Source organism: Rhodanobacteraceae bacterium, assembly GCA_016713135.1.
In the GTDB taxonomy this organism is placed as follows: Bacteria; Pseudomonadota; Gammaproteobacteria; order Xanthomonadales; family SZUA-5; genus JADKFD01.
The window spans coordinates 1-57,671 of sequence record JADJPR010000012.1; the positions used below are offsets into that span (position 1 = coordinate 1).

Annotated in this window: 44 protein-coding genes and 2 pseudogenes (1 of these 46 running past the window's edge); 25 read left to right on the top strand and 21 right to left on the bottom strand. The window is 69.5% G+C overall.

Annotated features, from left to right (window positions below):
- Positions 1–763: 763 nt before the first annotated feature.
- The 3 genes and pseudogenes from IPK27_11065 (at position 764) to malQ (ending at position 3,764) form a co-directional block, all read left to right on the top strand.
- Positions 764–1,708 (top strand): annotated as a pseudogene (locus IPK27_11065) (hypothetical protein).
- Positions 1,669–2,208 carry a hypothetical protein gene (locus IPK27_11070; protein ID MBK8068133.1) on the top strand — a complete coding sequence of 180 codons (540 nt, stop codon included), beginning with the start codon at positions 1,669–1,671 and terminating at the stop codon, positions 2,206–2,208. Before IPK27_11065 ends, IPK27_11070 begins: the two are co-directional and overlap by 40 nt.
- Complete coding sequence (gene malQ / locus IPK27_11075; protein MBK8068134.1) at positions 2,202–3,764, top strand: 4-alpha-glucanotransferase; 1,563 nt, start codon at positions 2,202–2,204, stop codon at positions 3,762–3,764. The genes IPK27_11070 and malQ overlap by 7 nt, the downstream gene beginning before the upstream one ends.
- A 222-nt stretch (positions 3,765–3,986) precedes the next feature.
- Here malQ and IPK27_11080 read toward each other — a convergent pair whose 3' ends face one another.
- The gene (locus tag IPK27_11080; GenBank protein MBK8068135.1) at positions 3,987–4,484 is read right to left on the bottom strand and encodes a hypothetical protein; all 498 of its coding nucleotides are present in this window, start codon (positions 4,482–4,484) and stop codon (positions 3,987–3,989) included.
- Positions 4,481–5,497, bottom strand: coding sequence for a GGDEF domain-containing protein (locus IPK27_11085; GenBank protein ID MBK8068136.1), 1,017 nt, complete (start codon positions 5,495–5,497; stop codon positions 4,481–4,483). Before IPK27_11085 ends, IPK27_11080 begins: the two co-directional genes overlap by 4 nt.
- 117 nt (positions 5,498–5,614) lie before the next feature.
- Here IPK27_11085 and IPK27_11090 point away from each other — a divergent pair, with 117 nt between their 5' ends.
- From IPK27_11090 to IPK27_11110, 5 genes are all read left to right on the top strand, one after another.
- A complete protein-coding gene (locus IPK27_11090) occupies positions 5,615–6,184 on the top strand; it encodes a hypothetical protein (protein ID MBK8068137.1) in 570 nt (189 codons plus the stop codon).
- A gap of 40 nt (positions 6,185–6,224) precedes the next feature.
- Complete coding sequence (locus IPK27_11095; GenBank protein ID MBK8068138.1) at positions 6,225–6,860, top strand: hypothetical protein; 636 nt, start codon at positions 6,225–6,227, stop codon at positions 6,858–6,860.
- Entirely contained in the window at positions 6,857–7,573 is a 717-nt protein-coding gene (locus IPK27_11100; protein ID MBK8068139.1) for a DUF1211 domain-containing protein, read from the top strand. The genes IPK27_11095 and IPK27_11100 overlap by 4 nt, the downstream gene beginning before the upstream one ends.
- 166 nt (positions 7,574–7,739) lie before the next feature.
- Entirely contained in the window at positions 7,740–9,437 is a 1,698-nt protein-coding gene (locus IPK27_11105) for a hypothetical protein (protein MBK8068140.1), read from the top strand.
- A 312-nt stretch (positions 9,438–9,749) separates the two neighbouring features.
- Positions 9,750–12,449: a serine/threonine protein kinase gene (locus IPK27_11110; protein MBK8068141.1), complete on the top strand. Its 2,700-nt coding sequence runs from the start codon at positions 9,750–9,752 to the stop codon at positions 12,447–12,449.
- 240 nt (positions 12,450–12,689) lie between these two features.
- On the opposite strand, the gene IPK27_11115 is transcribed toward IPK27_11110, so the two are convergent.
- The 4 genes from IPK27_11115 to IPK27_11130 all read right to left on the bottom strand — a co-directional run bounded on the left by IPK27_11115 (position 12,690) and on the right by IPK27_11130 (position 17,712).
- Positions 12,690–13,259 (bottom strand): RNA polymerase subunit sigma, encoded by a 570-nt coding sequence (locus tag IPK27_11115; protein MBK8068142.1) that lies wholly within the window; start codon positions 13,257–13,259, stop codon positions 12,690–12,692.
- Positions 13,260–13,329: 70 nt separating this feature from the next.
- Entirely contained in the window at positions 13,330–14,790 is a 1,461-nt protein-coding gene (locus tag IPK27_11120) for a hypothetical protein (protein ID MBK8068143.1), read from the bottom strand.
- A 332-nt stretch (positions 14,791–15,122) separates the two neighbouring features.
- Positions 15,123–16,850 (bottom strand): TPM domain-containing protein, encoded by a 1,728-nt coding sequence (locus IPK27_11125; protein MBK8068144.1) that lies wholly within the window; start codon positions 16,848–16,850, stop codon positions 15,123–15,125.
- A gap of 76 nt (positions 16,851–16,926) precedes the next feature.
- Positions 16,927–17,712: a DUF3667 domain-containing protein gene (locus IPK27_11130; GenBank protein MBK8068145.1), complete on the bottom strand. Its 786-nt coding sequence runs from the start codon at positions 17,710–17,712 to the stop codon at positions 16,927–16,929.
- Between the two features lie 316 nt (positions 17,713–18,028).
- On the opposite strand from IPK27_11130, the gene galE reads away from it, so the two are divergent.
- Complete coding sequence (gene galE / locus IPK27_11135) at positions 18,029–19,036, top strand: UDP-glucose 4-epimerase GalE (GenBank protein ID MBK8068146.1); 1,008 nt, start codon at positions 18,029–18,031, stop codon at positions 19,034–19,036.
- 118 nt (positions 19,037–19,154) lie between these two features.
- Here galE and mnmE read toward each other — a convergent pair whose 3' ends face one another.
- The 5 genes from mnmE to IPK27_11160 all read right to left on the bottom strand — a co-directional run bounded on the left by mnmE (position 19,155) and on the right by IPK27_11160 (position 23,902).
- A complete protein-coding gene (gene mnmE / locus IPK27_11140; protein MBK8068147.1) occupies positions 19,155–20,513 on the bottom strand; it encodes a tRNA uridine-5-carboxymethylaminomethyl(34) synthesis GTPase MnmE in 1,359 nt (452 codons plus the stop codon).
- A gap of 257 nt (positions 20,514–20,770) precedes the next feature.
- Entirely contained in the window at positions 20,771–22,474 is a 1,704-nt protein-coding gene (gene yidC, locus IPK27_11145) for a membrane protein insertase YidC (GenBank protein MBK8068148.1), read from the bottom strand.
- On the bottom strand, positions 22,474–22,881 hold the full coding sequence (rnpA, locus tag IPK27_11150; protein ID MBK8068149.1) for a ribonuclease P protein component: 408 nt from the start codon (positions 22,879–22,881) through the stop codon (positions 22,474–22,476). Before rnpA ends, yidC begins: the two co-directional genes overlap by 1 nt.
- Before the next feature lie 10 nt (positions 22,882–22,891).
- Positions 22,892–23,026, bottom strand: a complete 135-nt coding sequence (gene rpmH, locus IPK27_11155; protein MBK8068150.1) for a 50S ribosomal protein L34 — start codon at positions 23,024–23,026, stop codon at positions 22,892–22,894.
- Positions 23,027–23,293: 267 nt separating this feature from the next.
- Positions 23,294–23,902 (bottom strand): YbhB/YbcL family Raf kinase inhibitor-like protein, encoded by a 609-nt coding sequence (locus tag IPK27_11160; protein MBK8068151.1) that lies wholly within the window; start codon positions 23,900–23,902, stop codon positions 23,294–23,296.
- Positions 23,903–23,915: 13 nt separating this feature from the next.
- Here IPK27_11160 and IPK27_11165 point away from each other — a divergent pair, with 13 nt between their 5' ends.
- From IPK27_11165 to IPK27_11185, 5 genes are all read left to right on the top strand, one after another.
- A complete protein-coding gene (locus tag IPK27_11165; GenBank protein MBK8068152.1) occupies positions 23,916–25,472 on the top strand; it encodes a phospholipase D family protein in 1,557 nt (518 codons plus the stop codon).
- Between the two features lie 273 nt (positions 25,473–25,745).
- Positions 25,746–26,423: an ABC transporter ATP-binding protein gene (locus IPK27_11170; GenBank protein ID MBK8068153.1), complete on the top strand. Its 678-nt coding sequence runs from the start codon at positions 25,746–25,748 to the stop codon at positions 26,421–26,423.
- On the top strand, positions 26,416–28,356 hold the full coding sequence (locus IPK27_11175; GenBank protein MBK8068154.1) for an HlyD family efflux transporter periplasmic adaptor subunit: 1,941 nt from the start codon (positions 26,416–26,418) through the stop codon (positions 28,354–28,356). Before IPK27_11170 ends, IPK27_11175 begins: the two co-directional genes overlap by 8 nt.
- A 259-nt stretch (positions 28,357–28,615) precedes the next feature.
- On the top strand, positions 28,616–29,818 hold the full coding sequence (locus IPK27_11180; protein ID MBK8068155.1) for a hypothetical protein: 1,203 nt from the start codon (positions 28,616–28,618) through the stop codon (positions 29,816–29,818).
- 17 nt (positions 29,819–29,835) lie between these two features.
- Positions 29,836–31,065: an ABC transporter permease gene (locus IPK27_11185; protein MBK8068156.1), complete on the top strand. Its 1,230-nt coding sequence runs from the start codon at positions 29,836–29,838 to the stop codon at positions 31,063–31,065.
- A 272-nt stretch (positions 31,066–31,337) separates the two neighbouring features.
- Here the strand turns inward: IPK27_11185 and IPK27_11190 are convergent, their stop codons facing one another.
- Positions 31,338–32,330: a fumarylacetoacetate hydrolase family protein gene (locus IPK27_11190; GenBank protein ID MBK8068157.1), complete on the bottom strand. Its 993-nt coding sequence runs from the start codon at positions 32,328–32,330 to the stop codon at positions 31,338–31,340.
- Positions 32,331–32,541: 211 nt separating this feature from the next.
- Between IPK27_11190 and IPK27_11195 the strand changes: the two genes are divergently transcribed.
- The 7 genes from IPK27_11195 to IPK27_11225 all read left to right on the top strand — a co-directional run bounded on the left by IPK27_11195 (position 32,542) and on the right by IPK27_11225 (position 40,369).
- Entirely contained in the window at positions 32,542–33,045 is a 504-nt protein-coding gene (locus IPK27_11195; GenBank protein MBK8068158.1) for a TetR/AcrR family transcriptional regulator, read from the top strand.
- A complete protein-coding gene (locus tag IPK27_11200; protein MBK8068159.1) occupies positions 33,042–33,272 on the top strand; it encodes a hypothetical protein in 231 nt (76 codons plus the stop codon). The genes IPK27_11195 and IPK27_11200 overlap by 4 nt, the downstream gene beginning before the upstream one ends.
- A gap of 107 nt (positions 33,273–33,379) precedes the next feature.
- Positions 33,380–34,753 (top strand): TolC family protein, encoded by a 1,374-nt coding sequence (locus IPK27_11205; GenBank protein MBK8068160.1) that lies wholly within the window; start codon positions 33,380–33,382, stop codon positions 34,751–34,753.
- 136 nt (positions 34,754–34,889) lie between these two features.
- A complete protein-coding gene (locus IPK27_11210; protein MBK8068161.1) occupies positions 34,890–35,942 on the top strand; it encodes an efflux RND transporter periplasmic adaptor subunit in 1,053 nt (350 codons plus the stop codon).
- 277 nt (positions 35,943–36,219) lie between these two features.
- The gene (locus tag IPK27_11215; protein ID MBK8068162.1) at positions 36,220–39,291 is read left to right on the top strand and encodes an efflux RND transporter permease subunit; all 3,072 of its coding nucleotides are present in this window, start codon (positions 36,220–36,222) and stop codon (positions 39,289–39,291) included.
- A 280-nt stretch (positions 39,292–39,571) separates the two neighbouring features.
- On the top strand, positions 39,572–39,883 hold the full coding sequence (locus tag IPK27_11220) for a hypothetical protein (GenBank protein ID MBK8068163.1): 312 nt from the start codon (positions 39,572–39,574) through the stop codon (positions 39,881–39,883).
- A 60-nt stretch (positions 39,884–39,943) separates the two neighbouring features.
- Positions 39,944–40,369 (top strand): hypothetical protein, encoded by a 426-nt coding sequence (locus tag IPK27_11225; protein ID MBK8068164.1) that lies wholly within the window; start codon positions 39,944–39,946, stop codon positions 40,367–40,369.
- Between the two features lie 218 nt (positions 40,370–40,587).
- Here IPK27_11225 and IPK27_11230 read toward each other — a convergent pair whose 3' ends face one another.
- Together IPK27_11230 and IPK27_11235 are read right to left on the bottom strand one after the other, a co-directional pair.
- Positions 40,588–42,879 carry an alpha/beta fold hydrolase gene (locus IPK27_11230; protein ID MBK8068165.1) on the bottom strand — a complete coding sequence of 764 codons (2,292 nt, stop codon included), beginning with the start codon at positions 42,877–42,879 and terminating at the stop codon, positions 40,588–40,590.
- 85 nt (positions 42,880–42,964) lie between these two features.
- Positions 42,965–43,258 (bottom strand): annotated as a pseudogene (locus tag IPK27_11235) (winged helix-turn-helix domain-containing protein).
- 290 nt (positions 43,259–43,548) lie between these two features.
- Here IPK27_11235 and IPK27_11240 point away from each other — a divergent pair.
- Positions 43,549–46,392, top strand: coding sequence for a TonB-dependent receptor (locus tag IPK27_11240; protein ID MBK8068166.1), 2,844 nt, complete (start codon positions 43,549–43,551; stop codon positions 46,390–46,392).
- Here the strand turns inward: IPK27_11240 and IPK27_11245 are convergent.
- A complete protein-coding gene (locus tag IPK27_11245; GenBank protein ID MBK8068167.1) occupies positions 46,362–48,416 on the bottom strand; it encodes a sulfotransferase in 2,055 nt (684 codons plus the stop codon). The two genes, IPK27_11240 and IPK27_11245, sit on opposite strands and share 31 nt — an antisense overlap.
- A 102-nt stretch (positions 48,417–48,518) precedes the next feature.
- Here IPK27_11245 and IPK27_11250 point away from each other — a divergent pair, with 102 nt between their 5' ends.
- On the top strand, positions 48,519–49,802 hold the full coding sequence (locus IPK27_11250; protein ID MBK8068168.1) for an aspartyl/asparaginyl beta-hydroxylase domain-containing protein: 1,284 nt from the start codon (positions 48,519–48,521) through the stop codon (positions 49,800–49,802).
- A 206-nt stretch (positions 49,803–50,008) separates the two neighbouring features.
- Here the strand turns inward: IPK27_11250 and IPK27_11255 are convergent, their stop codons facing one another.
- A complete protein-coding gene (locus IPK27_11255; protein MBK8068169.1) occupies positions 50,009–52,168 on the bottom strand; it encodes a PD40 domain-containing protein in 2,160 nt (719 codons plus the stop codon).
- Between the two features lie 233 nt (positions 52,169–52,401).
- Here IPK27_11255 and IPK27_11260 point away from each other — a divergent pair, with 233 nt between their 5' ends.
- Entirely contained in the window at positions 52,402–52,677 is a 276-nt protein-coding gene (locus IPK27_11260) for a hypothetical protein (protein MBK8068170.1), read from the top strand.
- Between the two features lie 4 nt (positions 52,678–52,681).
- Here IPK27_11260 and IPK27_11265 read toward each other — a convergent pair whose 3' ends face one another.
- Both IPK27_11265 and IPK27_11270 read right to left on the bottom strand, forming a co-directional pair.
- The gene (locus IPK27_11265) at positions 52,682–53,638 is read right to left on the bottom strand and encodes a Nudix family hydrolase (GenBank protein MBK8068171.1); all 957 of its coding nucleotides are present in this window, start codon (positions 53,636–53,638) and stop codon (positions 52,682–52,684) included.
- Positions 53,639–53,898: 260 nt separating this feature from the next.
- Positions 53,899–54,540, bottom strand: a complete 642-nt coding sequence (locus IPK27_11270) for a phosphoribosyltransferase (protein MBK8068172.1) — start codon at positions 54,538–54,540, stop codon at positions 53,899–53,901.
- A 115-nt stretch (positions 54,541–54,655) separates the two neighbouring features.
- On the opposite strand from IPK27_11270, the gene IPK27_11275 reads away from it, so the two are divergent.
- A complete protein-coding gene (locus IPK27_11275; protein MBK8068173.1) occupies positions 54,656–55,090 on the top strand; it encodes a host attachment protein in 435 nt (144 codons plus the stop codon).
- A 4-nt stretch (positions 55,091–55,094) separates the two neighbouring features.
- Here the strand turns inward: IPK27_11275 and IPK27_11280 are convergent, their stop codons facing one another.
- The 3 genes from IPK27_11280 to IPK27_11290 all read right to left on the bottom strand — a co-directional run.
- Positions 55,095–55,928 (bottom strand): DMT family transporter, encoded by an 834-nt coding sequence (locus IPK27_11280; GenBank protein MBK8068174.1) that lies wholly within the window; start codon positions 55,926–55,928, stop codon positions 55,095–55,097.
- A gap of 285 nt (positions 55,929–56,213) precedes the next feature.
- A complete protein-coding gene (locus IPK27_11285) occupies positions 56,214–56,948 on the bottom strand; it encodes a class I SAM-dependent methyltransferase (protein MBK8068175.1) in 735 nt (244 codons plus the stop codon).
- Positions 56,945–57,671, bottom strand: partial view of a glycosyltransferase gene (locus IPK27_11290; GenBank protein ID MBK8068176.1) — the final stretch only. It continues 1,289 nt past the right edge of the window; the window shows 727 of its 2,016 coding nt (coding positions 1,290–2,016); the start codon falls outside the window, past its right edge — the gene reads right to left on this strand; its stop codon occupies positions 56,945–56,947. Before IPK27_11290 ends, IPK27_11285 begins: the two co-directional genes overlap by 4 nt.

Consider the following 57,671-nt stretch of genomic DNA (forward strand, 5'->3'; position numbering starts at 1 on the left):
GCGGTGCCCGCGCGCTGGTCGCGCAACAGATCCCTACCGCTGGCCGCGCGCTCGCTGGAACTGCGATGCCGCACGCTCTGCTCCGCCCCTGGTGCTGCTGCCCGCATGAGGACGCAACTGCCCGAGCGCCTGCTGCCCGGCCGCCCTGCGCCCGCTTCGGCGCGCACCTGGTGGACGGCGGGCGTGCACTTCCGCGTTGTGGAGCGAGCACGCGACGCGCGTAGATCTAGGCCCGTTCGACACCGAGACGCGCGCGAACTGGGACGCTCGATGTTGCATGCCGACGAAGACGGCGTGTGGAATGGCCTGCTGCCGGGCCTCGGCGCGAAGGGCTGGTCCACGGCTACCGCGCGGGCCGTACCAGCCGGACGGAGGTCACCGCTTCAATCCGCCAAGTTGCTGCCTCGATCCCTGGGCGCATGAGATCGTCGGCGCCTTCCGCTGGGACGAGCACCACGCGGCTGCGCCCAGGGCACCTGGACGGCGCGCCCGCTCAGCGAGGCCGCACGCGACAACGCCGCCCGCGCTGAAGGCGCGCGCGTGCCGCCGCTGCCGCCGCCGCTGGCTGGCTTCGCGGCCGCAGATTGCCGCCGCCGAGGTGGTGCCTGGATGCGTGAAGGGCCTGGCATGCAGATGACCCGAGATCTGGGGCGCTGCCGCTTCGCCGCCTCGCTTCCACCCCCCGCCGACATCGCCCACTTCCGGCGCCTCGGCGTGACCCGCTGGCGCTGCTGCCGGTGATGCACGCAATCAGCGGAACGCCCTGGTGCGCGGCGGAACGAATTACTGGGGGTACAACACGCTGGGGTTCTTTGCGGGGGATGGGCGGTTTGCTGCGCACGAGGGCACGAGGGCACGAGGGCACGAGGGCACGGGAGAGCCGGCGCACGCCAGCACCCTGCCATCCGCTTCTTCGTGCCCTCATGCCCTCGTGCCCTCGTGCCCTCCGGATCCCATCACCGACCTGCGCGCCACCCTCGAAACCCTCCACGCCGCCGGCATCGAGGTGATCCTCGATGTGGTCTACAACCACACCGCCGAGGGCGATGAGCTGGGGCCGACACTGAGTTTTCGCGGGCTGGACAATGCGGCCTGGTACCGATTGCTGGCGGACGACCGCGCGCGTTACGTCAACTGGAGTGGCTGCGGCAACACGCTGAACCTGAATCACCCGCGGGTGGTGCAGTTCGTGCTGGACTCGCTGCGTTACTGGGTGGAGGTCGGCGTGGACGGCTTCCGTTTCGACCTCGCGAGCGTGCTCGGGCGTACGCGCGAGGCCTTCGATCCGGATGCTCCTTCTTCCGGTGGCGCTGCGCCAGGATCCCGTGCCGTCGCAGGTACGCCTGATCGCCGGAGCCCTGGGACTGCGGGCGCAGGCCCACCAGGTGGGCGCTTCCCCGGACGCTTCCTCGACTGGAACGACCGCTTCCGCGACAGCGTGCGCCGCTACTGGCTGCGCGCTGGCTGCACCCGCGGCGAGTTCGCGCGGCGTTCCTACGGAGTCAAGTACAACCACGCCAACGGCGAAGACAACCGCGACGGCCGCGACGACGAGCCGGCCGACAACTTCGGCATCGCAGGTTTCACCACCGATCCGCTGACCTCGCTGCAACGCCGGCGCGTGCGCCGCGGGATGCTCGCCAGTCTGGCGCTGGCGCAGGGCACGCGATGCTGCGGCAGGCGACGAGCACGGCAACAGCCAGCCTAAGCGGCAACAACAATGCCTATTGCCAGGACAACCCGACCGGCTGGCTGGACTGGAACGCGGAGGAGGACGACAGCGCGTTCGTCGCCGCGCTGCTGGCGCTGCGCCGGGCAGAGCCGCTGCTGCGCAACACGCAGTGGTTCGCCGGGGTCGAGGACACGTCCCGTGCGCGAGTGCGTTGGCTGATGCCCTCCGGCCGCGAGATGACCCTGGGCGACTGGCACGACAGCGATCTGCGCGCCTTCGCCTGTGAGTTGTACCCGGCCGGCGAGGCATCGGCGCGCCTCGCGCTGCTGTTCAACCCGGCGTCCATCGAGGTCGAGTTCGCCCTGCACGGGGAGCACTGGTGGGCGGTGCTCGACAGCAGCGGCGCGCGCCTGCCATTGCCCGGGTCGCCGAATGCAGTCGGCCCGGTTCCCGTATTCGTATCCCATCTGCTGGCACCGGCGCACGCGCTGATGGTGCTGGTGCGCAAACCCCTGACCGAGGTGTCGGAATGTTGAACCTCCACCAGCGCAGCGCCGGCGTGCTGCTGCACCTGACCTCTCTGCCCGGCCCGCATGGCATCGGCGATTTCGGGCCTGGCGCCTACCAGTTCGTCGACTGGCTGGTCAGTGCCGGCCAGCACCTGTGGCAATGGCTGCCGATCAACCCGATCGGCCCGGGCGACTCCCCCTACCAGAGCGTCAGTGCCTTCGCCGGCAGCCCGTTGATGGTGGCGCTGGAACCGCTGGTGGCGGCCGGCTGGCTGCCGTCGCCAGTGCTGCCGGAAGGCGGCTTCGAAGGCGGACGCGTCGACTACGCGCGCGTGGTGCCGTGGCGCCAGGCGCAGTTGCGCCTCGCTGCGCGTGGTTTCGACGCGCACGCCACCGCTGGCGAGCGCGCGGCCTTCGATGCATGGTGCGCGGACAACGCCTCGTGGCTGGACGATTACACCCTGTTCATGGCGCTGGAAGCCGCACACGGCGGCGCCGCCTGGTGGCACTGGCATCCCGAGCTGCGCGACCGCGTGCCTGCTGCGCTGGCCGCCGCGCGCTCCAGGTACGCCGGCGAAATCCGCTTCTGGGCCTTCGTGCAATGGTGCTTCGACACCCAGGCGAGTGCGCTCAAGGCCTACGCCAACCAGCGCAAGGTGGCGCTGATGGGCGATCTGCCGATCTTCATCGCGCACCACAGCGCGGACTGCTGGGCGCGTCCGGACCTGTACTATCTCGACGCCGATTTCCAGCCAACCGTGGTGGCTGGCTGCCCGCCGGATGCGATGGCGCCGACCGGCCAGCGCTGGGGCAATCCCCTGTACCGCTGGGACCGCATGGCGGCGGAGAACTACGCCTGGTGGACCGCGCGGTTGAAGCGCGCGCTGCACCAGGCCGATGTGTTCCGCATCGACCACTTCCGCGGTTTCGCCGGCTACTACGAGATCCCCGCCAGTTGCCCCACTGCCGAGGAAGGCGAGTGGGTGACCGGCCCCGGCAAGGCCCTGTTCGACGCGATCAGCGCCGAACTCGGCGAGCTGCCGATCGTCGCCGAGGATCTTGGGCTGATCACCGATGATGTGATCGAACTGCGCGACGGCTGCGGCTTCCCGGGCATGAAGATCCTGCAGTTCGGCTTCGGTTCGGATGCCTCCGACGAGTTCCTGCCGCACAACTACGTGCGCCACTGCGTGGCCTACACCGGCACCCACGACAACGACACCGTGCGCGGCTGGTGGGACAAGGCCACCCCGCGCGAACGCGCCTATGCCGGCAGCTACCTCGCCGCCAGTGCGCATGACGTGCACTGGGCGATGATCCGCGCCTGCCACAACTCGGTGGCGAACGTCTCCGTCTGCCAGTTGCAGGACGCACTCGGCCTGGACGGCGGCCACCGCATGAACATCCCGGGCACGATGGGCGGTCACAACTGGAGCTGGCGCTTCACCTGGGACATGGTCGGCCCCGAACCGGCGCGCGTACTCGGCCTGATCACCGCCGCCAGCGGCCGCGGGCCGTTCGATTTGCTGCGCCTGCCCGGGCAGCAGCCTGTCGAAGTGCCGGTGACGGCGATCGCGGCCTGAAGGGGCCGCGGGCGCGCAGTTGGTTGTTGGCAGCAAATCTCGCACACCGCGGGCCTGTGGGAGCCGACTCCGTCGGCGATCTATGCCACGGTTGGCCGCAGGAGATCGCGGCTGAAGCCGCTCCCACTCGGCTGAAGGCTTGCCGGCTCTTGCCGCCAACAACCAACAACCGACAACCGGCCGCAAACCGTCCGGGGAACGCGAACTCCTCCAGCCTGGACCTCAACCCGGCTCCAACCCGCACCCCGGGGCCCGCAGCAGCCATACGTACTCACCGCCAGCACTGTCGGCGCGCTGTTCCGGCGCGAGGCGCAAATCGACATCGCTGCCGATCCGCAGGGCATCGCCGAGCCAGGCATCGAGCGACAACACGCCGGGGTACGGATTGATGCTGCAGGCCGCGCGGTACTCGCCGCGGCGCAGCGCCGGCAGGTCGACGATCTCCAACCAGGGATGACCTTCGCCGACCGACAGCACCGCCAGCCAATGTCCGTCGGCAGAGGGGATGAGCTGGTCGATCTGGTGCAGCGCGGTGGCGTCGCACACCAGGGTCTGCGCGGGCTGCCGGTCGCAGCGCAGGCGCAGGCAGGCGGGCCGCTCGTCGCGACGTACATCCGCCTCCAGGATGCATCCGCCGGGCAGCGGCGAACGCAGGACTGCGGCCGACGCGGTCATGCTGGCGAGCAGGCAGGCGATGCCCGAAAGGATGCATCGGTTCATCGGCCCTCTCCCGGATCCGGACCCAGGTTGGATGCCGCCACCACCCGGTTGCGCCCGGCATGCTTGGCCGCGTACAGCGCACGATCGGCGAGACTGATGGCCTCGGTCACGCTGCCAGCGCGCACGGTCCAGCAGGCCACGCCGATGCTGACGGTGAGCCGCACGCCGCTGACCTCGTCCGCCGCGACCGCCTGGCGCAGGCGCTCGGCCAGGGCCACGCCCTGCGCCTCGTCCTGGCCGGGCAGCATCAAGGCGAATTCCTCGCCGCCGTAGCGGTACAGGCGATCCTCCGCGGCCAGCGCGCCGCGCAGACGGTCGGCGACCGCGGTGATCACGCGGTCGCCTACCAGGTGGCCGCGCTCGTCGTTGATCTGCTTGAAGTGGTCGAGGTCGATCAGCAGGAAAGTGCAGCGCGTGGCCAACAGGTCGAGTGCCGCGATCGCTTCGTTGAAAGTGCGCCGGTTGAGGCAGCCGCTGAGCACATCGTGGTCCGACTGATAGCGCAGCATCGCTGCCGCGCGTTCCTGCAGCAGGGCATAGGTGTAGGTGAAACACACCAGCAACCCGTAGCCACTGGCGAAGCGGATCACGTCGATCGGATCGACCATGCGCAGAGCCACCAGGCTGGCATACACGCCGAACCCGATCATCCCCAGCAGCGCCCAGGTGGGCCGCAGCACGAACGCCACCACCGGCGGAAACACATAGGCCCAGTGCAGCATCGAACGCCCGAGGAGCAGCCCGAAGGCGAGCACGGCCACCAGCGCCAGTGCGATCGTGGCGAAAAAAACGTTGGCCCCGAGCGCCCGCGGCAACAGTGCCAGAGCCACCAGCAGCCCGCAGGCCAGGCCGAGGATGCCCCAGGCCAACAGCGCCGTGTCGCGGTATCCCAGGTTGATGTTCAACAGCCCGAGCGCGACCATCAGCGCCGAAATCAACAGGGCCAGCAGCAGCGCCACGCGCCAGCGCAGCCGGTCGCGCAGCACCGAGTAGGAATCGCGTGGCGTTGGCATCAAACCCCCCTGTCCCGGCGCCGATCTTACACGCGACCACGGCGACACCGTGTCGGTGGATCCGGCCACGGCGGCTCGCGTAGGCTCACGCGTCCCAGGATCCGACCGGAGCGCCCGATGCACCGCACCCTGTTGCTCTGGCTGGTGTTTGCGCTGGCCCCGGCGAAGGCCGCCGACGTCGACCAGTTTCACGCTGCCCTCGCCGCGCTATGCGGCAAGTCCTTCGCCGGAGAGATCGTCGCCAACACCCCGGAGGATCCGGCCGATCCCTTCCTCGGCAAGCCGCTGGTGATGCAGGTGCGCGAATGCACCAGGGACGAGATCCGCGTGCCCTTCCATGTCGGCGACGACCATTCGCGCACCTGGGTGTTCACCCGCACCGCGAACGGGCTGCGACTGAAGCACGACCACCGCCATGCCGACGGCAGCCCGGATGCGACCACCCTGTACGGCGGCGACACGCGCACCCCGGGCAGCGCCACGCGTCAGGAATTCCCGGTGGACACCGAGTCGATCGCGCTGTTCCAACGCGAGGGGCGCACGGTGTCGACCACCAACGTATGGGCCGTCGAGATCACCGCCGATGCCTTCGTCTACGAGCTGGCGCGGCCCGGCCGGCTGTTCCGCGTGCGCTTCGACCTGAGCCGCGAGGTGGACGCGCCACCGCCGCCGTGGGGCGCGGAATGACGCTGGCAGGACGGCGCGCTCGCTGGCCGCGGGGGCGCGCATGCTCGCCGGCCTGAAGCAGGCGCTCGGCACCTTGGTCGGTCATGCCGGGCGCCTCGCCTGGTGCGTGCTCGCGCGGGTGCTCGGGCTGCTCGCGCTGGCGCTGGCGATCAACGCCGGCGCGCTGTACCTGGTCGGCGGGCAGTCGTGGGTTGCGCTCGGTGCGCCGCTGGTGATCGCCGCGCTGGCGCTGCCGGTCTACCTCGTGGTCGGCTGGCGCAGCGGCCTGAGTGCGGCGCTGGACGAGGCCTGGCGCACGCTCGGCGCGCCGCTGCGCGAGGAGATCGCCAGCCGCGTGGCGGCCCAACTCGGCGAGCGCGGCGCACAGGCCACGCGCAGGCTCGGCGTCCTGTCCGACACACTTGCCGAGGTGCGCGAGCGCGTGGCCGGCCAGCGCTGGCTGGTGCGCAAGGTGGTGGAACTGCTGCTGGCGCGGCTGCCGTGGGCGCAGGCGATCGACCTGAATGCGCTGCAGCAGCAGCTTGCCGATGTCACCGATCCCGCCGCGATGCAGCGGGCAGTGCGCGAACGCCTGGATGGCCTGGAACTCCCCTCGCCGCTGGCCTGGCTGCCGTGGGCGCTGGTGGCGCTGCACCTGTCGTTGATGGCGGTATGCGTCCGGGCGGCGGGCGCATGAGCGCGTCCGTCCCGATCGAGGAACGCGACGGCGACGGATTCCGCCGTCGCGGCTTCGAGGTCACCCGCCTGCAGGCCTTCGTCGATGCCGCCTTCGCCTTCGCGGTGACCTTGCTGGTGATTTCGCTGGACGGAATCCCGCGCAACGTCGACCAGTTGCTCGACGCAATCGCCGGCATACCCGCCTTCGCCGCCAGCTTCGCACTGTTGGCGCTGCCCTGGCGCATGCACACCCGATACACCTGGCGCTTCGGGCTGGAGGACGGGCCAACCACCTTCTGGAGCCTGCTGTTGGTGTTCCTGGTGCTGGTTTACGTCTATCCGCTGAAAATCCTGTTCGCCACCTTTTTCGGGTGGATCAGCGGTGGTGCGCTGCCGGCCCACTTCGAGATCCGGCGGGTGGACGATCTGCGCGTCATGTTCATGGTCTACGGCTGCGCCTGGGCGCTCCTCGGCAGCGTGGTCATGGCGCTCTACCGCCATGCCTGGAACCGGCGCGACGCACTGGGGCTGGATGCCGGCGAGCGCCTGGTGCTGCGCCTCACGCTGGTCAGCCTCGGGTTCATGCCGGTGCTCGGCCTGGCATCGACGGCAGTGGCCGCACTCTTGCCGCAACATCCGCGGGGCTGGATGCTGGCGCTGCCCGGCCTGGTCTACTTCGGCATGTTCGCGCAGTGGCCGGTGCTCGCCTGGTACAAGCGGCGCCGAGCCTGAGGCGGCGCGCCACGGGTCATCCCGCGCTCCCCGCGCCTGCCCGATTGCGGCCCCACCGCCGGAGCGACAGCGAGACGATGCAGGAACCGCGGACGGGCGTGTCGTTTTCCCTCTGATCCTGCGTACTCCAGGCAAGCGCCATCCCGGGCGTAACTGGAGCGTAACGATGTACCTTCCCCAAAATTTCGGCCTGCGGACTGCCCGCCGGCTCGCGGCCGGCCTGCTGGCCGCCTCCGGCGCCGCGCTGGCCGGCGGTCCGCTGCCGGTCATGACGGTCGGCAGCGGGCCGGCCTGCAACCACGCCTCGTTGGCGGCGGCATTGGCGGCGGCCGGCAGCGCGGTCGAGATCCGGATCGCCGCCGCCGAACTCAACCTCGGCGCAGCGGCGGTGATCAGCGACCGCCAGGTGCGCATCGTTGGCGGCTACACCAGCTGCGATGCGGTGCAACCCGCCGACACCAGCGTGCTGCGCGGCACCGCGCCCGGCGCGCCGGTGCTGTCGATCGACGACAACATTCTCGGCGAGTTCGCGGTCGAACTGGTCAACCTGCGCATCACCGGCGGCAGCAACGCCGCGGGCGGCGGCGGCATCCGGACCGTGGGCGCCGGCACCCTGGTGCTGAGCAACACCCACGTCTACGGCAACCAGGCGCTGGACGGCGGCGGCGTGTACGTGGATGGCGACGGCGCTGACGCGACCAGCGTGGAGCTTCGCGGTGACAGCCGCATCGGCGAGCCGGGCGGCGGCAACCTGGCCACCCGTCATGGCGGCGGGCTCTTCTGCACCCAGGCCGTGCTGCGCCTGGGACATGTGCGCATCGGCGACAACGTCGCGGCCGAGGGTGGTGGCGGCCTGCGCCTGGTCGATTGCGACGTGCTGCCACTGGACGAGCCCGGTGACACCACCGTCGCTGCCAATCGCGCCCGCGACGGCGGCGGCATCTACGCGATGGGTGGCTCCGCGCTGCTGCTGGCCTCGACCGCAACGCGCCAGGTGGCGATCCGCGACAACCAGGCGATCGAAGGCGCCTCGCCGCAGCGCGGCGGCGGTGTGTACCTGACCGGCGCGGGCACGCGGATGGTCGGCGCCGGCCTGTGGATCCAGGGCAACCGCGCGGTGCTCGGCGGCGGCGGGCTGTTCCTGACCGCCGGGGCCACGGCATCGCTGGGCCGCGCGCCGGGCATCTGTGCGCTCGGCGACAGCGGCTGCTCGCGCCTCGACGACAATCGCGCCGCGCAGTTGAACGGCAGTTTCGGTGATGGCGGCGGCGCGCTGGTACTTGGCGGCTCGCAACTGCTGCTCGCGCACACCCGCATCCGCGGCAACCAGGCGGGCAACAACGCGGTGCTGCGCGTGAACGGGGCAGGCAGCATGGCGAGCCTGGACAATGTCCTGGTCAGCGGCAACCAGAGCGCGGGGCGCCTGCTCTCGCTGGAGGCGGACGCGACCGTCGATGCCGATTTCGTCACGCTCGCCGACAACCAGTTCGACACTGCCGCGATCCAGACCGCCGCCGGCACCGCACTCGCACTGCAGCGCTCGATCTTGCAGGTCGGCGCCGGCCAGGGCACCGTTGCCGGCGCGGGCACCGTCACCGCCGCGTGCATCAACAGCAACGATGCGGCCCTCGGCGGCGACACCCACGATCCAGGCTTCGCCGACGCCGCCAACGGCAACTACCGATTGCGCACCAGCTCGCAGAACCTCGACCGCTGCGCCGCCGACGGCAACGAGGCACTGATCGACCTCGGCGGCCTTCCCCGCAACCGCGACCGCGCCGAGATTCCCGACAACATCGGCCCGCTCGACCGCGGCGCCTACGAGGATGCGGACGAGTTGCTGCGGACGGGGTTTGAGTCGTAGGAGCAGGGGAAGGGGCACGGGAGTGAAGAAGCGGGGCAAGGGTCAGGGGGCAGGGGAAGTGGCTTTGCCGGCTGGGGGCGACCGTCGCGGGGCGTGAATTGACGCGTTCCCGGTCCGGCGCACCTCACCGGTCGTGGACTCGACAGGCCATTCCCCCTGCCCCCTGACCCTTGCCCCGCCTTTGGCTTCCCCTTGCCCCGCCTTTGGCTTCCCCTTGCCCCGCCTTTCGCTTCCCCCGCCCTTTCCCATCCCCCAGCGCAGACGCGCACACAATCTCCCGCATTGAACCAACTACCCGCATCGGTACCCCCAGTGGACACGCGCCTCGACGTTGCCGCGCTCGACGAGCACCTGGAAGCGCTGCTGGACCTGGAGCCGGCGGCGCGCCAGCAGCGGCTGGACCAACTGGCCGCGAGTGAGCCGGAGCTGGTGCCGCTGCTGCGCAAACTGCTACGGGTGGCGGCCGAGGTCGACACCATCGAGCTGCGCGGTATCGGTGGTCCGCTGCGGCTGGTGGAGGAGGAGCGCCCACCGCCGCCGATCGAGGGCTACCGCATCACGGGCGAGATCGGCCGCGGCGGCATGGCCACGGTCTACGCCGCCCTGCGCAATGTGCACGGCAGCGAGCAACCGGTGGCGATCAAGCTGTTGCGTGCGGTGCTCGGCGATTCGGTGGAGCGCGAGCGCTTCCTGACCGAGCAGCGCATCCTGGCGCGGTTGCAGCATCCGCACATCGCGCGACTGATCGAGGTCGGCAGTGTCGACGAGCGCCCGTACATGGTGCTGGAGCAGATCGACGGCGTGCCGATCGACCAGCGTTGGCGCCCCGGCGAGGTGGCCATCGACACCGCGCTGGACGCTGCGCTGGCGATCGCCGACGCGCTGCATCACGCGCACACGCATTTTGTGGTGCACCGCGACGTCAAGCCGGAGAACGTACTGGTCGATGCGCAGGGGCGGATCCGCCTGATCGACTTCGGCATCGCCAAGCTGCTGCCGGCGTCCACCCTGATCGGCGCTGTGCGCACCGCCACCGGCGCGGTGCCGCTGACGCTGCGCTATGCCTCGCCGGAGCAGTTGCTCGGCAAGCCTGTCGGCATGGCCAGCGACCTGTACCAGCTTGGACTGCTGCTGTACCACCTGCTGACCGCAGGCTGGCCCTACGACGAGCAGCCGGGCGACTTGCCGCTACAGCGCCTGGCACACGACCAGGTGCCGCAACTGGCGAGCCGCCAGGTGGCCGACCGCCGGCGACGACGCCAGCTGCGGGGTGACCTCGACAGCATCCTGCTGCGCTGCCTGGCGTGGAATCCGCAGGATCGCTATCCCAGCGTGCTCGCCTTCCGCGAGGACCTCGAGCGCCACCGCCAGCAACGCCCGGTGCGCGCACGCGCGCATACCCGCGGCTACCTGCTGCGCTGCTTCGTCAGCCGCCATCGGCTGGGCGTTGCGCTCGCAAGCTCGGCGCTGCTGCTGCTGGCGCTCGGCAGCGTCGCGGCGATCGGCCTTGCGGCGCGCGCGCGCGACTACGCCGGACGCACCGAGCGCATCCTGGACAGCGTGGCGACGATGTTCGCCAGCGCCAACCCCTACGCGAGCGATCCGGGTGCGGTGACTGTGTCCGAAGTCGTAGACCGCACCTCGCAGCGCTTTCTGGCAGCCGAGGACGCCGATCCGCTGTTCCAGGTGCTGATGCTGGAGCGCCTGGCGGAGCTGCAGCGCGCGCTCGAGGACTACGCCACCGAGGGCGCGCTGGTCGCGCGTGCGCAGGCGCTCGCCGCCACCCACGACCTGGACCCCGGCATCCGCCAGCGCCTCGACGTGCAGGCGTTGGAATCGGCCTTCTCCCGCGGCGAACTGGAACAGTTGGAGCGCGATCACGCGCGCCTGCTGCCGGGACTGGGCCGCGAAAACGCGCTACGCGCAGGCTATGTGCACGCCAAGGTGCTGATCGAACAGCAGCGACTCGACGAGGCGGAGAAGGCTTTCAGCGCTCTGTTTGCGGGACTCGCCGAGGTTGACGACCCGCTGTTCCGGCACAGTGTGCACAACAGCTACGGCATCCTGCTGCGGCGCCTGGGCAAGGTCGACGAAGCGGTTGCCGCTTATCGCCAGTCGCTGACCTTCCTCGACCCGGCGCGGCTGGAGCACCAGGAGGCGCTGCTGACGGTGCCCGGCAACATCGCGATCGCTTATGGCGCAGCGGGGCGCTGGGCCGAGTCCGATGCCGAGTTCCGCGCGCTGCTACAGCGCGCGGAACATCAGCTGGGCGCCGACCATCCGCAGCTCGCAGTGATCGCGCGCAACTACGTCACCCTGCTGCAGCGCACCGGGCGCTTCCGCAGCGCGGCCGCGCTGGTGCAGCGCTTCCAGCCGGCGTCGGCGCGCAGCGACGACCGCCTCGCGCGCATCGGCTTCCTGCAGGCGCAGGCCAGCGCGGCGCTGTACGCCGGCGAGGATGCCACCGCACGCGATGCCGCCATCGCGAGCGTCGAGCTGGCCATCGCGGTACACGGGAGCGCGTCGGACGCGTTGGCCAGCCCGCTGGACACGCTGACCCTGGTGCTGTTCGAACTCGGGCACCTGGCAGAAGCTGCGCGGATGGCCGCCGCGCTGCTGCCACGCGACGCGAAGCTCGCCACGCGCGCCGCCAACGTGCTCGACCTGACCCGTGCGCTCGGCATCGACGGCACTCCGGCCCCTGTAGCCGAGACCGCCGCCCGAGGCACTCCCTGCGACCAGGCCGAGCGCGCTGCGCTGGGCGATTTCCTGCTCGGCGGCAAGGTGCAGCAGGAAGGTTCCGTTCCGCCAGAGTGCTACGCCGCCCGCGCCGCGCGGCTGGCGGCACTCGGCTGGACCTGGGATACCGCGCCGCTGGCGCCCTTCACCCCTGAGCCATTCGACAGCCCCCTCGCCCGCGCCGCACGCGCCGGCCGGCTGCCGCAGTGGCCGCAGCCACTCGCACCCGAGCTGGCGCGGCGGGTCGACGCCATCCTGGCTGCGCTGCGGTGAGGCGTCGGGTGGTTGTGGGTTGTGGGTTGTGGGTTGTGGGCAGCAAAGCGCGCACACCGCGGCCCTGTGGGAGCCGACTCTGTCGGCGATCTTTACACCGACCGCCAGCAGAGGATCGCGGCTGAAGCCGCTCCCACTGGCTATCGGCTCGCCCGGATCTTGGCAACAACCAACAACCGACAACCGGAGGCGCGTTCACGTGCTCCAGGGAAGGGCCGGAACCCTACCGATCCACCACCATCACCCCTCGATCACCAGCAACAGCAGCGCCTTCACCCGCAGCCATTCGCGCTGCACCGTGCGTTCGGTGACGCCGAAGGTGGCGGCGATCTCGGCGCACTCCATGCCGCTGAAGATGCGGCATTCGGCGATCCGCGCCAGCCGCGGGTCGCGACGGTCCAGGTCGCTGAGCGCCTGGTCCAGCGCGGTCAGCGCCTCGGGGCCGAGCGCGAGGGACGCGCCGGGCTCGGCGCCCAGGTCTTCCAGGCTGAGCGCCGGCCCGCCGGCGCCGCGCTTGTCCGCGAGCTGCCGTCGCGCCGAGTCAACGATGATCTGGCGCATCGCGCGGGCGCACAGCGCAAGGAAGTGCTGCCGCGTCTCGGATGTCACTGCTCCGCTGCGTGCGAGCTTGAGGTAGCACTCGTTGACCAGCAGCGTGGTCGACAGCTGGTCGCCGCGGCCATAGGCGTGCAGGCTGCGGCTGGCGACCGTCTTCAGCTCGTCGTAGGCGCTGGCGTACAGGCGGTCTCCGGCATCCTGGTCGCCGCCGGCCCAGTCCGACAGCAGTCGCGAGAATTCGGTCGCTTCCATCGGTGGCCAGACTCCTGCGCGGGGATTGCGCGCATCTTGCCGCAGGAACGGACTTACGCGGCTGATCGTGTCAATCAAACCAGGTCAGCGGCAGGTCCATCGGCACGCCCGGGTGCATCAGATTGCTGCCGCTGACATTGATCGTCACTTCGACCAGGTGCACGCCGGGCACGAGGATGCCGCCTGGCGCATCGGGCGCGCTGAGGAAGTTGGCGCTCAGCGTGCGGCTGGCCTGCGCGGCGCCGGCCGCCAGCTGCTGCATGCCCACCGCCGCAACCGGCTGGCCATCCACCCGGATGCCCAGCAAGGCCGTGGCGAAGCTGTCCGCATTGCCGGCCTGGATCCGGGTGCGCGCATTGAACAGCACGATGCCGTCGTGCCCCGGCGGGATGGTCACCCATGCGCTGGCGAGCACCACATCGCTGCCTGCGGGCGGGCAGCTGGCCACGCCCTGGGTGGTGGCGACACAGCGCCAGGTGTAGGTGGAACAGAACTGCGGCGCCCCGCTGGTGGCCGCGCCGGACACGCCACCGCCAGCGGCACTCAGCAGGCGTGCGCTGCCCAGGCCCCAGCACACGCCGTTCTCGTGCGGGCCGCTCGGGCTGCAGGCCTGGTCGCTGCCGAAGGCCAGCTCGCTCGCCACCAGTTCCAGCGCACGCGACTGTCCCGGCAGCAGCCGCTGCACCCCGTGCAGCATCACGGGAGCCTGCTTCTCGGCGTCCGGGTCGATGTCGTTGACGCTCCACGAGGCGGCGTGGGTGTCCGGGCAGATGCCATCGGCGCGCAGGCCGAGGAGGGCATCGCCATGGCCATCGTCGATGCCGCTGTTGCAGGCATGGAAGGCGCGCCCGGCGGCCAGCGTGACCACATCCAGCGTGCGCGTGCCCGGGTTGCGCAGGGTGTGCGCCAGCAGCGGCAGCAGCGGGCGGTCGTCATCGCCCTCGTTGACGTCGATCCCCTGCGCCGGCGCATAGGTGGTGACATTCACATTCGCGCTGGCGCCCGGCAGCGCCTGCGACTGCAATTGCGACAGGGGCTGCACCAATACCGAGAGCCCGCTGCCCGAGCCAATGCGGAAGCGCCCGGGCCGAGAAGGGTGCGCACTGGCGACCAGGTCCACGGTGTGCGTGCCGGCGCCGAGCACGGCATCGGCGATGACGTTGAATCCGTGCATCACCGGCCGCTGCGACGAGCCCCAGTCCATCAGCGACACCGAGGATTGCGATTCGTCACCGTCGAAGCGGATACGCAGCGCAGCCGCGGGCGCATCGACCGGGAAATGCCGGCCATCCGCCACCGCCAGCACTCGCGTCGGCGCGGTCAGGGTGAAGCTGTGCGCCAGCACCACCGTCGGCGCCGTTCCACTGATCTGCAGGTCCGCGGTCAGCCGGCGGAAACTCGACTGCGCCCGCGCGCAGGCCTCGAAGCTGTCCGCACGGATCACATCGGGCGCGCTCAGCGGACAGGCGCACGCCGCTGCGCCGGTAAGCAACAGCGACGCGGCGATCAGCCAGGAGCGAAGGGTCGTCATGCGGCGGATGATGCGACAGTCGCACGCTCGCCGGACCCTGTTCAACGCGGAGACGCAGAGGACGCGGAGAAAAGCATGAGAAAGCTCTTCTCTGCGTCTTTGCGTCCTGGCGCCGAGCACCGTTCAACGCGGAGACGCAAAGGACTCGGGGAGAAGCATCATGAAGCTCTTCTTTGCGTTCCTTTGCGGCCTTCGCGTCTTTGCGTTGAACCGTTCCGGCAACAGCACCCAGCGCAGACGCAGAAGACGCGGAGAGAAGCATCCACAAGCTCTTCTCCGCGTTCCTTTGCGTCCTTGGCGTCTCCGTGTTGAACCGCCCGTCCGGAGCAGGCTCAGAGGGCGTCGTAGCTCAGCAGGTCGAACTGGATGCTGTCCGAGTCGGTGTTCTTCTGGCGCGCGACGAAGGCGTAGTTGCGTCCTTCCTCCAGCTTGGCGGTCATCATCTGCTCGACCTGCGGGTTGACGTAGAGCACCACGCGCTTGCCGTCCGCGGTCTGCATCTCCATCGCGCTGCCGCCGATGATGCCCTCGTGCACATCGTTGATGCGCAGGCCGTCGCGATCGGCCGGCTGGCGGGACACCAGCCTTCCCTGGATGCGCGCGATCTTGCGCCAGACCGGGTCGTTCTCCGGATCGTAGCCGGCTGGGTCTTCCAGCATCTTCTTCTCGGATTCGGCGGCCAGCGCCATGATCTCGTCCAGGCTCTGGAAGCGGATCGCCCACTCCCAGCTGCCGGTGTCGCGGCGGATGTGGTCGGCGGCGGAGAAGAACTGTTCGCTCCAGCCGGTCGGGCAGGTCTGGCAGGTGTCGTAGTTGTCGGCATAGTCCTGCAGGCGCTCCTTCAGGCTGTCGATGCGGTCATGGAATTCCAGGTGCACGCCGGCGCCCAGCGCGACGCCGACCTGCTTGCTGCCGGTGGCCACCACCAGCACCGCACCGTTGCCCACGTCCAGTTTGCCGACGCGCAGCTGGCGCATCATCGCCGCGGCGTAGTCGTCGGCGCTCAGGCCGTGCAGGTCCTTGACCAGCAGAGAGACGATCTCGACGCCGCTCGCCTGCGCGTGCTCGTACATCTGCTTCTCGAAGCTGGCGCGCACCGCAGGATCGAGCAGCCCGGTTTCGTCCATGACGAAGCGGTCGAACTTGGCCGGGATGGCGTTCGGGTCCGGCAGCGGCAGGGTATCGACGCGGCCAGCAGCAGCAGGCAGCGGCGCGGCAGTGTCCGGGGCCTCCACCGTCGGCTGCGCCGAGGCGATGGTCGCGGTCGCCGGCTCAGTGGTGCTGGCCGGCGGCGGCGCGGCAGGCGTGGCCGGCGCCGTGGTGGCAACCGCCTCGTCGCTGCAGTCGCTGGACTGCTGCGAGCAGGCCTGGGTCCAGCCTTCCTGGATCGCCTTGACCCGCTTGCTGCGGCCCGGATGGGTTTTGCCATCCTGCTCGGGCACCAGGGTGTTCATCGCCTTCTGCGCATCGGCGAGCATTGCGCCCATCTTGTACAGCACGAAGCCGGAGAACTTGTCGGCCTCCAGCTCGGTCGGCGGCTGGCTGCCGCCCGGCATGATGGTGTGACCGGACAGGTGGTGCCCGATCTCGTGCGCCATGATGCTGATCGGCGCCCAGTCGTTGTTGGCGGTGGCGGCGCGCACCTCGGACATGAACTTCGGGTTGTAGGCGATCACCCGGCGCGGCAGCTTGTCCGGCCCGAGCATGATCACCGCCGCTGCGTTCGGCACTTCGCCCTCGACCACGTCGAAATTCTGCGGCAGGCCGGTGTAACGCATGATCTGCGCGACCACATCCTTGCCGCTGGCGTTGACGCCCAGCGCGAGCTGCGAAGGGTTCACCTGCAGCGGGGAGCCGTCGTAGGAGCAGGCCTGCAGCGCCATCGCCACCTCGGCGACCATCTCGGCCTCGCTGAGTGCCTTCGCAGCCGTGCCTACCGCGGCGTCGGCCGCTTTCTGCGCGGTGTCCGCAGCCGGCGTGCCGCTGTCGCCGCAGGCAGCCAGCGCGAACAGCACTGCGGTGTAAAGGAGGTGGCGGCGGTGGGGAGCCTGGATGTTCATGCGCGGATTCCTCGGGAGAGTGCGGAACTGGGGATGGATGGCGCGGTGCGCGCCACGCACCGGATGGCGCCGGCAATCAGGCCAGCTGCGCCATCACCAGCCTGACCAGCAGCCAGGCAAAGCCGGCGAGTAGCAACCACTTGATGCCGGCGAACAGCAGCACGGCGAGCAGCAGCCGCCACCACTCGCGCTTCCAGTCGAGCAGGTAGAACTGCTGGAAGGCGATCGCGACGATCAGCATCTCCACGCCATCCATGTACCACGGCGACCATTCCCGGTGCGCGGCGAGGAAGCCCGGATCGCGCCAGATCAATCGCGGCAGCAGGTTGACGATGTTTGCGAGGATGATCAGAAAATGGCCGTAAATCGCGAGCACCAAGTGCTCGGTGAAGTTGTAGCCGAGCCGATTGCGGAACATCAGGTTGGCGGTGACCAGGATGGCCACGATGCCGATCGAGAACGACCACTGTCCGTAGGACTGCGCCAGTTGCAGGGCGCGGCTGCTGCCGGCATCCGCGGAGTCGAGGAAGCGCGACTGCGCCAGCAGCAGCAACAGCACGCCGATCGCGATCAGCAGCAGCTTCAGCGGGTGCACGTGCTTCTTGCGCGCGCCCATGACGAACTCGCGCGCCACCTTGCCCGGCCCGATCAGCGTGCGCCAGACCGAGCGCAGCGTGGCGAAGTCGAACACCCGCACCTTGTCCCAGGCCTCGCTGGCGATGGTGTTCAGGCGGAAGCGCTCGGCGCGCTTCTGACCGCAGGCCGGGCACCAAGGCGAGTCGATCCGCTGGCCACAGTTGTGGCACTGCGGCAGGGCGAAGTGGGTGTCCGTCAGCACGGGTTCGCTGGGGGGCGGGCTCATGGTTGGTCGTCGGGCGCTTTCCTGCGCCGCATGCGGTGGCTGAGACCCAGCTGTCTGCGAAGGAAACGTGAAGCATAGTCCTGGGCGGAACCGGAATCGTCGGGCGGTCATCCAGGCATGCGCACTCCCACGGCGTTTTCTCCGCCGCGTCGACAGCATTCGTTCAGCCAGGCGACGGGATCGCAGATTGACTTGATCGCACCGGGCACGCGTAATCCGGCGGCACCACCCAGCAATGACGGGGCAAGATGGTCCCTTCCTCGACGGCCGCGAACCCGCTCGGCCTTGCGTCACGCGCATGCACCCGGACAGGCCGATGAGCCGCACTGTCCTGGTCACCGGCGGCGCCGGTTACCTCGGCAGCATCACCTGCGTGCGCCTGGTCGAATGCGGCTACCGCCCGCTGCTGCTGGATGATTTCAGCAACAGCCATCCGGCGGTCATCGAGCGCATCTCGCGACTGACCGGCCAGGCGGTGAGCTGGGTCCGCGGCGATGTCCGCAACGGCGGATTGCTCGATGAGTTGCTGGCGCGCGAACCCATCGCAGCAGCGATCCACTTCGCCGGCCTGAAGGCGGTGGGCGAGTCGACCCGGCGCCCGCTCGACTACTGGGACATCAATGTGGGTGGCACTTTTTCCCTGCTGCGAGCGCTCGAACGAGCCGGCGTGCGCAGGCTGGTGTTCAGTTCCTCGGCTGCGGTCTATGGCGAGCCGCGAAAGATGCCGCTGGGCGAGGACTCGCCGCTGGCGCCGACCAGCCCGTACGGGCGCACCAAGCTCGCTGCGGAGCGCCTGATCGCCGACGTGGCGGCCACGCGGCCGGATTGGGCGGCTGCCTGCCTGCGCTACTTCAACCCGGTGGGCGCGCATCCCAGCGGCCTGCTCGGCGAGGATCCACGCGGCGTGCCTGGCAACCTGATGCCCTTCATTGCGCAGCTCGCGGCGGGCCGCCACCGCGAACTCGTGGTGCACGGCAACGACTACCCGACTGCCGATGGTACTGGCGTGCGCGACTACATCCATGTGCTCGATCTCGCCGATGCGCATGTCGCCGCGCTGCGCCACCTCGAAGGCCATCCCGGCGTGCACTGCTTCAACCTCGGCACCGGTCGCGGCTACAGCGTGCTCGAACTGAAGGCCGCCTTCGAGCGCGCCTGCGGACGCGAACTGCCGCACCGCATCGGGCCGCGACGCCCCGCCGATGTCAGCGCCTCGGTGGCCGACCCCAGCCGCGCCTGCGAAGTGCTGGGCTGGCAAGCGGCGCGCGACCTGGACCAGATGTGCGCAGACACCTGGCGCTGGCAGCGCTCGCATCCGGCTTGAGCCATCGCCCTGACGGAACCCCGAGTCACGATCGGCGCCGTGGACCTCTGTTCTTGTGGCGTCTGGCTTCGAGTGCGACCGGTGCGTCGCCGCGCCGACTGGCGCCACACCGCCGGCGCTATTTACCGATGCAGAAGCTGGCGAAGATCTCGCCCAGCAGGTCGTCGGCGCGATAACGGCCGGTGATCTCGCCGAGCGCCTCGTGGGCAAGGCGCAGGTCTTCGGCAGCGAGTTCCCCGCGGCCGTCGGCGAGGGCGTGCGCACGGGCGGTGGCGAGGTGCTGCTGGCAGCGCGCCAGCGCATCCACATGCCGGGCGCGGGCGCTGAAGTCGCCGGCGCTGCCTTCGGCCAGGCCGGCGTGCTGCAGCAGCGCATGCCGCAGCAGGTCGAGGCCGGCGCCGGTCTTGGCTGACAGGTACACGTGCACGCCGTCATCGCGGCGCTCGCTGCGCGGCTCGCCGCCGGTCAGGTCGAGCTTGTTGTGGATGGTCAGGCGGGGCGGAAGCGAACCCCGGCTTTCCGGGTCCAGGGTCTCGGGTCCCGGGTCCAGGCCTTCCGGCGCCTCGACCCACAACACCAGATCCGCCCTGCGCGCCTCGCGGTTGGCGCGGGCGATGCCTTCGGACTCCACCTCGTCGGCGGTCTCGCGCAGGCCGGCGGTGTCGACGATGGTCAGCGGCAGGCCGTCGACGATGAGGTGCTCGCGCAGCACGTCGCGGGTGGTGCCCGGGATCGCGGTGACGATCGCGCGGTCGTGCCCGGCCAGCGCGTTCAGCAGGCTGGACTTGCCGACGTTCGGCGCACCCAGGATCACCACGTTCAGCCCGTCGCGCAGGCGCTGGCCGCGGCGGGCGCCCGCGAGCAGTTCGTGCAGCGTCAGCTCGACCGCGGCGAAGCGCGCGCGCACCTCGCTGGTCTTGAGGAAGTCGATCTCTTCCTCGGGGAAGTCGATCGCCGCCTCGATGTACACCCGCAGCTCGACCAGCTGGCGCGACAGCGCCTCGATGCGGCGGCTGAACTCGCCGTCGAGCGAGCGCATCGCGGCGCGCGCGGCGCTCTCCGAGCCCGCGGCGATCAGATCGGCCACCGCCTCGGCCTGGGCCAGGTCGAGCTTGTCGTTGAGGAAGGCGCGCTCGCTGAACTCGCCCGGCCGCGCGAGCCGCGCACCGAGTTCCACGCAGCGCCGCAGCAGTGCGCCGAGCAGCACCGGCGAGCCATGCGCCTGCAGCTCGATCACGTCCTCGCCGGTGAAAGACCTGGGTCCGGGGAAGGCCAGCAGCAGCCCGTCGTCGATCAGCTCGCCGGCGCCGTCGCGGAAGCGGCAGCGGTGGGCGAAACGCGGCTTCGGCCGGCGGCCGAGGAAAGCGTGCGCCATGGCCAGCGCCAGCGGCCCGGACACCCGCACCACGCCAATGCCGCCGGGGCCGGCGGGCGTGGCGATGGCGGCGATGGTGGGTTGGGCGTGGCTTGAGGTCATGTCGTGCCGGGCGGCAAGCAAGGTGAAAAGTGAAATGTAAAACGTCAATGGCGCAAGGCACACGAACGCCTCAGGCCCATTGACGTTTTACGTTTGACGTTTCACCCATCGCGAGTCGGGGGGGCATGCCGGGCCCCGGGGCCAAGGGGGGGAAAGAGGAAAGGAAAACGTCAATGGCGCAAGGCACACGAGCGCCTCAGGTCCATTAACGTTTCACTTTTGACGATTCACTGCCACGCCGGCAAAGCCGGCGTTGCTCACTTGCTCGCCTCGATCCTCTTCGTGATCACCACCTGCTGGATCAGGCCGAGCAGGCCGTTCGACAGCCAGTACAGCACCAGGCCCGCCGGGAAGAAGGCGAACATCACGCCGAAGATCAGCGGCATCGACTGCAGCACTTTTTTCTGCACCGGATCCATGCCGGGTGTGGGCGACAACTTCTGGGTGTACCACATGACGGCGACGTTCAGCACCGGCAGGATGTACATCGGATCCTTCAGCGAGAGATCGTGGATCCACAGGAAGAACGGCGCCTGGCGCAGTTCCACCGCCTCGAAGATCACCCAGTACAGGGCGAAGAACACCGGCAGCTGGAGCAGCAGCGGCAGGCACCCGCCGATCGGGTTGACCTTCTCCTGCTTGAACAGATCCATCTGCGCCTGCGCCATCTTCTGGCGGTCGTCGCCGTAGCGCTCCTTGAGCTGCTCCAGGCGCGGCTGCAGCTTGCGCATCTTGGCCATCGAGCGGTACTGCGATTCGGACAAGCGATAGAAGGCGAGCTTGACCAGCAGCGTCAGCAGGATGATCGCCATGCCCCAGTTGCCGACCAGCTTGTGGATCTGGCTGAGGATCCAGAACAGCGGCTGGGCGATGAACGACACCATGCCGTAGTCCACCGTGTACTGCAGGCCCGGGGCCACGTCCGGGAGTTTGTTCTGCAGCTTGGGGCCGAGGTACAGGCGGGCGCCGATGCTGCCGCTGGCACCCGGCGCAACCTCGACCAGCGGCGACTTCTGGCGCATCAGGTAGCGCGTGGGCAGGCTGCCGTTCGGCTGCAGGATCGCGGTTTCGTAGGTGGTCTGCTCGGCGGCGTCCGGCACCCAGGCGCCGACGAAGTAATGCTGCTGCATCGCCGACCAGCCGCCGGCGAAGGTGCGCCGGTAGGGTTCCTCGGCGTAGTTCTCGAACTTGAGCTTCTGGTACTTCTCGTCCGGGCTGTAGATCGACGCGCCGACGTAGGCGTAGAGCTCGGGGTTGTTGAAGGCGAAGGCCGACGGCCGCGGCGGCGGCACGCGCTGCATCTGGCGGTACTGGCTGCCCTTCCACGGCGCGGCCGACTGGTTGCTGATCTCGTGGCGGACGCCGACGGTGAAGCTGCCGCGCTCCAGTCGGATCAGCTTGCGTACCGACACGCCCGACGCATCGGTCCAGGTGAACGGCACTTCGAGCGCGGCCTCGCCGGCCGGCAGTTCGAAGCGGTCGCCTTCAACACTGTAACTGGCCGTGTGGTCCGGCGCCGGCGCATCGACCGCGACCAGGCCGGTCTGCGAGATGAAGTAGCGGCTGAGTTCCTCGTTGAGCAGCTTGACCGGGATGTCCTTGCGCTCGAGGCTGATCGGGTAGGTCAGCAGTTCTGCCTGGCGGATCTCGGCGCCACGGGTGGACACGGTCAGGCGCAGCACGTCGTTGGCGATGATGACCGTGCGGCCCTCCGCCACCGCGGCGGGCGCGGCCGTCTCGGCAGCAGGGGGCGCCGCGGCGGCATCGGCCGGCGGCGCCTCGGGTACTTCGCCATCGGCGCTGGTGGCGGTTGTGGGCACATCGGCGCCGGGCGCGGGCATGCCGTCGGTCGCCACCGCTGCCGGCTCCGGCTTCGGGCCGTAATCGGCCTGCCAGGCGGACCACAGCTGCAGGCCAACCAGGGCGAGGCCGAGCAGCAGGAACAGACGCAGGTTGCTCATCAGGGGCTCTCCTCGCCTGCCGGGGATCCCGACGGGCGCACGGATGCGGAAACGGGGGGGGGCGACGCGATCACGCGGTCGAACAGGGCGTCGAGATCACGGCGCAGGGTATGGCGGTCGCCTTTGCCGACATCGCGACCCGGCGAGAGCACCAGGTCGACCAGCGGCATCCGCGCACGGCGCACGCGAAAGCTCTCGCGCGCGATGCGCTTGACCAGGTTGCGATCATGCGCATTCGGCAGATGCTTCTTGCCGACCGCGAAGCCGATGCGCGCCTGCGACATGGTGCCGGCGGCGACGACGCATACGAAAAAGCGGCCGCGCTCTCGCCGGCCGCTTTGGAACACACCATCGAACTCGCGCGGCAGCAGCAGCCGGGCACTCCGCGGAAAGCGCGAACCCGGCATCGCCCGCGAATTACGGGATCAGGCGATGACGGCCCTTGGCGCGACGACGATTCAGCACGGCGCGGCCATTCTTGGTGGCCATACGGGCGCGGAAGCCATGGGTGCGAGCGTGCTTGAGCTTGCTCGGCTGGAAAGTGCGCTTCATCGCGAACTCCAAGGATCTGTTGAAGAAAAGAGCGGCATGGTAGCCCGCCGCCTCGTCGCCTGTCTAGGGGTAGGGTGCGGCTTTGTTGGCCCTGGTTCAAGACATGGTGAAGAGCGGGGGCTGAAGCGGGGAAGGGGTCAAGGGGAATGCCAAGTGCGTTGCTCGTGGTTTGAGGTGGCCCGCGCCATCGGGCATGCACTGCCCCAAAATCGTCGCGAAGCCAGTTGCGGAGCCCCTGACCCCTTGCCCGCTTCACCTCCCCCCGCTTCACTTCCGCACGTTGCGGTTCAGCGAATAGCGTCCCGTGTGCTGCGCGGTGGCCAGCACGTGGCCGTCCATCCGCGCCAGTGCGTCGGCGGCGCTGAAGCGGCCGGACAGGCCGAGCAGCGGCACGTCGAGTGCGTACAGGCGGAAGTGGTAGTGGTGCATACGTTCGTCGTTCCACGGCGGACAAGGGCCGTCGTAGCCGTAGTGGTCGGCGCCGGGGCTGCTGAAATCGTTGAGGCCCTGCCGGGTGCCTGCAGGTCCACGCGGCTGGCGCTTGCCGCCGGCATGGACCCCCTCGGAACAACTGCCGGCAACGATTTCGCGCAGCGAGGACGGAATATCGATCATCACCCAGTGGATGAAGTCGCGACGTGGCAAATCGTGCGCGATCACGCGGTCGGCGCGGTTGGCGTCGTCGAACACGCTGGGCACGTCATCGTCCACGCAAATCAGCACGAAGGACTGGGTGCCGGCGGGGACGTCGTCCCAGGCGAGATGCGGGTTGCGGTTGGGGCCATCGACCACCGGGCGGTTGCTGCCGGGCACGCCGTAGGCATATTCACTGGCGATTCGGCCGAGCGGCGGGAAACTCTGGCTATGGAGGCGCATGCACGGACCCTGGATGAGACGAGGCATACACAATAGCGCTGCGATCGCGTGGCTGCTGCTCGCGCTCGCGGCCTGCGCGCCAGTCGAATGGCGCGGGCCACGCGTGCCCGAGGCCTCGCTCTCGCCGGCCAACGAGGGACCGATCGCCGACACGGTGCGGCCGATCGGCCTGGCGCCCGGCGAATCGAGTTACCGCCTGATCGAGTCCAACACCGACGCGCTGGCGCTGCAGCTGCGTGCGGCGCAGCTCTCCGTGCGCAGTCTGGACGCGATGTACTACATGTGGCTGGACGATCGCAGCGGGCGGCTGCTTGCCGCCGAGCTGATGCGCGCCGCCGACCGCGGCGTTCGCGTGCGCGTGCTGGTGGATGACATGTACGCACGCAAGATCCCGGTGGAGTTGGCGGCACTGGACCAGCATCCGCGGATCGAGCTGCGCGTCTACCACCCCTACCGCACGCGCGATTCGGCTGCCGCCGCGGTGCTCGAATTCGTGTTCAGCGGCTTCCGCCTGAACCACCGGATGCACCACAAGGCCTGGATCGCCGATGGCCAGGTCGCTCTGATCGGCGGGCGCAATGTGGGCGACGCCTACTTCGGCCTGCACGATGGCTTCGATTTCCGCGACCTCGGCGTGCTGCTGGCGGGCGCGGCGGCCGGCGAGGTGTCGGCGATCTTCGACCAATATTGGAACGCGCCCATCGTGATCCCCTTGGCGGCGGTGCCGTCGAAGGATCCGGTGCCTGCGCTCGCCGACGCCCAGCGCGCGCTGGGGGAAGAGCGCACACACACACTGGGACTGCCCGAGTTCGCGCCGCTGGTGGCGCCACGCGCGCTGGATGCGGAAATCCGCAGCGGCGAGGGCCGCCACACCGGCGCGGGCGTGCAGGTGGTCAGCGACCCGCCGGACAAGTGGCGCCAACGCAAGGACCAACTGATCGGTGTCGCCGCCGAGTTGCGCAAAGCCATTGACCGCGCCGAGCGCGAGGTGGTGCTGATCTCGCCCTACTTCGTGCCCGGGCGAGAGGGCATCGCCTGGTTGCGCCGACTGGAGGAACGCGGCGTGCGCGTGCGCGTGCTGACCAACTCGGTCAACGCCACCGACATCCCCGCGGTGCACGGCGGCTACGCGCACTACCGCATGCGCCTGCTGCGGGCGGGCATCGAAATCAACGAGCTCAAGCGCTCGTCCAGCTTGCGCCTGGAGTCGCCTTTCCGCGGATCCTCGCGCGCCAGCCTGCACACCAAGGCGGTGGTGATCGACGGCCGCGTGGCCTTCGTCGGCTCGTTCAACCTCGACCCGCGCTCGACCTGGATCAACACCGAGATGGGCGTGTTCGTGGACGACCCGCGCTTCGCCGCGCAGGTGCTGCGCGGCTACCAGCACAGCCTCGGCGGCGAACACTCCTATCGCCTCGCGCTGGAAGGCGGCCGGCGCAAGCGGGTGGTCTGGTACGACCTGCAGGATGGCCAGCCCCGCCGGCAGACGCGCGAACCGACCTCGAGCTGGAGCCGACGCTTCATCGCGCTGCTCGCACGCATCGTGCCGACGGCGGAAAGGCATCTGTGAAGCGGAGGAAGGAGATGCGGGGGAGATGAAGCGGGGCGGGGGACGCAGTCGACGCCCGAGATGCGACGCCTTCGCCGATCGAGGCTACGGGCGGCAGATGGGCAGGCACGTGCACCATGACAGGTCCCCTGCCCCGCTTCACCTCCCCCGCTTCACCTCCCCCGCTTCACCTCCCCCGCTCCACCTCCCGACCCTCACCGGCCTCTTTTTCCGCGTCAGGAACTTGCGCATCCTCGCGCACTCTGACGACGCCTGTCACATGTATTCACAATCATGATCGAGCTGTCTGCGGTGACCCGGAGCTATGCCATGGGTGCTGGCGAGGTCCGCGCGCTGGCCGGGGTAGACCTGGGTATCGCTGCGGGCGAGTTCGTGGCGATCACCGGGCCCTCGGGCTCGGGCAAGTCCAGCCTGCTGAACCTCCTCGGCTGCCTGGACCGGCCGAGCAGCGGCCACTATCGGCTGGATGGAGAAGCCGTGGCGACTCTCGACGATGAGCGCGTCAGCGATCTGCGCAGCCGCAAGATCGGTTTCGTGTTCCAGAGCTTCTTCCTGCTGCCGCGGCTGACGGTTCTGGACAACGTGCTGCTGCCTTTGCGCTACGCGCGCGCGGCCGATCCGGGTGCGCCGGGCCGCGCGCGCGCCCTGCTGGAGCGCGTGGGGCTGTCGGATCGGCTGGAACACCGGCCGGGCGAACTCTCCGGCGGCCAGCAACAGCGCGCCGCGATCGCCCGCGCGCTGATCCGCCAGCCGCGCCTGCTGCTGGCCGATGAACCCACCGGCAACCTGGACTCGAAGAGCACGGCGGACGTGCTCAAGCTGTTCGAGGAATTGCACCGCGAGGGCCAGACAATCGTGCTCGTCACGCACGACGCCGAAGTCGCCGCACGCGCGCCGCGGCATGTACGCCTGCGCGATGGCCGCATCGAGGGAGACGATCGCCGTGGCTGAGTTCCGCTCCTGGCTGTGCGCAGCCATTTTGGGCCTGCTGGCTCCCGCGCTCGCCGCGGAGCCATTGATCTCGGGTGAGGTCTACGCGATCGGCGCGCAAGTGCTGCGCACGCCGCAGTCGCAGAACGGCCAGACCGTACTGCAGACCTACGTACCCGACGGCGCCCGTGTGCGCAAGGGCGACGTGGTGCTGCGGGTCGATGGCGCGGCCGCCGCGGGCACCATCCGCAGCCAGCAGTCGCTGCTGCTGCAGGCGCGGGCCCGCGCCGACAAGGAACTGGCGGACCTCACGGTCAAGGCGATCGACGCCGAGCGCGCGCTGCGCAACGCGGAACTCGCGGTGACCAGGGCGGAACTGGACGCCGGCATCCCGAAGAACTTTCTGCCGGCCTTCGATTACGACCGCTACCAGGGCGAGCTGACCCGCACGCGCCAGGAACTGCTGGTCAAGCAGCGCGAGTGGGAGGACGCGAAGGCTGCGATCGCGCGCCGGCGCGAGGACGCGCGGCTGGAGCAGGGCCAGATCGAGGGCCAGATCCTTTACTGGCAGACCCAGCTGGATGCCGCCGAAGTGCGAGCCGCCCGCGACGGCATCGTCGTGCATGGCTTCGACCCCTTCCGCGGCAACCGCTACGACGAAGGCTCGCAGTCCTTTTCGGGTAACCGCGTGGGCGAGATCGTCGATGGCGACGAGCAGCCCAAGCTCGGCGTGCGCGCCTGGGTGCTGGAAGTCGATCGCCCCGCGCTGCACTCGGGCCAGGCGTTGACCGTGAGCTTCGATGCGGTGGCCGGCAGCGCCCTGCCTGGGCGCATCGCGCAGATCGCCGGCGCGCCGTCGGTCAAGGCCGAATGGGGCGAGGGGCGTTATTTCGAGATCGAGGTGGACGTGGACCTGGACGCGTCGGCGCGCGCCCTGCTGCGGCCCGGCGCGAGCGCGCGGCTGGTCCCGGGCGAATTCCGCGGCGGCGCGACGCGTGCAGCGCCGGCCAACAGCACGAGCCGGCGCCTCGAGGGCGAGATCATCGCGCGCGACGCCATCGCGATCTCGCCGCCGCGCATCGAGGAGATCTGGATGCTGTCGCTGACCCAGCTCTTGCCCGACGGCTCGCTGGTCAACGCCGGGGACGTGGTCGCCACCTTCGAGCCGGGAGAACTGCAACGCAAGCTCGGCGAGAAGCGCAGCGCGCTGAACGAAAAGCAGACCCTGCTGCAGAAACTGACGCTGGAACACGCCGAGCGCGCGCGCGCCGAGGTCATCGCCACGGCCGAACAACGCGCCAAGGTCGACAAGGCACGGCGCAAGGCAGCGCAGCCGGCCGACCTGGTCGCCGCCATCGAGTACCGCAAACTGGTGGCTGAACGCGAACTGGCCGAGACCGAACTGCTGCTGGTGCAGGAGCGCGAACGCATGGCGGCGCGCCAGCGCGAGGCCGAGCGTGCTCAGATCGAGGCCGAAGCCGCCGACCTGAAGGCCGAGGTGGAGGAGATCGGCAGAGGCCTGGCGGCGCTCCAGGTCAGGGCCCCGCGCGCCGGCGTCATGCTGCATCTGACCAATCACCAGGGGCAGAAGTTCGACGTGGGCGCGCAGGTCTTCCGCGGCCAGGCCGTGGCACAGATCCCGGACCTGACGCGCCTGGCCGTGCGCATGCAGGTGCCCGAGCGCCTGATCGCGCAAGTGCGCGCCGGCCAGGCGACGCGCATCGAGGTCGATGGCGGCGCAGCCCCGACCCTGTTCGGCAAGGTGAGCCACATCGGGCGCGTCGTGCGCTCACGCTCGGGCGTCAAGCCGGTGCCGGTGGTGGATGTGGAGATCGAGTTTGATGCAGTCCCCGAATCCGCCCGGCTGAAGCCCGGATTGCCAGTGCGGGTGGAGTTGCTCGGGGGGCGGTCGGCTTCCGGGGAGAAGGTGGCGTCTGAAGGGGATTCGGCATGACTCGGGGACGGCGGATGGAGAGTTGTGGGTTGTGGGTTGTGGGTTGTGGGCAGCAAGAGCCGCCAGATCGCGACTTTTCGCCGGGCTTGCGCGCTCCTGCCGCCCACAACCCAGAACCCACAACGGCCATGGCGGGCACGTCACCCGCCAGCATGAAGGTTGTGCGCGCCATGACCGGCACGGAGCAGCTCCTGCCTACCCCTCCCCACCTCCCCGGGCCCTCCTCGCCCAAGCGACCGTCACCGCAAACCATGGTCGGATGTATCGGACACTGCTTGCCATCCTGGCCCTCGCCCTCGCCGCCTGCAGCCAGCCCGTCGCCGAGGCGCCGCCGGTGGAGATCGTGCGCGCTCAGCCGCTGGAACTACGCATCGACGCGCAGGGCGAGCTGCGTTCGAGCAAGGCCACGCCTCTGAAAGTGCCGGGCGAGAACTGGGCGCAACGGCAACTGGCGTGGGTGCTTCCCGAGGGCAGCACGGTGGAGGCCGGCGAGGTCATCGCGCGCTTCTCCGCCGAGCGCAGCGAGCTGGACCTCAAGCAGGCCCGGGTGCAGGTGCTGCGCAATGCGCTGCTGCGCGCGGCCAAGGAAGCGGAGCTCGGCGGCAATGAGGCGCGCATCGGCGCCGAGATCTCGCAGGTGGACACCGCGCTCTCGCTGGCGGAGCGCTATGCCGCCGCCGAGCTGCAGACGATGGCGCGCAACGAGTTGCTGGATGCGGTGCAGGACCGCGAGTTCCTCGGCGAGAAGCAGGGCTTCCTGGGTTGGAAACAGGATCAGAACGGCGAGCGCGGCGCGGCCGAGCTGGCGGTACTCGACAGCCAGCGGCAGACCCATGCGCTGACCGCGAAGATGCGCGAGGAAGACCTCAACGCCCTGGAACTTGTCGCACCGCATGCAGGCATCCTGATGCTCACCGCCGACTGGTCCGGCGAGAAGCCGCGGGTTGGCGCCACCTTGTGGGCCGGCCAGGAGATGGGCAGCCTGCCCGACCAGAGTGCGATGGAGGTGCAGTTCGCGCTGCCCCAGCTCGACGCCGCCGGCGTCAAGGTGGGCGCCGCAGTGGAACTGGCACCGCTCGGGCGCGAGTCCCCGCGGGTCGCGTCGAAAGTCAGCTGGGTGGCGACCGCGGCGCAGCCGGTCAGTCGCAACAACCCGATCAAGTACGTGCGCATGAAGGCCGCGGTGACGCCGGATGACGTGCGCGCGCTCGGCCTGGTTCCGGGCCAGACGCTCGCGGTGCGCGTCTACGCGCTGCGCCTGGACGAAGGCCTGTCGGTGCCGAACGTGGCAATCGTCTCCAGCGACGGCGCTACCCATGTGGACCTGTGGCGCGATGGCCAGCGCGTACGCCAGGCGGTGAAACTCGGCGAGCGCGGCCTGGCGCGTACCCAGGTGGTCGAGGGCCTGTCCGGCGGCGACGCGGTTGTGCTCACGCCGGGGCGCAGCGGAGACGATGCATGAGCGCCCGGGACCCTGGCATGGGACACATCTGGCGCGAGGCGCTGGCGGAGCTGTGGCGACGCAAGCTCCGCACCGGCCTGACCTTGCTCGGCCTGATCTTCGGCGTCGGCGCGATCGTCGCGATGCAGGGCGTCGGCGAAGGCTCGCGCCTGGAGGCGCTGGCGCTGGTGGAGGAACTCGGCCTGCGCAACCTGATCGTGCGCGCCAAATCCCAGGACAATGATTCGCTGAAGGAAGTGCGCCTGCGCAGCCTGGGCCTCACCCGCGCCGATGCACGCGCGGCGCTGGAGGCCGTGCCCGGCGCCGAGCGCGTCGCCGCGGAGAAGGAGATCCGCACGCACCAGGTCTATGGCGACATGGGCGGCGGCGATGTGCAGGCGAGTGCGGTGGACCCGTCCTTCTTCGATCTGTCCAGCCTGAAACTCGCCGCAGGACGCGCGCTCGGCGAGGCCGATGAGACTGCGCTGGCGGCGGTCGCGGTGCTGGGCCACCAGGCCGCGCGCACGCTGTTCGGCGAGCAGGATCCGCTCGGCCAGGCGGTGCGGATCAATCACGCCTGGTTCGAAGTGGTCGGCGTGCTCGCCGACCGCGACCTCGCCAAGGACCAGTTCGAGGGCGTGCAACTGGGCCTGGAAGCGAACCGGGTGTTCGTGCCGCTGGCGAGCGCGCGCGCCCGCCTGCGCTTCCAGCCGATGGAGGACGAGATCGATCGCTTCTGGCTGCGCCTGGCGGACCCGGAAGGCATCGTACCCGCCTCCCAGGTGCTCGCCGCAGTGCTCGACCAGCGCCACGGCGGGGTCGAGGACTACAGCCTGATTGTGCCCGCGCAACTGTACCGCCAGCACCAGCAGACGCAGCGCATCTTCCGCTTCGTGATGGCGGCGATCGCCGCGGTCAGCCTGCTGGTGGGCGGCATCGGGATCATGAACATCATGCTCGCCAATGTGCTGGAGCGCCGCCGTGAGATCGGCCTGATGCGCGCCATCGGCGCGCGCAAGCGCGACATCGTGCAGCAGTTCCTGCGCGAGACCGCATTGATCTGCGCCATCGGCGCCGGCCTCGGCCTGCTGTTCGGCGCGGCACTCGCCTACCTGATCGCCGCGCTGGCCGGCTGGCCGGTGGCCTGGGCTCCGTTGCCGGTGCTGCTCTCCGCCGCCGTGTGCGCCGCGGTGGGCCTGGCCTTCGGCGTCTACCCCGCGCGCCAGGCCGCGGAACTGGATCCGATCGCGGCGCTGCGCAGCGATTGAGGCGGGAGTGCAGGCCGCCCCGGTCGGCGCCCCTGTTCGCACAACAAACCGTGGCTCTCGCAAATTCGCGGACTGTGCTCTTTGGACGCAAAGGACGCAAAGGACGCAAAGAAGATCAAACCGCGCGGGGATATCCCGGCACTTGCTGTCTTTGCGTCCTTTGCGTCCCCTTTGCGTACTCAATCACAGGGTCGTCGTTCGGCGCAGGCGGAAAATTTCAGGAAATTCAATCACCTGGCGCATGTCCGGTGAGAGCGTCGGCGCTCCCGGGCCTACGCGGACTGGCCGTAACGCACGACCTGCTGCTCGATCGCGCCGAAGATGCTGTTGCCGGCGTCGTCCAGCATCTCGATGCGCACGGTCTGGCCGAAGCGCAGGAAGGGCGTCGAGGGCTTGCCGTCGCGGATCACTTCGAGCATGCGCTTCTCCGCGAGGCAGGAGGCGCCCACGCCCTCGTCCTGGTTGGCCACGGTGCCGGAGCCGACCACCGTGCCCGCGGTCAGGTTGCGCGTCTTGGCCGCGTGCGCGACCAGCTGCGCGAAGTTGAACTGCATGTCGCTGCCAGCGTCGGGCTGACCGAAGAGCTGGCCGTCGATATGCGTGATCAGCTTGCGGTGCAGGGTGGAGTCTTCCCAGAAACCGTCCAGCTCGTCCGGGGTCACCAGCACCGGCGACAGCGCCGAGCGCGGCTTGCTCTGCAGGAAGCCGAAGCCCTTCGCCAGTTCGTCCGGGATCAGGTTGCGCAGGGACACGTCGTTGACCAGGCCGATCAGCTGGATGTGCTCGGCGGCCTGCTCCGGCGTGACCGCCATCGGCACGTCGTCGGTGACCACCACGACTTCGGCCTCGAGGTCGATGCCGTAGTCCTCGCTGACCACCTGCACCGGGTCGCGCGGGCCGAGGAACTGCGCGCTGGTGGCCTGGTACATCAGCGGGTCGACATAGAAGCTCTGCGGCACCTCGGCATTGCGCGCCCGGCGCACGCGCTCGACGTGCGGCAGGTAGGCGCTGCCGTCGACGAACTCATAGGCGCGCGGCAGCGGCGCCGCGAGGTCGTCGAAGTCGAGCTCAAAGGCACCGTGCGCGCGCCCGGCATTCAGGCCTTCATAGACCGCGTTCAGCCGCGGCGCGATATCCGACCAGCCATCCAGCGCCTGCTGCAGGGTCTGTGCGATCGGGCGCACCTCGACGGCGTGCTTCAGGTCGCGCGACACCACCACCAGCGTGCCATCGCGGCCACCGCGCTTGAGCGTAGCGAGTTTCATGGGTGAGTCTCCGAAGGGGAATTCGCAGAGTCTTGGGGGTGGGCGGCGGTGGTGCAAGCAGGTGCAGCAAAAGTGAAAGGTGAATAGTGAAAGGAAAAGACGCGCAAGTCGGTTCGCTCGCCCTTTCACTTTTCACTTTTCACTTTTCACACCTCCAAGACAACGCGACACCCATTGACACGATGTCAATACATACCCTATCGTCCACCCCATGAACTACATCGCCGAACGCCGTCAGGAAGAAAAGGAAGCCCGCCGCAACCAGATCGTGGATGCGGCCGAGGAAGCGTTGAAGAGCGCCGAATGGGAAACCCTGACGATCGACCAGGTTGCGCGTCGCGCGCGGCTGTCGCGGGCCTTGGTGTATGTCTACTTCAAGGACAAGTTCGACCTCCATTGCGCCATCGCGGAGCGCGCGCTGCAACTGCTGGCCGACCGCTTCGCGCAGGCGGCCGAACGCCCCGCGCGCGGGGTGGACAAGGTCGAGGCGCTAGGCCGTGCCTATGTCGCCTTCGCGCACGAGTTCCCGCATTACTTCGCGGCGCTGGCGCGCTTCGAAACCCATGAGGTCACGCATGTCGAACACGAAAGCAACGAGGCCGCCTGCATGGTCGCCGGCGAGCGCGTGCACGCGATCATGGTGCGCTGCATCGAGGAAGGCATCGCCGACGGCAGCATCCGCAGCGACCTGGGCAACCCCTACCTGACCGCGTGACCCTGTGGGGCTTCATGCACGGGATCATCCAGATCAGCCAGACCAAGGCCAACATGCTCGCCAGCGATGGCATCAGCACCCAGCAGCTGATCGGCCACGCGCTGAAGATGGCGATGCTGGGGATGGCGCCGAAGGGAAGCGGTGTTGGTGTAGGGGGAGGGGGGGGGACCTGCTACCGCACAGATGCAAAGGGTTGCAGCCTGAGCGCACCCACACAACCACACTGAACCATCCCCCTGCTCTTCCCCGCTTTTCGCTCCGAAATTGACACCTGTCTAACCACTCGACATTTCACTACACCATGACAATTCGACGAACACTGCTCGGGTGCCTGATGACGATTGCTGCCGCTGGCGCGTCGGCAGCGGACTATGCCGAGCAGGTGGCGGACTACATCGCACAAGGGCGCGAATCCAACCTGGCGCTGAACGCGGCGGGCGCGGATGTGCGCCGGGCGCAGGCGCAACTGGACGAGGCGCGGGCGCGCTGGCGGCCGACCCTGGCCCTGAGTGCGCGCTACAGCCGCGCCGATGGCGGGCGTACCATCGATCTGCCGGTGGGCGATCTGGTCAACCCGGCCTACAGCTCGCTGACCCAGCTGCTTGAGGCACAGGGCCAGCCGGCGCCGTTCGCGGACATCACCAACCAGCAGATCAGCTTCCTGCGCGAGCGCGAACAGGACACCAAGCTCAGCCTGACCACGCCGCTGTACGCACCAGCCATCGATGCCGGCATCGACGCCGCCGATGCCACGCTGGCGGCCACCGATTCGGCGCGCGCCGCCTACGCGCGCACGCTGGAGCGCGACATCGAGGTGGCCTACCTGGACTGGCTGCGCGCGAACGCGGCGCAATCGATCGTGCAGGCCAGCCGCGACCTGCTGGCGGAGAACCTGCGCGTCAACACGGTGCTGTTCGACAATGGCAAGATCACCCGCGACCAGGTGCTGCGCGCGCAAGCCGAGGTGCTGGCGCTCGAGCAGCAGGCGCTGGAGGCCGGCAACGGCGTGACGCTGGCGCGCAATTACTTCAATTTCCTGCTGAACCGGCCGCTGGACGCGGCAATCGACGCGGCCGATGTGCCGGATCCGGTGGACTTCGCCACGCGCCGCCTCGCGGCTCTCGGTGGCGATGTCGACGCACTCGCGGACGCGCGGCTGGAAGAGTACGCGGCCAGCAAGCGCGCCGAGCTCGGCCAGATCGACGCCCAGGTGCGTGCCGCCGCCGCGGGTGTCGCCGCCGAGCGCGCGAGCTACCAGCCGACAGTCGCCTTCGCCGTCGATGCCGGCATCCAGGGCGAGGACTACGGCTTCGGCAGCGGCCAGAACTACGCGATCGCCTCGCTGGTGTTCGACTGGCGCCTGTACGATGGCGGCCAGCGCAGGAGCCGCGTCGCCGCCGCCCGCGCCACCCTGGAACGCGCCGAGATCGCACGCAACGAAGTAGGCGACCAGATCTCGCTGCAGGTGCGCCAGGCCGCCGACCGCCTGCGCACCGCGCGCGCCTCACTGGCCACCGCAAGCGCGCGCCAGGACGCAGCCCGGGAGGCCTTCCGCATCGCCAGCCGAAAACGCGACGCCGGCTCCATCGCGCAGGTCGAGTTCATCGACGCGCGCACCGCGCTGACCAGCGCGGAGTTGAACCTCAACCTGACGCGCTTCGATGTGCTCGTGCGACTGGCCGAGCTGCGGGCGGCGTTGGGCATGTGAAAGGCGGGTTGTGGGTTGTGGGTTCTGAGTTGTGGGCAGCAGCAGCCTGCAATCTGGCAACCCAAGTGCAACGAAGCGGCTCTTGCCGCCCACAACCCACAACCCAGAACCCACAACCTCCTCAAGGAACCCCCTCATGTTCCGCCCCCTCCCCAAAGCCACCCTCACCCTCGCAGTGACCGCCCTCGCCGCCTGCGCCGACAGCAATGGCGCGATCAATGCCGAGGCCGAGCGGGTGATTCCGATTGCGGTGGCCGCCGCACAGAGCGGCCCGGCGGCGCCGCCGATCCGCACCACTGCGGTGCTGGCGCACAAGGACGAGATGCGCCTGGCGTTCAAGGTCGGCGGGGTGATCGCCGAAATCGCGGTCGCCGAGGGCGCGCAGGTCAAGGCCGGCCAGGTGCTGGCGCGGCTGGAAATGGCCGAGATCGGCAGCCAGGTCGAGCAGACCCGCCAGTTGCTGGCCAAGGCCGAACGCGACCTCGAGCGCGGCGAGCGCCTTTACCAGGAGCAGGTGATCCCGCTCGAATCGCTGCAGGACCTCAAGACCCAGCGCGACATCGCCGCGCAGAACGTCAAGGCGATGGCCTTCAATCGCGAGTACGCCGAAATCACCGCGCCGAGCGACGGCGTGGTGCTGCGCAAGCTGGCGCAGGCGCGCGAGACAGTGGCCCCCGGCGCTCCGGTGCTGGCGCTCGGCAGCGCCACCCAGGGCTTCGTGCTGAAGGCCAGCCTGTCCGACCGCGACGTGGTGCAGCTGGCGCTGGAAGACGCCGCGACGGTGCGCTTCGATGCGCTGCCCGGCGTGGCTTTCGACGCCGCCGTGACCCGGTTGCCCGCCGCCGCCGACCCGCGCACCGGCATGTTCGATGTCGAGCTCGCGCTGGCCGCCGGCGACAAGCGCCTGAAGAGCGGCCTGGTCGCGCGCGTGGCGCTGATCCCGGCCAGCGCCAGCGACGGCGAGCGCGTGCACGTGCCGATCGCCGCGATCCTCGAAGGCGACCGCGACCGCGCCTCGGTATTCGTCTACGACGACGCCAAGCAGAGCGTGTCGCGCCGTGCCGTCGAAGTGGCCTTCATTGACGGCGACACCGTAGCCCTCACCCGCGGCCTCGACCCCGGCGCCCGCGTCGTCACCGACGGCGCGGCGTATGTGGAGGAGGGGCGGCGCGTGCGGGTGGTCGAGTGATTGAGAAAGAGCGGGGCAGGGGTCAAGGGGCGGGGGAAACACATCTGCGCTCTTGCACACGGCAAAGCGGGTCGCGTCCCGCGACAGAGCCGTCCCCTGCGGCACCGCGTTCGCCCTGCCCCGCTCTTGCCGAGCGCGCAAGGCAGTGCATCTGCGCTCTTCCGCAAGGAAAAGGGATTTCGCCCCGCGACAGAGCTGACTTGTGCGACATCGCGTTTCCCCTGCCCCCTGACCCCTGACCCGCTCTTGATAAGCGCCCAGGCACCCCGAGCCCGCCATGTCCTTCCTCGAATTCCCCATCAAGCGCTACCCGTTCACGCTGATCGCCTTCCTCGGGCTGATCGCGCTCGGGACTTACTCGTTCAACTCGATCGCGCGTTCGGAAGATCCCTATTTCCCGATTCCCGCCTTCGTCATCGCCGCAGTGCTCCCGGGTGGCGATCCGGTGGAGATGGAGCGCCTGGTTTCAAAGCCGATCGAGGACCGGCTGGCGGAGCTGGATGACGTCAAGCGGATCGATTCGACCAGCGCCGATGGCCTCGCGGTGATCGTCCCCGAGTTCGTCGCCGGGGTCGACGTCGAGCGCAAGTACGAGGAGATCGTGCGCGAGCTGAATGCGCTGCGCCCGGACCTGCCGGCGGAGATCGTCCAGCTGGAGATCAAGAAGGTCAATCCGGGCCTGGTCAACATCGTGCAGATGGCGCTCGTCAGCGAGGACGCGCCCTACGCCGAGCTGGAGGACCACGCACGCGAGCTCAAGGACATCCTGAAGGCGCTGCCGGGCGTCCGCACCGCCGAGTCCTGGGCCTACCCGGATCGCGAGCTGCGCGTGGCGCTGGACCTGAAGCGCGTGGCCGAGCTGGGCCTGACGCCGGGCCAGGTGGTCCAGGCGGTGCAGAGCGACAATGCCAACATCCCGGCCGGCAGCATCGACATCGGCCCGCGCAGCTTCGCCCTGAAGACTTCCGGCGCCTACACCTCGCTGGACCAGGTGCGCGCCACCGTGGTCAGCGCGGTCGAGGGCCGCACGGTGCGCGTGCGCGACGTCGCCGAGGTCAGCTGGGACACCGCCGAGCAGCGCTATCTCGGCCGCTACTCCGGCCAGCGCGCGGTGTTCGTCACCGCCAACCAGAAGGACGGCATCAACATCTTCGACATGCAGGCGCGCATCGATGCGGCGTTGGACCGCTTCGAAGGCGGACTGCCGGCACGCATCAAGCTGGAGCGCGGCTTCCGCCAGAGCGAGAATGTGGGCGCGCGGCTGGACCGGCTGGGCATGGACTTCGGCATCGCGATTGGCCTGGTGCTGCTGACGCTGCTACCGCTCGGGCTGCGCGCGGCCGGTGTGGTCATGATTTCGATCCCGCTGTCGCTGGCGATGGGCCTGGCAGGCCTTTACGCGATCGGCTACTCGCTGAACCAGCTGTCGATCGCCGGTTTCGTGGTTGCGCTCGGGTTGCTGGTCGACGACTCGATCGTGGTGGTCGAGAACATCGCGCGCTTCCTGCGCATGGGTTACAGCCGCGAGCGCGCGGCGATCGAGGCCACCAAGCAGATCTTCGTCGCGATCCTTGGCTGCACCGGCACGCTGCTGTTCGCCTTCCTGCCGCTGCTGGCGCTGCCGGGCACCGCCGGCCAGTTCATCCGGGTGCTGCCGATGGCGGTGGTGCTGACCGTGATCGCCTCGCTGATCGTGGCCCTGACCATCATCCCCTTCCTCGCCAGCCGCATGCTGCCGCGGCATGAATCGGCCGAGGGCAACTGGCTGCTGCAGGCGGTGATGCGCGGCATCCACCGCTTCTACCGCCCGCTGCTGCACTTCGCGCTGGCGCGGCCGAAGACCACCGTGGCCGCCTCGCTGGCGCTGTTCGCGGCCTCGCTGACGCTGGTTCCGGTGGTCGGCTTCAGCCTGTTCCCGAAGGCCGACACGCCGCAGTTCCTGATCACCATCACCACGCCGAACGGCGCCAGCATCGCCGAGACCGACCGCGCGCTGCGCTTCGTCGAGGACGAGCTGAAGCAGCAAGAGGAAATCGAGTTCTGGTTCAGCAACCTCGGCAAGGGCAACCCGAAGATCTACTACAACATCATCCCGGCCGAGCAGTCGTCCAACCTGGCCGAGGTCTACGCCCAGGTGAAGCACTACGACCCGGACACCACGCCGGCCTTCATCGACGGCCTGCGCGCGAAGCTGCGCGAGTACCCGAATGCGCGCATCGTGGTGAAGGAGTTCGAGAACGGCCCGCCGATCGACGCCCCGATCGCGATCCGCGTCCTCGGCTCCGACCTCGACGTGCTCAAGCGGCTGTCCGCGGAGGTCGAAGGCATCATCAAGGCGGTGCCCGGCTCGCGCGACGTCGACAACCCGCTGCGGCTGGACCGCACCGACCTCAAGTTGCGCCTGGATGCCGAGAAAGCCGCGCTGCTCGGCGTGCCGAGCGTGGAGTTCGACCGTGCGGTGCGCCTGGCGGTCAGCGGCGTGGACGCCGGCGACTACCGCGAGACCGACGGCGAGAGCTACGACATCGTGGTGCGCACGCCGATCGACGGGCGGCCGACGCTGGAGCAACTGGACCAGGTGCGCGTGCCCTCGCTGAGCGGCGAGATGCTCCCCGCCGGCCAGCTGGCGAAGCTGGAGTTCGACCGCTCGCCGCCGCAGATCCAGCGCTACAACCGCGAGCGCACGGTGATCGTCTCGGCCTACACCCAGACCGGGTTCAACACCGACAAGGTCACCCAGGCGGTGATCACGCAACTGCAGGCGATGGACTGGCCGCGCGGCTACCGCTTCGAGGCCGCCGGCGAGGTGGAAAGCCGCGCCGAGAGCTTCGACGGCCTGGGCATCGCCGCGCTGGTGGCGGTGTTCGGCATCCTCGCGGTGCTGGTGCTGGAGTTCGGCAGCTTCCGCTCCACCCTGATCGTCGCCACCGTGATTCCGCTCGGCGTCACCGGCGGGCTGGTCGCGCTGTTCCTGTCCGGCTACAGCCTGTCGTTCACCGCGATGATCGGCTTCATCGCGCTGGTCGGCATCGAGATCAAGAACTCGATCCTGCTGGTCGATTTCACCAACCAGCTGCGCCACGACGGGCTGTCGATCGACGAGGCGGTCGAGCGCGCCGGCGAGGTGCGCTTCCTGCCGATCCTGCTGACCAGCGCGACCGCGATCGGCGGCCTGCTGCCGCTGGCGGTGCAGCAGGTGGGCATGTACTCGCCGATGGCCTGGGTGATCATCGGCGGGTTGGTGTCCTCCACCATCCTCGCGCGGCTGGTCACGCCGGTGATGTACAAGCTGCTGCCGCCGGTGCTGGAGGAGTGCTGCGAGGGGGCCGCGGTGCCAGCGGCTGCGTGAGGGTTCCGTTCGCCGAAGCAAACTGGAGGGCACGGAAGTGCCGCCTCGGTGCGAAGGAGCGCCTTTGCGTGCCCTCGGGCCCGAGTGCCCTAGCGCCCTCCGGACTTATCATCTCCAAATCAATGCCTTGTGAATTCTTGGCAAGCGAGCCGTAGGCCGGTGTGCGGCCTCAGGCCGTTCACCGGGTACTTGCGGCAAGCACCGGTGAACGCGCGGCGCGCGTACACCGGGCTACGCTCCCGGAGCGACAGGCCGACAGGAATCGCGCTAGGCTGGCGCCATGCGCATCCGTTGCTCCTTTGATGCCGGTGCGGGAGTTTGCCTTTGGGCAGCGGACGACGACGCGCGCAGCGCCCACGGCTACGCCATCGCCTTCGCCGATTTGTCGCTGAGCGATGATCTGCGCCAGCGTGGCGAGGCACTATTGGCGCAGTACGACGCCAGCCTGTGCTGGGACGACCCCATTGCACCATCGCCGTGGTCCGATGCCGAGCATCAGGCCTTCGTCCTCCAGGTGCAGCAATACCTTCACGATCTGCGGCTATATGTCGGCGATCACATGGAGATCATTTATGACATCGGCGCGTGTTGAGTGCTCTGGCGCGATGTGTTCATCATCGATCCGGCCCGCCCGACTCCGAGGAAACCGTGCATGCGCATGCCCATCGCGATCTGCCTGTGGCTGGCCACCGCTCCGGCGATGACGCTGGCCCAGAGCGGCTGCGGTTACGTCAGTACCAGCACCAAGCCACCGGTGTCCAAGGAGATCTACCCCGCCGCCATCCGCCAGATCGACGGCAAGGACGTGGACGGCAGCAAGCGCATCAAGCTGACTCTGGGCGTGCACAAGATCGCGGTGCAGGAACGGATCGCGGACGAGCGCCGCGGCAACACCAAGCTGCGCAAGCTGGGCAACAAGCAGACCGAGCTGGTCCTCAAGGTGCTGGAAGTGGACGTCAAGGCCGACGGCAACTACCTGATTGGTGCCCAGTTGTACGAAGACCGCATTGACCCCGCCAAGCCGAATGACTACTGGGAGCCGGTGGTCTGGCGCACCACGCTGGATAGCTGCGGGTAGCGGGGAAGCGGCAAAGGCAAGAGCGGGGCAGGGGGCAGGGGGCAGGGGACCAGGCTGGCGGCATGGTCAGACCACAAGGTGGCGGGGCGTGACGGGCTGGTTTCGAGCTTTGCGCGCCCAACCCCAATTTGCCTCCATCCCCGCAAGCGCCGCCAAGCATTCCCCCTGCCCCGCTTCTCCACCCCCGCTTCTCCACCCCCGCGTCACCTTCCCCGCCTCTACGCCCCCCGCTCCACCCCATACACCCGCCATTCGCCCAGGCCGCCGGGCAGGCCGGCGAGGCCGCGGTCGGCGAAGCGCAGGCCGGAGCCGGCGACGAGGTCCTTGACGGTGCCTGAGACGAGCACCTGGCCGGGCGGCGCCAGTTGCGCCACCTCGCGGGCGATGTCCACCGCGATGCCGCCCATGCGTTCGCCGATCACATCGCATTCGCCAGTGTGCAGCCCGCAACGCAGCTCCACGCCGAGGCGCTGCGCGGCGGTGTGGATCGCGCAGGCGGCGCGGATCGCGCGCGCGGGGCCGTCGAAGCTGGCCAGCGCATGGCTCTCGCCGGTCTCGAACAAATGGCCGCGGAACAGGTCGATCTCCTTGCGCAGGAAGGTCTGCTGGCGCGCCAGGCGCTCGGCGTCGCTGGCCTGGCCGGAGGCACGCACCACCAGCACCGTGGCCAGCACGCGGTCGAAGCCCGACGCATGGCGGACGCCGGTGAGGAATTCCTCGATCTCGTCAAGGAACTCGTCCTGCGCGCCGACGAAAGGCAGGTGGTCCTCGCCCGGAAGCTCGACGAAGCGCGCGCCGGGAATGTTCTCCGCCAGGTAGCGGCCCTCTTCGACCAGCAGGCAGCGGTCGCCACTGCGATGCAGCACCAGGGTCGGCACGCGCACGCTCGGCAGTACATGGCGGATGTCGATCTCGCTGTTCATGCGCGTCAGTGCCACCGCCGCCGCGGGGCTGGCGCCGCGGCGCAGGTAAGCGGCCCACCAGGCACGGAAGGCGGGATCGCCAGCCATGCCGGGGGCACGCACTTCCAGGCCCACCGGGCCGCCCCAGCGGCTGCGGATCTCGTCGAGGAAGGCATCGCGCTGCGCCTCGCTGGGCCCCCAGGGGTAGTCCGCGCTGCGCAAACGGCGCGCGTAGCTGCCCATCATCACCAGCGCGACGGTGCGCTCGGGATAGGTGGCGGCGAACAGGCTGCACATCGGCCCGCCCTCGGAGACGCCGCACAGCACCGCGCGCTGGCAGCCGGCCGCTTCCATCACCGCGCGCACATCGTCCATCCGCTGTTCGAGCGTGGGCAACTGCTCCGGCGGCACACGGTCGGACAAGCCGGTACCGCGCTTGTCGAACAGGATCACACGCGCGAAACCGGCCAGCCGGCGCAGGAAGCGGGCGAAGGAGGGCTCGGTCCAGAAGTACTCCAGATGCGAGATCCAGCCCATCACGAAGACCAGGTCGATCGGCCCGTCGCCGACCACCTGGTAGGCGATGTTGACCTCGCCACTCAGGGTGTAGCGCACCTCCGGGATCTCGCACGCAGCCTCCGGATCAGGTGGCGCCGGCTGGCGCGGCGCCGCGGACGGATTGGACAGCAGCAGGGAGGCGGCCACCTCGGTGGCGCTGCGGCCGTCGCGGACCTCGCCGGTGCGCGCGCGAAGGTCCAGGTCGCGCTGCAATTGCCGCAGGACCGGCAGCAGTTCGTCGGCCGCCGCCGGGCGCTGATCGCGGTCCTTGCGCAAGCAGCGTGCGACGAGAGCGTCGAGTTCGGCAGGCAGGCCCGCCACCCGCTGCGACAACGGCAGCGGCTGGCGCTCGAGCACCGCCGCGATCACATCGCTGGCGGTGGCCCCGGTGAAGGGCGAGGCGCCCGAGAGCATCTCGTACACCAGCACCCCGAGGCTGAAAAGATCGCTGCGTGCGTCCACCGGCTGGCCGCGCGCCTGCTCCGGCGACATGTAGCTGGCGGTGCCCATGACCACGCCGGGGATGGTGTCGACGCCATCCGGATCGGCCGCCGCCAGCGGCTTGGCCAGGCCGAAATCGAGCAGCTTCAGCCAGCCGTCGGGCCGCAGCATGATGTTCTCGGGCTTGATGTCGCGGTGCACGATGCCCGCACTGTGCGCGGCCACCAAGGCGCCGACGAGTTGCACCGCGATGTCGATCGCCGCGGCCGGCGCCAGCGGTCCGCCCAGCAGGCGCGCGCGCAGCGACAGGCCTTCGATGTGCTCGGTGGCGATGTAATGGTGGCCGTCGAGTTCGCCGACCTCGTGCACGGTGATGATGTTCGGGTGGTTCAGCGCGCTGATCGCCCGTGCCTCGCGCACGAAGCGTCGCAACCACTCGCCATTGCGCGTGAACTTGCCGCTGAGCAGCTTCAACGCGACCTTGCGGTCGAGTTGGGTGTCGCGCGCGAGGTAGACCTTGCCCATGCCACCGCTGCCGAGCAGCGCCAGCACCTCGTAGCGCCCGTGGATGGCGCCGGGGCGAACCGGTCCCGACCTGCGCGAGGGCATCGGCCTGGACCACGCGGTCCAAGCGCTCGGTCAGGGTCGGGGCGCGGCTGGTTCGATGTTCCGATTGCAGCAGCATGGGCGCCGCGAAGCGGTAACCTCGCCGCGGCACCGCCTCGATCAGCGGGCGCCCGTCCTCGCTCTCGCCGAGCACGCCGGAGAGCCAGTCGAGGTGTTCGTCGATGCTGTTCCCGTCGAACTGGACCTGAGCGTCCAGGGCGCGCCGGCTGAGCGGCTGCGGGTGATGCGAGACCAGCGCCACCAGCAGGTCGAAGGTGGCTGCCGCCAGCGGCACCGGCTGGCCGCCGCGCAGCAGCAGCCGCTGCGCCGTATCCAGGCGCCAGGGACCGAATTCGTACACAGGGCGCACCGTCGCGGGCATCCTGGCTCCGGACCGTCGCCGGAGGGGCGACCGGGTGTCGCGACAGTCTAGGCGGTTTTGCCGCGAACGGCCCGGCCGGACGGCAGCTGCGGCCCGGATTGCCGACAGTCCGGGTGAATTTGGGCCCTCTGGCCTGTTTACAAAATATTCACCAACGGTTAGAACGCGTGTCACTCGCAAACCAAACGCATCAGAGGTTCCCTGGAGAAGCCGCGAGAGACCTCGTCCGGCCAGACCGGAGCGCGCCCGGGCGCGCAGATTCTTCCCCTAGACCTACCCTGGAGCAGCAAATGAAATTCAAGATCAACAAGCTGGCGATCGGCGTACGCCACGCCCTGATCGCCGGTTGCACCGTGATGGCCCCGGTCGCGATGCCGGCCCTCGCCCAGAGCAGCGACCCGGCCGTCAAGATGGACAAGGTCGAGGTGACCGGCTCGCGCGTGCGCCGCGTCGATGCCGAGACCGCGAGCCCGGTGTTCGTCGTCGAGCGCTCGGCGATCGAACGCTCCGGCGCGGTGACCGTGGGCGATTTGATCCAGGATATCCCGGCGATCGCCGGCGCCGCGACCAACCCGTCGGTCAACAACGGCGGCGGCGACGGCGCGACCACCGTGTCGCTGCGCGGCCTGGGCGAAGACCGCACGCTGCTGCTGCTCAATGGCCGCCGCCTGGTCACCCAGGACGTCAACTCGATCCCGGTGGCGATGATCGAGCGCATCGAAGTGCTGAAGGACGGCGCCTCGGCGATCTACGGCTCCGACGCCATCGCCGGCGTGGTCAATTTCATCCTGAAGAAGGATTTCGACGGCGCCGCGTTCAACATGAACTACGGTCTGTCCGACCGCGACGACGGCGAGCGCGTCGGCGGATCGGCGGTGTACGGCTTCACCGGGGACCGCGGCAACGCGATGTTCTCGTTCAACTACAACGACCAGAAGGCGGTACTGGCGCAGGACCGCGACTTCTCGGCCTTCGCCCTGTACCTGTCCTCGGGCGTGGTCAGCCGCGCCGGTTCCTCGTCGACCCCGCGCGGCCGTTACACCCTGCCGGGCGACGTGGCCCAGGCCAATGGCCTCGGTTCCTGCGTCGGTGGCAGCGGTGTGGCCAACGTGACCCGCATCGAAGGCCGCACCGGCACCAGCCCGAGCGACTTCCGCTGCTATGTCGGTGGCGAGACCGACTCCTTCAACTACCAGGGCGTCGGCAACGTCGAACTGACCCCGCAGGAGCGCTACGGCGTTGCCTTCAGCGGCAACCTCGAGATCGTCGAGGGTGTGAACGCCTACATGGACGTGCACACGCAGAACACCCGTTCCGCCGGCATCATCGCGCCGCTGCCGTTCTTCTCCGATTTCGACGGCATCGCGCTGGATGCGAACAGCATCTACAACCCCTTCGATGCGACCATCAATGGCCGCTACCGCATCATGGGTCTGGGCAACCGCAGCTATAACTACGAGACCGACGTCAAGGAAATCAGCAGCGGCGTCGAGGGCGCTTTCGGCGATACCTCGTGGACTTGGGATGCCGGCTTCACCTACGGCAAGATCGCGCAGGAAAATCAGGACCAGGGCTACATCGACTACGCCCGCCTGGCCGACGCGCTGGGCCCGTCCTTCATTGATGGCGGCGTGGCCCGCTGCGGTGCGCCGGGCGCGGTCATCGCCGGCTGCACCCCGATCAACTTCTTCAACCAGCCGGACCCGGCCACCGCCGAGGGTCAGGCGCAGATCGCCGCGCTGCAGGCGCTGCAACTGCCGGTACGCGACAACACCGACACCTCCCTGAAGAACTTCACGATCAACTTCAGCGGCGATGTCATGGACCTGACCGCCGGCACGATGAGCGCCGCCTTCGGCGTCGAACACCGCCGCCAGAGCCTGAAGTTCGCGCCGGATGCGGTCAAGTACATCTCCGACGATCCCTTCGGCTGCGGCATCAGCTCAGAGAGCTGCGCCGACCCGACCCAGGGCGACACCAAGACCACTGAAGTCTACGGGGAGCTGTACGTCCCGGTGCTCGACAACCTGGCGTTCACGCTGGGCAGCCGCTGGTCCGACTACGACACCTTCGGCAACACCACCAACAGCAAGCTGGGCGTCGAATGGCGCGCGATCGATGACCTGCTGATCCGTGCGACCTACGCCGAGGTGTTCCGCGCCCCGACGATCAACGATCTGTACCAGGGCGCGCGCATCACCAACCCGGTCTACTCGGATCCCTGCAACGGCCAGCCGCTGTCCTGCGTCGGCCTGCCCAATGTGCCGGGCCAGACCTTCGAACAGGGCCTCGGACAGACCAACGCCCTGCTCGGCGGCAACCCGGACCTCGATCCGGAAACTGGCGACGTGTTCACCTGGGGCGCGGTGTACTCGCCGTCCTGGCTGCCGGGCGCCTCGGTGGCCGTCGACATCTGGGACGTGCACCTGGAAGACACCATCCAGACGCTCGGCACCCAGCCGATCCTGAACGTCTGCGCGCAGACCGGCGAACTGTGCAACCTGTTCTCGCGCAATCCGCAGACGGGCGACGTGTTCCTGGTCAGCGACCTCACGCAGAACGCCGGCATCACCGACACCAATGGCGTCGACATCGGCCTGCGCTACGCCTTCGAGACCGACTACGGCAACTTCCGCGCCAGCATCGACAGCACCTACATCGATCGCTACGACGTCGAAGTCATCGCCGCCGGCCTGACCATCGCGCAGCAGCAGAACGCCGGCACCTTCCTGCCGGCCAGCAAGGGCGGTCTCGGCAACTACAGCCGCTGGCGTTCGCTGGGTGCGTTGAACTGGAGCCTTGGCGACATCGAAGCGCAGTGGACCACGCGTTATGTCCACGGCTTCCAGGTCGGCAGCTTCGAAGAGGGCGGCGACTGCGCGGACAACGCCGGCCGCGGCGTGGTGGGCAACGAGGGCTGCGTGTTTACCCGCGGCGCCACGACGTACCACAACATCCAGTTCGGCTGGAACCTCACCGAGTGGCACACCAAGCTGCAGCTGGGCATCGACAATGCCTTCGACAAGCAGCCGCCGATCCTGTACCAGAACAACTCGCTCAACGGCAACATCGACGAGCGCACGCACGACCCGGTTGGCCGCTACTACTGGGTGGACGTGACCGTCCGCTTCTGATCGCTCGCAACACCTGACAGTTGATCGTCGAAACCGCGCGGGGCAACCCGCGCGGTTTTTGTTGTGCCGGGTTGAAAGCCCCCGCGCGGGTCCGGTCTGCGCCGCCCCGAGCGCACGAACCGCCTGCAAGCCGCAGAGGCACGCGGGGCCGGGGGCCGCGAGTGCTGGGCTCTCCGCCCCTGCGCGGCCGGCGCCCGAAGCCGCTCGATCCAGGGCTGCAGCGTGTCCAGCGGCTCGCCCTCGAACCATGCGCGGTAGCGCTGCCAGCGCCCGACGGCGCGCTGGTTGACCGGCTTGACCACCTGCGCGTAGCTCGGGGTGCTGATCGCGCCCTTGCGCCGCGCGCGTTCGGTGAACGCGGCCAGGTCCTCGCTCCACGGCAGGCCGAGGAAGCCGAACAGCGCCTGGCCGACGCCGCTGACATCGGCAACCAGATCTTCGTAGCGGACCACATGCAGCGGCAGCGGCAGGCGCTCGCGCCAGGCGTGGAAATGCGCCATGACGCGCGCGTACATCGCGGCGGTGCTGGCCAGGGTTTCGAAGGTGATCGCAAAGGCCGGCGAGCGGAAGTTCTGCTGTAGCAGCTCAGCACCACATCGCAGGGATGGCGCAGCGCGAGCAGCACCTGGGCCTGCGGGAACAGCGTGGCGACCAGCGGCAGCCGCACCAGGTTCAGTGGGTTCTTGTCGACCGCCCGGCGCGCGCCGAGCTGCCGCAGCACGCGCGCGACGTCGCCGTGGTAGTGGCGGCGCAGCGCGCGCATCCGCCTCCGTCAGGTCCGCGATGGCTTCCGGGTAACCGGGCCGGTGGCGCTCGTTGATGCGCGTGACCAGGCGCTGCAGGAAGGGCTGCTCGTCGAACGACGCCAGGCCAGCGTGGGCGTCCAGCAGCTGCTCGAGCAGCGTGGTGCCCGAGCGCGGGAAGCCGACCAGGAACACCGGATCGGCGGGCTCGCCCGCCAGCGCATCGGCCGCCAGTGGACTGCGCATCGCCGGCACCGGGGCGTCGAGCACCGCGAGCAGGCCGTCGCCGTGCGGCAGCGCGGCGTGGGTGCGCGTCACCAGCGCAAACCGCTCGGCGTGGCCGCTGGCAAGCGCCTGCATCGCCGCCTCGGACTCGCCCAGAGCATCCAGGCAGCGCCCCAGCTTGAGCCACAGGTCCCCGCGCGCCTGCGCGTCGGTCGAGGGCCGTTGCAGCAGCTCCTGCATGCGCTCGCGCGCCAGTGCGTGCTGGTCGCGACGGGTGGCCAGCTGCGCCTCCAGTTCCAGCAGCAGATCGAGCTGGTGCGGATTGAGGCCCTCCCGCTGCGCCGCGAGCGACTGCGCCAGCGCCTCGGCCTGCGGCAGGCGGTTGCAGCGCTCGTGCACCGCCGCCAGGCCGAGCTCGGCATCGGTCCGCTCAGGCACGCCGGCCGGGACTGCCTCGAAGCAGGCCTGCGCATCGGCGTACAGGCCGAGTTCGAGCAGCAGGTTGCCGGCCTCGACATGCAATGCGGGGGTGAGCCCTGCGCGGCGCAGGGCGTCGATCGCCTGCCCGGCCATTTCGTACTCATCGATCATCACCAGTGCGCGCGCGCGCAGCAGCTGGAACTCGGGATCCTGCGGGTACGCCGCGAGCGCGGGCTTCAGGTGATCGAGCGCGCGGCGCGGATCGCCATGCGCCACCCAGGCCCGCGCCAGCGCGTAGTGCAGCTCGGCGCTGCGCGTGCCGCAGGCCAGCGCGCGCTGCAGCGGTTCCAGTGCATCGCGCTCGCGGCCGAGTTCGCACAGGCAGTTGCCGAAATTGCTCCAGTGCTCGCCCACCTGGGGGTGCAGCGCGACCAGGCGTTCGTACACCGGCAGCGCCTCGGCGGCCCGCTGCTGCTGGCTGAGCGCCAGCGCCAGCACGGTGAGCCAGTCGGCATCATCCGCGTGGAGGGTCAGCGCGTGGCGCGCGCTGACTTCGGCGGCGGCAGCATCGCCCGATTGCAGCGCCGCGAGGCCAGCAGACAGGAGCGGGACCGGCGGCAGGGATGAAGGCGGCAACGGCGTCTCGCTTGGTTTGTCCAGGATGCGGCGGCATGCTAGCGGAACCGGCGCCCGCGCCCAGCCCGCTGGCCCGCGCCGCCGGGCACTCCCGAGATCCCGATGACTTCGACCGAACCCTCCCTGCTCGACAGCGCGCAGCAGGCGCTTGCCGGCCAGCAGCCGGCGCAGGCCGCCGTGCTGTTCGAACGCGCCATTGCGGACGATCCGAAGTCGCTGCCGGCGCGCGTGGGCCGCGCGCGCTGCGCGATGTTGCAAGGCGATCCGACGCTCGCGGTGCGCCATCTGGAGGCAGCCGCCGGGATCGACCCGGACAACGCCGCGGTGAAGCGCAGCCTGGGGGTCGCGCTGCTCGCCGCCGGCAGCCTGGATGCCGCGGCCGCCGCACTGGAACGCGCCCGCGCGCTGCAGCCGCGCGATCCGATGACCCGGCTGCACCTGGGCCAGCTGCGCGAGCGCCAGGGCCAGCCGCGCGCCGCCGCGCAGGCCTACTACCGTGCCCTCGTTGCCGCACAGGCGCAGGGACTGTGGCTGGACCGCGCCTCCACCCCGCCGCACCTGCAGCGCGCGGTGCTGCAGGCGATGGACCTGGTCGACCGCGAACGCCGGGCCGCGCTGCACGGCGTGCTGGCGCCGCTGCGCGAACGTCACGGCGCTTCCGCGCTGGCGCGGGTTGCACGCTGCCTGGAGGGCCACCTGAAGACGCTCGCGCTGCAGCCGCTCGATGAGCAGCAGCGCCCGCGCTTCCTGTACTTCCCCGACCTGCCGTCAACCCGCTACTTCGAGCGCAGCCTGTTCCCGTGGATCGATGCCCTGGAAGCCGCGACCGCCGCGGTGCGCGACGAGGCGCAGGCAGTGCTGGCCACCGAGGGCGCGCTGCAACCTTTCCTGAAGTTCGACTCGGCCGAGCAGGTGGGCCAGTACCTCGGCGGTGGCGATGCGCCGCCAGCCTGGGACGCCTTCTTCTTCTGGCGCGACGGCGTGCGCAACGACGCCCACCACGCGCGCTGCCCGCGCACCTCCGCGCTGCTCGAATCGCTGCCGCTGGTGCGCATCCGCGAGCACGCGCCGGAGATCTGCTTCTCGGTGCTGGCGCCCGGCACCCACATCCTGCCGCACACCGGCGTCAGCAATCTGCGCGTGGTGGTGCACCTGCCGCTGATCGTGCCGGCGGACTGCGCCATCGTGGTCGGCGGGGAGAGCCACGCCTGGCGCGAGGGTGAGGTCGTGGTGTTCGACGACACCTTCGTCCACGAAGCCTGGAACCGCGGTTCGAGCCGCCGCGTCATCCTGTTGATGGACACCTGGAACCCGCACCTGAGCGAGGTCGAACGCGAGGCGCTGGCCGAACTGGTCGGGGCGATCGGGGATTTCAACCGGGATTGATGGGAGCGCCGGTCGGCCCGGCCGGTGCGCTTGTTCGCGCATCGAACTGGCGCGTGCCCTTGCCTGTTTTTTGTCCGCAAAGGACGCAGAGGACGCAAAGAGAGCAAGGTCGGCGGCGGGCCTGCGTCCTTTGCGTCCTTTGCGGATAAAATATCTTTTATTTCATTAACTTAGATCGTGTTCGGCGAGAGCGTCGGCGCTCCCGGCTACTCCATCCCGTCCGCAAACATCAGCCCGCCACGGGCCGCGCTCCATTGCTGCACCAGCGCCAACAGCGCCAGCGGGGAGTTGGTCGCCGGTGGTTGCGCCGCCTGCCCGCTGCGGTTGATGCCGTGGCAGCCGTCGCAGGCGCGGATCTCGCCGGGCTGCACGGTCAGCCAGAAGCGCTCGCGCACCACCGGAGTGCCGTCGGCGGCGGTGGTCTGCCAGCTGAGCGCGCGTCGGGTCGGCACGAACATCGCCGTCGAGCCGTCGGAAAAAATGGGCGCGCTGCCCGCCGGGCCGCCGGGATTCGGCAGGTTCTGGCTGGTGGCAGCAGTATCGTGCAGGAAGCGCGGCACCACGCGGCGGCCGGGCCTGGGCGAGGCGGTACCGCCGATGCCACGCACCTGGTCGCCCTGCACTGCCTGGAAATGCACGATGTCGTAGAGCGTGCCGCTGCCGGGCGCGGTCTGCACGCCGCCTGGCACGCGCAGGCGGAAGGGCTGCTGGCGATCGGCCTTGTCGCGGTGCGTGTTGTTGCGCACGCTGAGCACGCCCAGTCCCTGCTGGCGCAGGTAGCGGCGGAAAGTCGACTCGCTGACGCCGGCGCTGGCGAAGGCCTGCTGCTCGGGCGCGCCGAGGGTCGGTTCGGACAGGCTCGGCGGCACGCTGCGCGCGCGCACTTCCACCGGGCTCAGTTCCCACAACTCGCCGCTGTAGCTGACGGCGATATCCGGGTTCCACCAGTTGACGGTCTCGTTGATGCCCGGGGTCAGGTTGGCACCGGCGGTGAGGAAGCCACCGCTCCCATTGGTCATCAGCTTCAGGCGGAAGCGATAGTTCGGCACCGGCGCGGCATTGGTGCCCAGGTTGTCCAGGCCACCTTGCTCGGTGGTGTGCGCCACCACGATGCTGCCGTCGGCGAGCACCAGCGGATTGCGGTAATGCCCGCTGTGGCTGGGCCCGGGCGTGGTCCCGAAGGTGGCGCGCGGCGTCAGGTACTCGATGAGCACATCGTCGGGATTGGTGGTCGGGGTCGCCACCAGGCGCACCAACTGCCCCGCGGCATGGGTGTCGAACTCCGGCGCATCGATGCCGACATAGCGCCCCGGCTGGGTCGGATCCTCGACGATCTGGAACAGGTTCTCGATCGGGTTCGGATTGGTCCGACCGGACACTTCGGAAATGAACTCGACCAGGTTGCTGTCGTTGTTGAACGCGCGGTCGAAATAGGTATGCAGCTCATGCCGGCCGAGATGATTGAGGAACTCCGCCGCGGTGCCATCCTGGGCGATCTGCCACGGGAAGAAATTGTTGAACCGGTGGCCGTTGACGGTGGATCCCTGGGCCGCGACCCGTGGCTCCGGGAAGGGCTCGGTGATCCCGGCGACGACCGCCGCGCCGGCGTCCTCGCTGGCGACATCGAAGTTGCCATAGGGATTGCCGGCCTGGTCGGCCTGCTGGTCGCGCTGCAGGTGGTCCCAGCGGGTGAACAGCAGTCGTCCGTAGCTGTCGACGAAGGGATCGAAGTTGCCGGACGGGGAATGGTCGAGCAGCTTGAGGTCGCCGCTGGCCGGGTCCAGCCGCCACAGGCCGCTGGTGGACGCGGTGGACTCGTACTCGTCGTGTTGCGGGTAGAGGTGCGCGGCGCCGTTGCGCGGACGGTCGGAGGTGAACACGATGCTGCCGTCCGAGAGGTAGGCCGGATTGACGTTGTTGAAACCGGTGGGCTGGTTGGCGACGGGCGTGATCGACACCGTCTGCCCCTGTCCCATACCGGTGACCTCATACAACTGCCAGCGGTAGCTCTGCACCACGAACTGTGCCGGCGGCGCACCGACCACCATCGCGAACACCGCCTTGGTGCCATTCCAGTGCACATGCGGATCGCGCACGGCGATGGCGCTGGCGCCCTGGAATCCGTTCATGCCGAAGCCGGCCTCGGCGGTCAGGTTGCGCAACTGGCCGCTGGGATAGCGGATCCACAGATCGCCACCGCGGTAGACCGAGCCCATGTCTGCCTCATGGTTGGCAAAGGTCGACCCGATGGTGGCGAAATCGAAGGGCACCGGCACCTGGGTGATGAACAGGATCGGGTTCGGCGTGGTCTGCGCCAGCGCAGCGCCGGACAGCAACGACAGGGTGAGCAGCACAACCTTGCGCATGGCGAACTCCGCGGGTGTCACTGACGGTTACGTAAGCTATTCCCGCGGAGGGTCGCCTGAATGCGGCGCAATTCGAATCACCCATGGTATTTCCGACGGACGGTATGTCCGCATCGTCTGCGCACGTCGTTTTGATTCAGGTGAGCCCTGAAGCCCTCACACCGCCGGCGGAGATCAGCCTAGAGGCAACCCGCCGGCTCCTTCGGGACCTTCCCTCCAGACTGGATTCCCCGATGACCCGCCTGCTGCCCCTTGCCCTATTGCTGACGAGTATCTCGATGACCGCCACCGCCCAGGACCCCGCCAGCGCCGACACCTTCGAGCGCGAAATGCTGCAGACCCTGAAAGCCGCGCACGCGGCGAAAAAGAGCGTCTACCTGCACGTCGGCGGGCGGACCATCGGCGGCGCGGTCAAGGCGATCGGCGCGGACGCCGTGATCATCAGCAACCGCGAGCACGCCACCATCATCGTGCGCCGCGAGCGGATCGACGCGATCGAAGCGGACTGAGTGGTCAATTCCACAGCGCGCGCATCGCCGCGATGCCATGCGCGCCGGCGCTTTGCGCCTCCCCAAGATGCTCGGGCCTGACGCCGCCGAGGGCGTAGGTCGGCAGCCAGCTTGCGTGCGCCGCACGCGAGTAACGCGGCCAGCCGAGCGGCTTCACGTGCGGATGCAGCGGCGTCGGGTGCACTGGCGACAAGGTCGCCGCGTCCGCCAGCAGTGCCTCCGCCGTACGCAGTTCGCCCGGCGAGTGGCAGGACGCCAGCACCCATTTCGATTCCGGCAGTGGCCGCGCGTCGAGTTCGCGCAGCTGGCGTGACGACAGGTGCACGCCATCGAACCCCAGCGACCGCGCCAGCTCGACCGCGCCATGGACCAGCAGGACCAGATCGGGGCGCTGCGCGCGGGCGCGCGCCAGGCAGGCCTCCGCCAGCCGCGCCAGCGCCGTGGGCGGCAGCGATTTCGCACGCAGGCTGGCAAGGCCGAGCGCGGGGTTGTCGAGGGCGCGCGCGAAGCGGTCGACAAACTCCTCGGGCCGCGCGGGATCCGGTTCCGGCGTGATCAGGTACTGCCGCGGCAGCGCCAGGCGCGCGCGGATCGGCCGGTCGGGTGCCGGCATCGGGTAGCGGATCAGGTCTGCCGGGCGCACCCAGGCGAGCGCCTGGTGCTCCAGGGCACGCGGCTCGCCGGACCAGTCGCGCACGCAGAAGGCGTGCAGGTTCAGCGCGCGCGGCGCGCCGCGCCAACGGATGAGCGAATGCGCCTCGATGGCGCCCGCCCGGATGCCGAGTTCTTCCAGCAGCTCACGCCGCAGCGCATCCTGCGCCGCTTCGAAGCGAGCGATCTTGCCACCCGCGAATTCCCACTTGCCCGCTTCGCTGCCACCCGGCGCCCGCTGCGCGACCAGTACCCGGCCATCGACATCGCCGAGGATGCCGGCGACCACGGGGAGGGCTCGTTGCGGCATGGTGGGTGGCGTTCGGCGCGGGATTGAAGGGGTGACGATGGCAGTTTCAGTCGCTCAAGGCGCTGCGACGCGGCGCACGCCGGGTGGCTCCGTGGAAGATCGCGGCTGCAGTGGCTCCGATGCAAGCCCGGCGTCGAGCCAGGGCCGCGGTGCCAGATATCGACGGGCTGCCGGGTGACGGCGGCGCCAGCGTCTGCGCGGCCAGCGGCGCGCTCAAGGCGTGGGCAACCTGATCGGCCGGCTGCTCGCGCGGATCGGACTCAGGCGGGCGCCCGCAACAGCGCCGCCACCTCGGCGTCCTCGACCTGGCGGAAATCGCGGTAGAACTGGCCGACCGCCTGGAAACCTGGCGGTGCGGCAAGGCAGACGATGTCGTCCGCATGCGGCCGCACCCGCTCCAGGCTCTCGGGCGAGGCCACCGCGACGGCGCATACCAGGAGCGCAGGATGCTGCGCGCGCACCGCGTGCAGCGCGGCGAGCATGCTGGCGCCGGTGGCCAGGCCGTCGTCGACCACGATCACCACGCGCCCTTCCGCAGCAACCGGTTGGCGTGTGCCGCACCACTGCGCGCGGCGCTCGCGCATGCGCTGCATTTCGCGCTGCACGATCGCATCGATGGTTGCCGGATCGACGGCATACGCGCCGAGCGCCGGCGACAGCCAGCGCCAGCCGCTCTCGTCGACCGCGCCGAGCGCGTACTCCGGGTTGAACGGCGCGCCGATCTTGCGCACCTGCACGATGTCGAGTTCGCCGCCAAGCGCATCGGCGATCACCCGGCCCATCGGCACTGCGCCGCGTGGCAGCGCCAGCACCAGCGGGTGTCGCCCGCGCCATTGCGCCAGGGCCTGCGCCAGCAGCCTGGCAGCGTGCAGCCGGTCGTCGAACGGGAGTTGCACGGACATGCCCGGATCTTATCGCCGCCAACGGCGAATCCCCGTTGACCAGGGTCAACGCCACCACCCCGGCCGCGGCTCAAGCTGCGACCGATACCCGCGATGGCGCGACGGAGGACCTGCGATGAAAACCTGGATTCTGGTGGCCGATACGGCCCGCGCGCGCATCTTCGAAGTCGGCGCGCAGGACGGGCAACTGTTCGAGGTGGGCGGCTATGCCAACCCCGAGGGGCACACCAAGCCGAGCGACATCGGCCGCGACCGGCCGCCGCGCGCGCACGAGAGCGTGGGCAGCACGCGGCACGCCAAGGAACCGCACACCGACCCGCACGACAAGACGGCGCAGAGGTTCGCGCGCGGGCTGGCCGAGGTGCTGGACCATGGCCGCGTCGAGCATGCGTACACGCGCCTGCTGCTGGTCGCGCCGCCGCGCTTCCTCGGCCAGCTCAACGCCGCGCTCGACCACCATGTGGCGCGGCTGGTGGTGAAGACCATCGGCAAGGACTACAGCCGCGCCAGCGCCGCCGAGATCGGCGCGATGCTGGACGCGCACGACTGACACATCAGCCGCTCGGCGGTCGCCGTTCGCTCCAGAGCAGATACAGCCCGCCCGCCACCACGATCCCGGCGCCGGCCAGCACGATCGGTTGCGGCAGGGTGTGCCACAGCAGCCAGTCGAGGCCCAGGCCCCAGGCCAGCGCGGTGTACTCGAAGGGCGCGATCAGCGACGCCTGGCCGCGCTTGAAAGCTTCGGTCACGGCGAACTGACCGACCGATCCGGTCACCGCGATGGCGAGCAGGGTCCAGCCGTGCGCCGATTGCACCGGCTTCCAGTCGCTGCCGGTCAGCGCGGTGGCCCCCAGCGCCACCATCAGCATGAGCCAGAACACCATCGACACCGAACTGTCCGTGCGTCCGAGCACGCGTGCGGTGATCGCGGTGAAGGCATAGCAGGTGGTCGACACCAGGACAGCGACGCCGCCGAGCGAGAACATCTGCGCGCCGCTCGGCCTGAGCACCACCAGCACCCCGATCAGGCCGATGGCGATCGCCCACCAGCGGTTGGCGCCGACCTTCTCGCCGAGGATCGGCGCGGCCAGCGCGGTGATCAGCAGCGGCGCGAAGAAGAAGATTGCATAGGCCTCCGACAGCGGCAGCGTACGCAGCGCGAAAGCGAAACACGCCAGCATCAGGATGCCGAGCGCGCCGCGCAGCAGGTGCAAACCCCAGCGGATGTCGAACAGCCGCGCACGCGTACCGAGCACCGCGGCCCAGACCATGATCACCGGCAGCGAGGCGTAGCCACGCAACGCCGCCACCTGGGTGGCGGGATAGTGCGGCGACAGCAGTTTCAGCGCCGCGTCCATCATCGCGAAAGCGCCGACGGCGATCACCATCATCAGGATGCCGCGCAGGTTGTCGGCGCGCTGGGTCTCGGGGCTCATCGCGATGGCACGGGGTCGGGGCCGCGCAGCATACCCTCGCGGGGTCGACCGGGCAGTTCAACGCGGAGACGCGGAGACGCGGAGGAACACGGAGAACAGCAGAGAGATGCTTTTCTCCACGTCTCTGTGCCCGCGTGCTGAACCTTGAACGCGAAGACGCAGAGACGCAGAGATGAGTGCCTTCTCCTGCTTCTCTCCGCGTCCTCCGCGTCTCCGCGTTGAACCGGTTTCGGCGCCCTAGGCGAACCCGGCGACGACGCTGCAGAAGCGCGCACCGGCGGCGCTGCGCCCGGGGGCATAGTCGTAATCGACACGCAGCACCGGCCCGAGGTGGGTGCGCACCTGCGCCACCAGCCGCTCCGGGGTGTGCGGGCGGACGACCTCGCGGGTGACCAGCGTGCGCCCGCCGAAAGCGCCGCGCATGCGATAGCGCCGCTCGATTCGGTGACAGCCGTCGGCCAGCCGCATGACCCGCTTGTGCCGCACCAGCCATTGGTCGTTCACGCGCCGCGCATAGTCGCGCAGCCAGCCGCTGCCGGCGAGGCGCGGCTGCGGGATGAAGGCGTCGACGACGACGCACGCGCCCTGCCGCAAGGTGGCGCGCAGGCCGGTTGCCAGCGCCGACCAGTCATCCTCGTCCAGCAGATAGGTCGCCAGCGAATACGGCAGCAGCGCCAGCGCGAACTCACCCCGCAGCGCGAGCCGGCGGATGTCCATCCGCAGCAGCGACGCCGCCGGCCCGCAGCGCAGCCGCGCCTGTTGCAGCATCGCGCCGGAACGATCCACGCCCACCGCGTCCACCCCGGCCGCCAGCAGCGCCGCGAGCACGCGCCCGGTGCCACAGCCGAGTTCCAGCACCGGCCCGTCTGCGGCGCGTGCCAGCGCGCGGTACCAGCCGATGTCGTCGAAGGCCATGCTCGCGCCCATGTCGGCGTCGTAGATCGACGCGATGGCGTCGTACGCGGCGCTCATCGGCGCCGCGCCAAGCGGGTCAGCAGGTCCACCCATGGTTGCACGCGCAGGGTCCACGACCACGGCGCGATGGCCGCGCGCGCCTGCGCCTCGGCGCGATGGCGTCGGTCTGGGTCGGACAAAAGCGCGAGGATTGCATCGGACATGCCCGCGACATCGGCGACGCGCACGAGCCCCGACGTATCCAGCGCCTCGAAGCCGCGCGCGCCGCTGCGGGTGCTGACCACCGTGCGGCCGTGCGCCAGCGCCTCGGCAAGTTTCAGTGCGGAGCCCTCGATCTCGCCCTGCGGATTCAGCGCCAGCACCGCGGCGGCGTACTCCGGGGCCGGGTCGACATGGCCATCGACCAGTTCCACGCCCGCAGGTAGCGGCGCCGAGCCCCAGCGCGAGGCGCCGCCGTCCCCGGCCAGCACGCGCACCCGCAGCGACGGGTCGTGCGCACGCAGCGCCGGCCACGCCAGCGCCAGGAAGTCGCGCAGACCGTCGAGGTTCGGCCGGTAGCGCAGCGGCGCGACCAGCAGCAAGGGGCCGTCCTGCGGCGATGGCGCCGCGGCCGCGTCGGGCACGCGCACGCCGTTCTCGACGAGGATTTCGTGCGGATGCTGCCAGTAGCCCAGGTCCACCGCGGTGGTCAGCACCAGCGCGACGACATGGGTCAGCGCGGCGCCGACGCGCGCCTGCGCGGCGGGTGGCAGCGCGCGCCCGGCATCGTGCAGCGTCCAC

Coding starts and splice junctions, on each gene's coding strand:
- IPK27_11070 (MBK8068133.1), top strand. CDS start 1,669: ATGCTGCGGCAGGCGACGAGCACGGCAACAGCCAGCCTAAGCGGCAAC.
- malQ (MBK8068134.1), top strand. CDS start 2,202: ATGTTGAACCTCCACCAGCGCAGCGCCGGCGTGCTGCTGCACCTGACC.
- IPK27_11080 (MBK8068135.1), bottom strand. CDS start 4,484: ATGAACCGATGCATCCTTTCGGGCATCGCCTGCCTGCTCGCCAGCATG.
- IPK27_11085 (MBK8068136.1), bottom strand. CDS start 5,497: ATGCCAACGCCACGCGATTCCTACTCGGTGCTGCGCGACCGGCTGCGC.
- IPK27_11090 (MBK8068137.1), top strand. CDS start 5,615: ATGCACCGCACCCTGTTGCTCTGGCTGGTGTTTGCGCTGGCCCCGGCG.
- IPK27_11095 (MBK8068138.1), top strand. CDS start 6,225: ATGCTCGCCGGCCTGAAGCAGGCGCTCGGCACCTTGGTCGGTCATGCC.
- IPK27_11100 (MBK8068139.1), top strand. CDS start 6,857: ATGAGCGCGTCCGTCCCGATCGAGGAACGCGACGGCGACGGATTCCGC.
- IPK27_11105 (MBK8068140.1), top strand. CDS start 7,740: ATGTACCTTCCCCAAAATTTCGGCCTGCGGACTGCCCGCCGGCTCGCG.
- IPK27_11115 (MBK8068142.1), bottom strand. CDS start 13,259: ATGGAAGCGACCGAATTCTCGCGACTGCTGTCGGACTGGGCCGGCGGC.
- IPK27_11120 (MBK8068143.1), bottom strand. CDS start 14,790: ATGACGACCCTTCGCTCCTGGCTGATCGCCGCGTCGCTGTTGCTTACC.
- IPK27_11125 (MBK8068144.1), bottom strand. CDS start 16,850: ATGAACATCCAGGCTCCCCACCGCCGCCACCTCCTTTACACCGCAGTG.
- IPK27_11130 (MBK8068145.1), bottom strand. CDS start 17,712: ATGAGCCCGCCCCCCAGCGAACCCGTGCTGACGGACACCCACTTCGCC.
- galE (MBK8068146.1), top strand. CDS start 18,029: ATGAGCCGCACTGTCCTGGTCACCGGCGGCGCCGGTTACCTCGGCAGC.
- mnmE (MBK8068147.1), bottom strand. CDS start 20,513: ATGACCTCAAGCCACGCCCAACCCACCATCGCCGCCATCGCCACGCCC.
- yidC (MBK8068148.1), bottom strand. CDS start 22,474: ATGAGCAACCTGCGTCTGTTCCTGCTGCTCGGCCTCGCCCTGGTTGGC.
- rnpA (MBK8068149.1), bottom strand. CDS start 22,881: ATGCCGGGTTCGCGCTTTCCGCGGAGTGCCCGGCTGCTGCTGCCGCGC.
- rpmH (MBK8068150.1), bottom strand. CDS start 23,026: ATGAAGCGCACTTTCCAGCCGAGCAAGCTCAAGCACGCTCGCACCCAT.
- IPK27_11160 (MBK8068151.1), bottom strand. CDS start 23,902: ATGCGCCTCCATAGCCAGAGTTTCCCGCCGCTCGGCCGAATCGCCAGT.
- IPK27_11165 (MBK8068152.1), top strand. CDS start 23,916: ATGAGACGAGGCATACACAATAGCGCTGCGATCGCGTGGCTGCTGCTC.
- IPK27_11170 (MBK8068153.1), top strand. CDS start 25,746: ATGATCGAGCTGTCTGCGGTGACCCGGAGCTATGCCATGGGTGCTGGC.
- IPK27_11180 (MBK8068155.1), top strand. CDS start 28,616: ATGTATCGGACACTGCTTGCCATCCTGGCCCTCGCCCTCGCCGCCTGC.
- IPK27_11185 (MBK8068156.1), top strand. CDS start 29,836: ATGGGACACATCTGGCGCGAGGCGCTGGCGGAGCTGTGGCGACGCAAG.
- IPK27_11190 (MBK8068157.1), bottom strand. CDS start 32,330: ATGAAACTCGCTACGCTCAAGCGCGGTGGCCGCGATGGCACGCTGGTG.
- IPK27_11195 (MBK8068158.1), top strand. CDS start 32,542: ATGAACTACATCGCCGAACGCCGTCAGGAAGAAAAGGAAGCCCGCCGC.
- IPK27_11205 (MBK8068160.1), top strand. CDS start 33,380: ATGACGATTGCTGCCGCTGGCGCGTCGGCAGCGGACTATGCCGAGCAG.
- IPK27_11210 (MBK8068161.1), top strand. CDS start 34,890: ATGTTCCGCCCCCTCCCCAAAGCCACCCTCACCCTCGCAGTGACCGCC.
- IPK27_11215 (MBK8068162.1), top strand. CDS start 36,220: ATGTCCTTCCTCGAATTCCCCATCAAGCGCTACCCGTTCACGCTGATC.
- IPK27_11220 (MBK8068163.1), top strand. CDS start 39,572: ATGCGCATCCGTTGCTCCTTTGATGCCGGTGCGGGAGTTTGCCTTTGG.
- IPK27_11225 (MBK8068164.1), top strand. CDS start 39,944: ATGCGCATGCCCATCGCGATCTGCCTGTGGCTGGCCACCGCTCCGGCG.
- IPK27_11230 (MBK8068165.1), bottom strand. CDS start 42,879: ATGCCCTCGCGCAGGTCGGGACCGGTTCGCCCCGGCGCCATCCACGGG.
- IPK27_11240 (MBK8068166.1), top strand. CDS start 43,549: ATGAAATTCAAGATCAACAAGCTGGCGATCGGCGTACGCCACGCCCTG.
- IPK27_11250 (MBK8068168.1), top strand. CDS start 48,519: ATGACTTCGACCGAACCCTCCCTGCTCGACAGCGCGCAGCAGGCGCTT.
- IPK27_11255 (MBK8068169.1), bottom strand. CDS start 52,168: ATGCGCAAGGTTGTGCTGCTCACCCTGTCGTTGCTGTCCGGCGCTGCG.
- IPK27_11260 (MBK8068170.1), top strand. CDS start 52,402: ATGACCCGCCTGCTGCCCCTTGCCCTATTGCTGACGAGTATCTCGATG.
- IPK27_11265 (MBK8068171.1), bottom strand. CDS start 53,638: ATGCCGCAACGAGCCCTCCCCGTGGTCGCCGGCATCCTCGGCGATGTC.
- IPK27_11270 (MBK8068172.1), bottom strand. CDS start 54,540: ATGTCCGTGCAACTCCCGTTCGACGACCGGCTGCACGCTGCCAGGCTG.
- IPK27_11275 (MBK8068173.1), top strand. CDS start 54,656: ATGAAAACCTGGATTCTGGTGGCCGATACGGCCCGCGCGCGCATCTTC.
- IPK27_11280 (MBK8068174.1), bottom strand. CDS start 55,928: ATGGTGATCGCCGTCGGCGCTTTCGCGATGATGGACGCGGCGCTGAAA.
- IPK27_11285 (MBK8068175.1), bottom strand. CDS start 56,948: ATGAGCGCCGCGTACGACGCCATCGCGTCGATCTACGACGCCGACATG.